The sequence below is a fragment of the Chryseobacterium sp. SN22 genome, assembly GCF_008329705.1.
In the GTDB taxonomy this organism is placed as follows: Bacteria; Bacteroidota; Bacteroidia; order Flavobacteriales; family Weeksellaceae; genus Chryseobacterium.
In genome coordinates, this window is record NZ_VTSX01000004.1 from 57,672 (window position 1) to 113,904 (window position 56,233).

At 41.3% G+C, this 56,233-nt stretch carries 60 protein-coding genes (2 of these 60 only partly in view); 17 read left to right on the forward strand and 43 right to left on the reverse strand.

Features of this window, described 5'->3' with window-relative positions; translation table 11 throughout:
- Window positions 1–1,553, reverse strand: partial view of a carboxypeptidase regulatory-like domain-containing protein gene (locus tag FY557_RS03530; protein WP_149245909.1) — the 5' portion only. Its footprint begins 1,132 nt before the window's first position; only the first 1,553 of its 2,685 coding nucleotides appear in the window; it begins with the start codon at window positions 1,551–1,553; its stop codon lies off the left edge, out of view.
- 864 nt (window positions 1,554–2,417) lie between these two features.
- Between FY557_RS03530 and FY557_RS03535 the strand changes: the two genes are divergently transcribed.
- Window positions 2,418–3,305, forward strand: coding sequence for a cupin-like domain-containing protein (locus FY557_RS03535; protein ID WP_149245910.1), 888 nt, complete (start codon window positions 2,418–2,420; stop codon window positions 3,303–3,305).
- Window positions 3,306–3,351: 46 nt separating this feature from the next.
- On the opposite strand, the gene FY557_RS03540 is transcribed toward FY557_RS03535, so the two are convergent.
- Complete coding sequence (locus FY557_RS03540; RefSeq protein WP_149245911.1) at window positions 3,352–3,630, reverse strand: hypothetical protein; 279 nt, start codon at window positions 3,628–3,630, stop codon at window positions 3,352–3,354.
- 358 nt (window positions 3,631–3,988) lie between these two features.
- On the opposite strand from FY557_RS03540, the gene FY557_RS20020 reads away from it, so the two are divergent.
- Window positions 3,989–4,153 carry a hypothetical protein gene (locus FY557_RS20020; RefSeq protein ID WP_185151640.1) on the forward strand — a complete coding sequence of 55 codons (165 nt, stop codon included), beginning with the start codon at window positions 3,989–3,991 and terminating at the stop codon, window positions 4,151–4,153.
- A 216-nt stretch (window positions 4,154–4,369) separates the two neighbouring features.
- Here FY557_RS20020 and FY557_RS03545 read toward each other — a convergent pair whose 3' ends face one another.
- Window positions 4,370–4,960 (reverse strand): Crp/Fnr family transcriptional regulator, encoded by a 591-nt coding sequence (locus FY557_RS03545; RefSeq protein ID WP_149245912.1) that lies wholly within the window; start codon window positions 4,958–4,960, stop codon window positions 4,370–4,372.
- Window positions 4,961–5,301: 341 nt separating this feature from the next.
- Here FY557_RS03545 and FY557_RS03550 point away from each other — a divergent pair, with 341 nt between their 5' ends.
- The 3 genes from FY557_RS03550 to FY557_RS03560 are packed head-to-tail and all read left to right on the forward strand — an operon-like array spanning window position 5,302 to window position 7,215.
- Entirely contained in the window at window positions 5,302–5,502 is a 201-nt protein-coding gene (locus FY557_RS03550) for a membrane lipoprotein lipid attachment site-containing protein (RefSeq protein WP_149245913.1), read from the forward strand.
- 16 nt (window positions 5,503–5,518) lie between these two features.
- Entirely contained in the window at window positions 5,519–6,346 is an 828-nt protein-coding gene (locus FY557_RS03555) for a hypothetical protein (RefSeq protein WP_149245914.1), read from the forward strand.
- Window positions 6,347–6,366: 20 nt separating this feature from the next.
- Window positions 6,367–7,215, forward strand: coding sequence for a cyanophycinase (locus tag FY557_RS03560; RefSeq protein ID WP_149245915.1), 849 nt, complete (start codon window positions 6,367–6,369; stop codon window positions 7,213–7,215).
- Window positions 7,216–7,269: 54 nt separating this feature from the next.
- Here FY557_RS03560 and FY557_RS03565 read toward each other — a convergent pair whose 3' ends face one another.
- Window positions 7,270–7,896: a ferritin-like domain-containing protein gene (locus FY557_RS03565; RefSeq protein ID WP_149245916.1), complete on the reverse strand. Its 627-nt coding sequence runs from the start codon at window positions 7,894–7,896 to the stop codon at window positions 7,270–7,272.
- A gap of 87 nt (window positions 7,897–7,983) precedes the next feature.
- A complete protein-coding gene (locus tag FY557_RS03570) occupies window positions 7,984–8,580 on the reverse strand; it encodes a Crp/Fnr family transcriptional regulator (RefSeq protein ID WP_149245917.1) in 597 nt (198 codons plus the stop codon).
- Window positions 8,581–8,808: 228 nt separating this feature from the next.
- Here FY557_RS03570 and FY557_RS03575 point away from each other — a divergent pair, with 228 nt between their 5' ends.
- Window positions 8,809–9,576 carry a succinate dehydrogenase/fumarate reductase iron-sulfur subunit gene (locus tag FY557_RS03575; protein WP_149245918.1) on the forward strand — a complete coding sequence of 256 codons (768 nt, stop codon included), beginning with the start codon at window positions 8,809–8,811 and terminating at the stop codon, window positions 9,574–9,576.
- Between the two features lie 20 nt (window positions 9,577–9,596).
- Window positions 9,597–10,601 carry an NAD-dependent epimerase/dehydratase family protein gene (locus FY557_RS03580; protein WP_149245919.1) on the forward strand — a complete coding sequence of 335 codons (1,005 nt, stop codon included), beginning with the start codon at window positions 9,597–9,599 and terminating at the stop codon, window positions 10,599–10,601.
- Window positions 10,602–10,820: 219 nt separating this feature from the next.
- Here FY557_RS03580 and FY557_RS03585 read toward each other — a convergent pair whose 3' ends face one another.
- On the reverse strand, window positions 10,821–11,555 hold the full coding sequence (locus FY557_RS03585; protein WP_185151641.1) for a KGG domain-containing protein: 735 nt from the start codon (window positions 11,553–11,555) through the stop codon (window positions 10,821–10,823).
- An 825-nt stretch (window positions 11,556–12,380) separates the two neighbouring features.
- On the reverse strand, window positions 12,381–12,983 hold the full coding sequence (locus FY557_RS03590; protein ID WP_149245921.1) for a hypothetical protein: 603 nt from the start codon (window positions 12,981–12,983) through the stop codon (window positions 12,381–12,383).
- A 196-nt stretch (window positions 12,984–13,179) separates the two neighbouring features.
- Here FY557_RS03590 and FY557_RS03595 point away from each other — a divergent pair, with 196 nt between their 5' ends.
- From FY557_RS03595 to FY557_RS03610, 4 genes are all read left to right on the forward strand, one after another.
- On the forward strand, window positions 13,180–13,572 hold the full coding sequence (locus FY557_RS03595; RefSeq protein WP_185151642.1) for a low affinity iron permease family protein: 393 nt from the start codon (window positions 13,180–13,182) through the stop codon (window positions 13,570–13,572).
- A gap of 65 nt (window positions 13,573–13,637) precedes the next feature.
- Window positions 13,638–14,165, forward strand: a complete 528-nt coding sequence (locus FY557_RS03600) for a CinA family protein (RefSeq protein WP_149245923.1) — start codon at window positions 13,638–13,640, stop codon at window positions 14,163–14,165.
- A gap of 184 nt (window positions 14,166–14,349) precedes the next feature.
- The gene (locus tag FY557_RS03605; RefSeq protein ID WP_149245924.1) at window positions 14,350–15,102 is read left to right on the forward strand and encodes an SDR family oxidoreductase; all 753 of its coding nucleotides are present in this window, start codon (window positions 14,350–14,352) and stop codon (window positions 15,100–15,102) included.
- A gap of 1 nt (window position 15,103) precedes the next feature.
- On the forward strand, window positions 15,104–16,582 hold the full coding sequence (locus FY557_RS03610; RefSeq protein WP_228451692.1) for an alpha-amylase: 1,479 nt from the start codon (window positions 15,104–15,106) through the stop codon (window positions 16,580–16,582).
- Window positions 16,583–16,628: 46 nt separating this feature from the next.
- On the opposite strand, the gene FY557_RS20025 is transcribed toward FY557_RS03610, so the two are convergent.
- The 21 genes from FY557_RS20025 to lepA all read right to left on the reverse strand — a co-directional run bounded on the left by FY557_RS20025 (window position 16,629) and on the right by lepA (window position 34,062).
- The gene (locus tag FY557_RS20025; RefSeq protein ID WP_185151643.1) at window positions 16,629–16,790 is read right to left on the reverse strand and encodes a hypothetical protein; all 162 of its coding nucleotides are present in this window, start codon (window positions 16,788–16,790) and stop codon (window positions 16,629–16,631) included.
- Window positions 16,791–16,976: 186 nt separating this feature from the next.
- Entirely contained in the window at window positions 16,977–18,701 is a 1,725-nt protein-coding gene (locus tag FY557_RS03615; protein WP_149245925.1) for a hypothetical protein, read from the reverse strand.
- 256 nt (window positions 18,702–18,957) lie between these two features.
- Window positions 18,958–19,710, reverse strand: coding sequence for a metallophosphoesterase (locus FY557_RS03620; RefSeq protein WP_149245926.1), 753 nt, complete (start codon window positions 19,708–19,710; stop codon window positions 18,958–18,960).
- Window positions 19,707–19,910, reverse strand: coding sequence for a hypothetical protein (locus FY557_RS03625; RefSeq protein WP_149245927.1), 204 nt, complete (start codon window positions 19,908–19,910; stop codon window positions 19,707–19,709). Before FY557_RS03625 ends, FY557_RS03620 begins: the two co-directional genes overlap by 4 nt.
- Window positions 19,900–20,448 carry an RNA 2'-phosphotransferase gene (locus tag FY557_RS03630; protein ID WP_149245928.1) on the reverse strand — a complete coding sequence of 183 codons (549 nt, stop codon included), beginning with the start codon at window positions 20,446–20,448 and terminating at the stop codon, window positions 19,900–19,902. The genes FY557_RS03625 and FY557_RS03630 overlap by 11 nt, the downstream gene beginning before the upstream one ends.
- A complete protein-coding gene (locus tag FY557_RS03635; RefSeq protein WP_149245929.1) occupies window positions 20,445–21,635 on the reverse strand; it encodes a hypothetical protein in 1,191 nt (396 codons plus the stop codon). Before FY557_RS03635 ends, FY557_RS03630 begins: the two co-directional genes overlap by 4 nt.
- Window positions 21,632–22,570 (reverse strand): ADP-ribosylglycohydrolase family protein, encoded by a 939-nt coding sequence (locus FY557_RS03640; protein WP_149245930.1) that lies wholly within the window; start codon window positions 22,568–22,570, stop codon window positions 21,632–21,634. Before FY557_RS03640 ends, FY557_RS03635 begins: the two co-directional genes overlap by 4 nt.
- Window positions 22,570–23,256, reverse strand: coding sequence for an SIR2 family NAD-dependent protein deacylase (locus FY557_RS03645; RefSeq protein ID WP_149245931.1), 687 nt, complete (start codon window positions 23,254–23,256; stop codon window positions 22,570–22,572). Before FY557_RS03645 ends, FY557_RS03640 begins: the two co-directional genes overlap by 1 nt.
- A 317-nt stretch (window positions 23,257–23,573) precedes the next feature.
- Window positions 23,574–24,095, reverse strand: a complete 522-nt coding sequence (locus tag FY557_RS03650; RefSeq protein ID WP_149245932.1) for an O-acetyl-ADP-ribose deacetylase — start codon at window positions 24,093–24,095, stop codon at window positions 23,574–23,576.
- Window positions 24,085–24,993, reverse strand: coding sequence for an ADP-ribosylglycohydrolase family protein (locus tag FY557_RS03655; protein WP_149245933.1), 909 nt, complete (start codon window positions 24,991–24,993; stop codon window positions 24,085–24,087). The genes FY557_RS03650 and FY557_RS03655 overlap by 11 nt, the downstream gene beginning before the upstream one ends.
- Window positions 24,993–25,628, reverse strand: coding sequence for a DUF4291 domain-containing protein (locus tag FY557_RS03660; RefSeq protein WP_149245934.1), 636 nt, complete (start codon window positions 25,626–25,628; stop codon window positions 24,993–24,995). The genes FY557_RS03655 and FY557_RS03660 overlap by 1 nt, the downstream gene beginning before the upstream one ends.
- Window positions 25,625–26,440 (reverse strand): TIGR02452 family protein, encoded by an 816-nt coding sequence (locus FY557_RS03665; RefSeq protein ID WP_149245935.1) that lies wholly within the window; start codon window positions 26,438–26,440, stop codon window positions 25,625–25,627. The genes FY557_RS03660 and FY557_RS03665 overlap by 4 nt, the downstream gene beginning before the upstream one ends.
- Entirely contained in the window at window positions 26,437–26,856 is a 420-nt protein-coding gene (locus tag FY557_RS03670; RefSeq protein ID WP_149245936.1) for an ADP-ribosylation/crystallin J1, read from the reverse strand. Before FY557_RS03670 ends, FY557_RS03665 begins: the two co-directional genes overlap by 4 nt.
- A 95-nt stretch (window positions 26,857–26,951) precedes the next feature.
- A complete protein-coding gene (locus FY557_RS03675) occupies window positions 26,952–27,422 on the reverse strand; it encodes a macro domain-containing protein (protein WP_149245937.1) in 471 nt (156 codons plus the stop codon).
- A gap of 9 nt (window positions 27,423–27,431) precedes the next feature.
- A complete protein-coding gene (locus FY557_RS03680; RefSeq protein WP_149245938.1) occupies window positions 27,432–27,836 on the reverse strand; it encodes a hypothetical protein in 405 nt (134 codons plus the stop codon).
- 12 nt (window positions 27,837–27,848) lie between these two features.
- Window positions 27,849–28,922 (reverse strand): adenylosuccinate synthetase, encoded by a 1,074-nt coding sequence (locus FY557_RS03685; protein ID WP_149245939.1) that lies wholly within the window; start codon window positions 28,920–28,922, stop codon window positions 27,849–27,851.
- Window positions 28,919–29,785, reverse strand: coding sequence for a hypothetical protein (locus FY557_RS03690; protein WP_228451693.1), 867 nt, complete (start codon window positions 29,783–29,785; stop codon window positions 28,919–28,921). Before FY557_RS03690 ends, FY557_RS03685 begins: the two co-directional genes overlap by 4 nt.
- 91 nt (window positions 29,786–29,876) lie before the next feature.
- Window positions 29,877–30,428 (reverse strand): 2OG-Fe(II) oxygenase, encoded by a 552-nt coding sequence (locus tag FY557_RS03695; protein ID WP_149245940.1) that lies wholly within the window; start codon window positions 30,426–30,428, stop codon window positions 29,877–29,879.
- A gap of 26 nt (window positions 30,429–30,454) precedes the next feature.
- Window positions 30,455–30,997: an NADAR family protein gene (locus tag FY557_RS03700; protein ID WP_149245941.1), complete on the reverse strand. Its 543-nt coding sequence runs from the start codon at window positions 30,995–30,997 to the stop codon at window positions 30,455–30,457.
- Between the two features lie 433 nt (window positions 30,998–31,430).
- Window positions 31,431–32,126, reverse strand: coding sequence for an NUDIX hydrolase (locus FY557_RS03705; protein ID WP_149245942.1), 696 nt, complete (start codon window positions 32,124–32,126; stop codon window positions 31,431–31,433).
- Window positions 32,127–32,265: 139 nt separating this feature from the next.
- Window positions 32,266–34,062: a translation elongation factor 4 gene (gene lepA / locus FY557_RS03710; protein WP_149245943.1), complete on the reverse strand. Its 1,797-nt coding sequence runs from the start codon at window positions 34,060–34,062 to the stop codon at window positions 32,266–32,268.
- 258 nt (window positions 34,063–34,320) lie between these two features.
- Here lepA and FY557_RS03715 point away from each other — a divergent pair, with 258 nt between their 5' ends.
- The gene (locus tag FY557_RS03715; RefSeq protein WP_149245944.1) at window positions 34,321–36,609 is read left to right on the forward strand and encodes a GH92 family glycosyl hydrolase; all 2,289 of its coding nucleotides are present in this window, start codon (window positions 34,321–34,323) and stop codon (window positions 36,607–36,609) included.
- Window positions 36,610–36,651: 42 nt separating this feature from the next.
- Here the strand turns inward: FY557_RS03715 and FY557_RS03720 are convergent, their stop codons facing one another.
- The 5 genes from FY557_RS03720 to FY557_RS03740 form a co-directional block, all read right to left on the reverse strand.
- Window positions 36,652–37,659 carry a hypothetical protein gene (locus FY557_RS03720; protein WP_149245945.1) on the reverse strand — a complete coding sequence of 336 codons (1,008 nt, stop codon included), beginning with the start codon at window positions 37,657–37,659 and terminating at the stop codon, window positions 36,652–36,654.
- Between the two features lie 127 nt (window positions 37,660–37,786).
- The gene (locus tag FY557_RS03725) at window positions 37,787–38,791 is read right to left on the reverse strand and encodes a hypothetical protein (protein ID WP_149245946.1); all 1,005 of its coding nucleotides are present in this window, start codon (window positions 38,789–38,791) and stop codon (window positions 37,787–37,789) included.
- A 94-nt stretch (window positions 38,792–38,885) separates the two neighbouring features.
- The gene (locus FY557_RS03730) at window positions 38,886–39,401 is read right to left on the reverse strand and encodes a hypothetical protein (RefSeq protein WP_149245947.1); all 516 of its coding nucleotides are present in this window, start codon (window positions 39,399–39,401) and stop codon (window positions 38,886–38,888) included.
- 5 nt (window positions 39,402–39,406) lie between these two features.
- Window positions 39,407–40,036 (reverse strand): hypothetical protein, encoded by a 630-nt coding sequence (locus FY557_RS03735; RefSeq protein ID WP_228451694.1) that lies wholly within the window; start codon window positions 40,034–40,036, stop codon window positions 39,407–39,409.
- Window positions 40,037–40,045: 9 nt separating this feature from the next.
- Window positions 40,046–40,603 (reverse strand): RNA polymerase sigma factor, encoded by a 558-nt coding sequence (locus FY557_RS03740; RefSeq protein WP_149245948.1) that lies wholly within the window; start codon window positions 40,601–40,603, stop codon window positions 40,046–40,048.
- Between the two features lie 220 nt (window positions 40,604–40,823).
- On the opposite strand from FY557_RS03740, the gene FY557_RS03745 reads away from it, so the two are divergent.
- The 4 genes from FY557_RS03745 (at window position 40,824) to FY557_RS03760 (ending at window position 45,343) form a co-directional block, all read left to right on the forward strand.
- Complete coding sequence (locus tag FY557_RS03745) at window positions 40,824–41,573, forward strand: Rossmann-like and DUF2520 domain-containing protein (RefSeq protein ID WP_149245949.1); 750 nt, start codon at window positions 40,824–40,826, stop codon at window positions 41,571–41,573.
- Complete coding sequence (locus tag FY557_RS03750) at window positions 41,563–42,081, forward strand: KdsC family phosphatase (protein WP_149245950.1); 519 nt, start codon at window positions 41,563–41,565, stop codon at window positions 42,079–42,081. The genes FY557_RS03745 and FY557_RS03750 overlap by 11 nt, the downstream gene beginning before the upstream one ends.
- Before the next feature lie 9 nt (window positions 42,082–42,090).
- The gene (locus FY557_RS03755; RefSeq protein ID WP_149245951.1) at window positions 42,091–42,645 is read left to right on the forward strand and encodes a Maf family protein; all 555 of its coding nucleotides are present in this window, start codon (window positions 42,091–42,093) and stop codon (window positions 42,643–42,645) included.
- 85 nt (window positions 42,646–42,730) lie between these two features.
- The gene (locus tag FY557_RS03760) at window positions 42,731–45,343 is read left to right on the forward strand and encodes a tetratricopeptide repeat protein (protein WP_149245952.1); all 2,613 of its coding nucleotides are present in this window, start codon (window positions 42,731–42,733) and stop codon (window positions 45,341–45,343) included.
- Window positions 45,344–45,358: 15 nt separating this feature from the next.
- Here the strand turns inward: FY557_RS03760 and tsaB are convergent, their stop codons facing one another.
- From tsaB to rpiB, 9 genes are all read right to left on the reverse strand, one after another.
- Window positions 45,359–46,042, reverse strand: coding sequence for a tRNA (adenosine(37)-N6)-threonylcarbamoyltransferase complex dimerization subunit type 1 TsaB (gene tsaB / locus FY557_RS03765; RefSeq protein WP_149245953.1), 684 nt, complete (start codon window positions 46,040–46,042; stop codon window positions 45,359–45,361).
- Window positions 46,043–46,125: 83 nt separating this feature from the next.
- Window positions 46,126–46,875: an SDR family NAD(P)-dependent oxidoreductase gene (locus FY557_RS03770; RefSeq protein ID WP_149245954.1), complete on the reverse strand. Its 750-nt coding sequence runs from the start codon at window positions 46,873–46,875 to the stop codon at window positions 46,126–46,128.
- Window positions 46,876–47,571 carry a hypothetical protein gene (locus FY557_RS03775; protein WP_149245955.1) on the reverse strand — a complete coding sequence of 232 codons (696 nt, stop codon included), beginning with the start codon at window positions 47,569–47,571 and terminating at the stop codon, window positions 46,876–46,878.
- A gap of 137 nt (window positions 47,572–47,708) precedes the next feature.
- The gene (locus FY557_RS03780; RefSeq protein ID WP_149245956.1) at window positions 47,709–48,080 is read right to left on the reverse strand and encodes a YraN family protein; all 372 of its coding nucleotides are present in this window, start codon (window positions 48,078–48,080) and stop codon (window positions 47,709–47,711) included.
- Window positions 48,080–48,430, reverse strand: a complete 351-nt coding sequence (locus FY557_RS03785) for a MauE/DoxX family redox-associated membrane protein (protein ID WP_149245957.1) — start codon at window positions 48,428–48,430, stop codon at window positions 48,080–48,082. The genes FY557_RS03780 and FY557_RS03785 overlap by 1 nt, the downstream gene beginning before the upstream one ends.
- Window positions 48,431–48,432: 2 nt before the next feature.
- Window positions 48,433–49,368, reverse strand: a complete 936-nt coding sequence (locus tag FY557_RS03790; RefSeq protein WP_149245958.1) for an LD-carboxypeptidase — start codon at window positions 49,366–49,368, stop codon at window positions 48,433–48,435.
- Window positions 49,365–50,051, reverse strand: a complete 687-nt coding sequence (locus tag FY557_RS03795) for a LysE family translocator (protein ID WP_149245959.1) — start codon at window positions 50,049–50,051, stop codon at window positions 49,365–49,367. The genes FY557_RS03790 and FY557_RS03795 overlap by 4 nt, the downstream gene beginning before the upstream one ends.
- 427 nt (window positions 50,052–50,478) lie before the next feature.
- Window positions 50,479–52,632 carry a ribonuclease R gene (gene rnr / locus FY557_RS03800; RefSeq protein ID WP_149245960.1) on the reverse strand — a complete coding sequence of 718 codons (2,154 nt, stop codon included), beginning with the start codon at window positions 52,630–52,632 and terminating at the stop codon, window positions 50,479–50,481.
- A 465-nt stretch (window positions 52,633–53,097) separates the two neighbouring features.
- Window positions 53,098–53,532, reverse strand: a complete 435-nt coding sequence (rpiB, locus tag FY557_RS03805) for a ribose 5-phosphate isomerase B (RefSeq protein ID WP_149245961.1) — start codon at window positions 53,530–53,532, stop codon at window positions 53,098–53,100.
- A 639-nt stretch (window positions 53,533–54,171) separates the two neighbouring features.
- Between rpiB and FY557_RS03810 the strand changes: the two genes are divergently transcribed.
- A complete protein-coding gene (locus tag FY557_RS03810; RefSeq protein WP_149245962.1) occupies window positions 54,172–55,362 on the forward strand; it encodes a phosphoglycerate kinase in 1,191 nt (396 codons plus the stop codon).
- A 519-nt stretch (window positions 55,363–55,881) separates the two neighbouring features.
- On the opposite strand, the gene FY557_RS03815 is transcribed toward FY557_RS03810, so the two are convergent.
- Window positions 55,882–56,233, reverse strand: the 3' end of a protein-coding gene (locus tag FY557_RS03815) for a class I SAM-dependent methyltransferase (protein ID WP_149245963.1). 470 nt of this gene lie beyond the right edge of the window; 352 of the gene's 822 nt are visible here — the last part of the coding sequence; its start codon lies off the right edge, out of view; it ends in the stop codon at window positions 55,882–55,884.

Consider the following 56,233-nt stretch of genomic DNA (forward strand, 5'->3'; position numbering starts at 1 on the left):
GTTGATTTAAAATTAAATCCGACTTCCGGTGTAAAAGTCCATCCTTTTGTAGAAAAACCAATATTTGCAGAATGATTCGCTTCAAAAGTTTTGAGTCTTAAATTCTGACTTACAAAATCTGCAGATGTAGGAAGAAATCCCGGAATTTCCAGGTAAGAAGCCGGTGACACCTCCAAGGACTGTCTGTCGTTCTGATAGCTGATGTATGACAAAATATTTACCATCTTTTCTTTCCACGGAACGATGGTACTCAATGAGTTCTGGAAGGATGTCGTAGGTGATTCCAACGCTTCTTCACCGTGGTTTATGGAGTTACCGTTGGCCGTTCTGTCGACAACTCCCCGGTCTGCATTCCAGTATTGGGAAAAGCTGGTCGTATTTTTAAAAAATCCTTTTTTCGCGTTCTTGGTAAAGATTAATTCTCCTTTTGCCTTGTCGGTATAAAAATTGTTTAAAATGTTTATCGTGTTAGACGTCCCGTTAAAATAGTTCTGTTCACTGTAAGACTCCCTTTCCACTGCATTATTTGTATAGTTTGCGTTGGCCTTTAGTTCCCATTCTTTTTTCTTATCGATATTGGTCAGGTAATTTGCGGATAAATAATGTACATTGTTCATCAGGTATCTTTTTACCGGAAGATTCGGGGTACTTGCATTCTCCACATTCAGCCAGTCGTTTTGGGTAGCGTTGATCCTTCTTCCTTCAAACCTGTTCCCGAATGATAAAATATTTCCTTCGTTTTCTACCTGCTCCCCAACATTATTGGCCTTGTAATTCACGACCCACTGGCTTTTCTGCCCGAAAAACATCGGGGTCAGCTTGATGTTCCACAGCAGCGGGCTGGCTCCGACGCCTACTTCTCCCCTTCCGGTCATGGTTACCGAATTTTTAAGCTTAATGTTGATGGCTGCCTGATCGGAAGGTACTTTGTCCTGAAGGATTTTTACCGGCTGGTGGTTTTCCAGGACTTCCACTTTCTGTACGGCATCTTTCGGAAGCGAGTTGTTGATGGTTCCGTAGCCGCCTTCCATTAAGTCTTTTCCGTTGACGTAAAATTTATTGATGGCATTTCCCTGGTAAAGGATGGTTCCGTCGGTATTCACTTCAATTCCCGGCATTTTCCTCAAAACGTCGGCCAGGGTCCTGTCGCTTTTGCTGTCAAAAGCTTTTAAGTCGTAAGCGATGGTGTCGCCCCTTGCGGTAACCATTTTGGTTTTAAGCTTTACTTCTTTAATTTCTGTTGCCTCCGAGTCCATTTTAAAGTTCAGGGTCTGATCGCTGTTGCTGATCTGACGGGTCACCGATTTTTGGTTGAACGCCTTCACTTTAAGATCTACATTGGATTCCGCAGAAGTAAAGGTCACTTTATATTCCCCTTTCGAATTGGTAATTCCGTAAGCAAGGATAGCATCTTTCCCCGGTTCTTCTACCGTTACGCTGGCACTGGGAATCCCAATCCCGTCTTCATCCGTGATTTTCCCCGAAACTGTTTTCTGTGCAAAAGTGATCACAGAGAAAAAAATCATCAGAAACAAAGAAATTTTCGTTTTCATAATTTATTATTTGACTAATTAGTTAATGGTTCCTGCTTTTTGTTACACCCTTATAAAGATTGTAGTAAAAGCAAAAAGTTAAAGTCCGTTTTTATCACTACAAAAATAGTGATATTTATTGTATTTATGAGGCCGAATTTTTAACTTCTTTCAAAAAATACTAAAAAATGCTCTATTTTGAGAACTACTGGATCAATTTAAGCCATCTATAAAATTTTAGGAATTCCGATTATTTATTTTTTGTTTAAATCTCTACATTTATAAAAAAGAATATCACCATGGAATAGGAATCAACCTCAAAAACTAAGAAGCAACCGAATTTATTGCACTTAGAGCAAATTTTTCCCTGGCTGCGCATCTTTGCCTAGAATAAAAACCGACCCGGATGATGTATCATGATGACTTTTAAGAAATACCTGCTGCGGCAGAAGACCGCAACAGATTTTGCGAACTTCCGATTTGTGTCATACCATAAACCTAAAAAGATATTCTGAGACCCACTGTATAAGAAATTCAGGTGTATTTATTAAGCATAATTCACAGTAAATCAGAATTATTCTCTTTAAAATTTTGCTTAAAAGATAAATGTACTTTCTTATTTACCTATTGTTTCTACCGGAATAAAAATTTTATCCGGAAAAAGATTTTTAATGATAAATTGAAGATGCTTATGGTTTAAAATTATTTACCTCCAGGCCTTTCTTAAAGTTCAGAAGATACTCTTGACAGCCTCCCTTATTTGTCTGTCTAATATTTTTATTTGGTCTGAATAGGTAAAAATAATCTGAGCGATAGATTAAAAAGACCTTAAAACTCCTGACATGTCTATTTATTTAATAATTTTGTAACATTAAATTTTAAAAAATGGGAATCAATTTAAAGCCAATTGATATTGTAGATGATATTACGCAGGAGGAGTTCATTGAAAAATACCTGAAGCCGAGAAAGCCTGTGGTGATCAAGAACATGGCAAAAAAGTGGCCCGCTTACCAGAAATGGACCATGGAATATATGAAGGAGGTAGTAGGGGATGTAGAAGTTCCGTTGTACGACAGCTCAAAAGCAGATCCTGCCGCTCCCATTAATTCTTCCGCTGCGAAAATGAAATTCGGAGATTATATCGATCTGATCCGGCGGGAACCGACGGATCTGAGGATTTTCCTTTTCGATCCTATAAAATTTGCTCCGAAGCTGCTGGAAGATTACCTTTCTCCTAAGGAACTGATGGGCGGGTTCCTGGATAAATACCCGAATATGTTTTTCGGGGGAAAAGGTTCTGTAACTTTCCTTCACTTCGATATCGATATGGCGCATATTTTTCACACCCATTTCAACGGCAGGAAGCACGTTCTCCTTTTCGATTACAAATGGAGGGAAAGGCTGTATCAGATTCCGTATGCCACTTATGCCCTGGAGGATTACAATATTGAAAATCCCGATTTCACGAAATTTCCGGCTTTGGACGGCGTGGAAGGAATCGAATGTTTCCTGGAACACGGCGATACGCTTTTTATGCCAACCGGATGGTGGCACTGGATGAAATATCTGGACGGCAGCTTTTCAATCTCGCTGAGGGCATGGGATAAATCCTGGGCGGTAAAAGCACACTCCTTATGGAATCTTACGGTTCAGCGTAAGTTCGATGATATTATGAAGAAGAATTTCAGAAAAAAATATATGGACTGGAAAGAGAAGGTAGCCGTGAAAAGAGCAGAAATTGCCCTGAAAAAAGGTTTGCCAAGAATAAAATGAAAAAAGACGTTTCCGGGAAACGTCTTTTTTCATTTTATGTAATAATTTATCTTATGATCCGCTCCATATTTGATTTGGCACAATTGAAAGCTTCCTCCGCCTCTTCATACAATATTTTTACGGACACTTCAAAACCGTTTGTCATGAAATAAGTGACATGGCCTTCGACATTAAAGCTTAGAAATGCGATATTATCAGCATTAACAACCAATGGCTGGCCCAAAACTTTTGCGCCTTCCAGCGAATTGGGCTTCTTTACATTCATAACGTAAGACGCTTTAATGTAGATTAAACCACCCAATGTTGTTTTTATGATATAAGCCATTCTGTAATTTTCTGTAAAGTTATTCAAATTAAAGCACATGAAAAAATCCCCAGTACAGACCGAGGATAATCAAAAGTATTAATATTTATAAATGATTGGTGTTTCATGAAGTAAAAAATCAAAAAATATTCCCGAATTGCTCCGGGAAATATTTCAGATCCCTTTATTATGTTTATTTTTTAATAGTTGCAGTACAGCATTCAAGTATTATGCCATGAATGGATTCTCTCTGTTTTTTGCGGAAATAAAATACCTTTTCAGCAATATATTTTATCATATACCTCATTTGCAGAATATTTATAAAAACGGTATACTTTTAGATTGGATGAAGACAACACACACACTAAAAATATTATTTATGAAAACATCTTCACAAACTGAAAACATCAATTCGCACTTCAACAGGGAAATGGAACGCCAAAAAGCTATTAAAGCACTGGAAAAGGCAAAAAGCATTAAAAGAAAGGTGGTTTTCCTTCCTCAGGGTGCTACCGGAAATCTTAATTACAGGGATACTTTTTAATCCGGATCCCCATCACCAATATAAAATAAGCTACCGTTGAGAGTAGCTTATTTTTTTATCATTATTTAATCAAAAAGGAGGTTTCTTTTAAAAGGATTATCGGCAATAAAGAAAAATGAAGCAATTACAGGCATCTAGATTCCTGCTGTTGCTTCATTTATAACCGCTGATCAGGATCTGCGGTGTCAAAACCTGTAAATACATGCATATTAAACTTTAATAATAAATTTTTCGGTTCTCTATTTTCAGCTGATGGTTGTTGTGCATCTTTTTTATCGTTCTGATAACCGTTTCTACCCGAAGGCCCGTTAAGTTTGCCAGCTGCTGCCGGGTAAGCGGTATCTGAAAAGAATATTTACCACCCGTATTCCCCTTAAGATGATCCATTACTGTTTTAATTTTAGAACAGGGATCCGGAGAAGAAATATTGAAAAGCATGATGTATTTATCATACAGCCGGTCCGCAAGCCAGCGGAACATTCCTGAACATACTTCCTGGTGCTGTTTAAGAAGATCAAGGAAATCATTTTTTGAAAGCTTCAGAATTGTACATTCTGTTTTTGCTGTGGCATTGGTAGGATAATATCTGTCATCAAATAAAAAAGATTCTCCCAGGCTTTGCCCTTCATATAAAATGTTCTGTGTAAATTCTTTTCCATCTTCATGATAATTTTTCAGTTCCACAACCCCACTCACAATCTGAAAATAAAATTTGGGCAAATTTCCTTCATGAAAAATGACCTCATGTACTTTGTAGGTCTCATAATCTGCGCCGTATGCTAACAATAAATCTTCACTAATTATCATATATTTAATTTAAATGTTAAATGAATAAATATTTTAGCTAATTATTTTTAAAAAGGCTACAAATAGTAAACCATATAAACATATAATTACAATAAAAAATACCACATTTTAGGGAATTAAAGGTAAAAATAAAAGAAATTCAGATTTCACTTATGATGAATATCATAATATCCGGGGATTATCCTTCCTATCTTTGAAACACATCCTCATTCAATTTTGCACTTATTCTCACTTACCCCCTCCTTTCGGCGAGGGGCTTTTATTTATACTGATTGTGACCCGCGTCATAAATTTTGTGGCTTTTCATCATTAAGTTTGAAGTAATCAAATCATTTTATATTATGAAAAAAATCCTATTATCAGCATTCCTGCTGTACATGCTATCGGCATGCACAAAATCAGAAACCCAGTATACGGACCAGCAAAACAAAAGGGAATCGGTAAACAATAAGGCTTCAGATACTATCCGTACCCTGAATGAAGTTTCCGACACCGCTGCTGTAAAACAGCATCCCAACAATGTAAAAACCGATAACGAATAAATTTACTGTTACATCTATGGCTCCAAAAGGCAGATTAATCATCATTGGCGGCAATAATACAGAAGCGGTTCCTGAAACGGAGCAGGAAACTCTAAAGACGCAATTTTCCGCTTGTGGAATTTTCCGCTTATTATCAGACCGGAAAAATGACCGTATCGAAATTATTGCAGCATCTCCGGATACAGTGGAAAATACAGTATCAAAATATTCGGCGGTTTTACAGCAGGAAGGATATACCAATTTCGGTTTTATCCACCTTAAGAATAGCCGGGAAGATTATCATCCCCGGATCCTGGCGTCAAAGACTGTTATCTTTGTTGATGATGACCCTGGTTTCTGTGAAACCTTAAAAAATTCATCTCTTACGAAACTGATATATAAAAAATACCTGCTCGAAGAGGAATTTACAATTGTAGGCATTAATGCGGGCGGCATGTTTATTTCCGGCATGTTCCTGAATGATAAAGAAATCCGTCCGGGGCTTGGGTTTATCAACAACTGTATTATTGATACCAACTTCAGACATGGCACCCGGTTCAGGAGCCTCGTAAAAGCTGTTGTTTCCCACCGCGAATGCCTTGGGCTCGGCCTGAATGAAGGAATGGCCCTGATTATTGAAAAAGGATACAAGGCACAATGTATCGGGAACAGCTCCATGATCGTCGTCAATGCCAAAAATGTAAGAAGGAAAAAACCCAGAAAAGGATTCTCCGTGTACGCAAAAAACCTGAAAGGCCATATCCTGACTGCCGGTTCCATGTTTAACCTGATCAGCGGTGACCTTATTACAGAAGTACCGTTCGATTATAATTTAAATTTTACCAACAGGAACACCAAACAATAATTAAATTAAAAATAGAAACTATGATACCGAAAGGACGGCTGCTGATTATCGGCGGTAAGGAAGACAAAGGGGAAGACGATTCTGAAATGGAGAAAAAGAATAATAATTTTTCTCCCAAGGAAATCCTGAAATTGCTCGCAGAATCAAAAAATGACCGCATTGAGGTTATCACTACGGCGAGCTCAGAGCCGGAAGATATGCGGGAAACTTACACGAAAGTATTTAATGAAATCGGATATACGAATTTCGATTTTCTGGATATCTGCGATAAGCAGGTGCATTCCGATTTTCATCTTAAACGGGTGGAAGCAGCGAAAACGGTATTTTTCACTGGAGGCGACCAGAACAGAATCTGCGGAAGTCTTAATCAGTCTGTTCTTACTGACCTTCTCAAAAAAAAATATCAGGAAGAAGACGGCTTTATGATTGCCGGAACCAGCGCAGGTGCCATGTGCATGCCCAAGATCGTTATTCTGGAAGCAGTGAACGGCGAGGCCATGCTGGAACATGATATCGAACTGGATACGGGACTTGGATTTATAGAAAACTGCATCGTCGATACGCATTTTATTCACCGGGCCAGATTTGGACGGCTTGCCCATGCGGTGATCCTTCACCAGGAATGCTGGGGAATCGGGTTGGGAGAAGATACGGCCCTGCTGATTGAGGAAGGCTGCAGGGCAACCTGCCGCGGATCCGGGATGGCCTGGATTATCAATGCCAGACATATTGGGCAGACCAACACCCGCACCGTAGAAAAAGGAGCACCCATTTATGCAGAAAATCTTAGGATCCATATCTTAACCGATAACTGTAAGATTGATTTTAATAACGATACATTTGAAGGTGCAGGCAACGGAAAGCAGTAACAAAAAAAGGAAACCTAAAATCAGGTTTCCTTTTATTATGATGATTGCGTTTTTCTATACCGCTTTGCTGTTAAGGTTGGTATCAGCTACTTTCGTTAGAAGCTCATCGCATTTCTTTTCTTCTTCCAAAGTATTTAAAAGGTGCTTTAAGCAATCTTCCTCTTTCAATACTTTTGCAAACGCAGCCAGCGTTCCGTAAGTAGCGATTTCATAATGTTCTACTTTCTGTGCGGCAGCAATAATTCCGGCATCTCTTACTTTTCCCGGTTCTGTTTCTTCCATAATGCTTTTGCCTTCATCCAAAAGACCCTGCATGGCATCGCATTTTTTGGCCTGAGCTTTTTTACCCAATGCCTTGAAACATTCTTCAAGCCTGTCAATCTGCTCTTCTGTTTCTGTGATATGGTTGTCGATTGCTTTTTTCAGCTTTTTGTCGGTTGCATTTTTCATCATTACAGGCAGTGCTTTTAACAGTGCCTTCTCTGCCCAATAAATATCCTTCAGGGAATCTTCAAAAAGATCTTTCAGTTCTTTTGCCGCTCCTTTTTTCGCAGGGGTCTTAGCAGCAGTTTTTGATGCTGTTTTGGAAGGCGTTTTTGCCGCTACGGTTTTAGGGGCTGCTGCCTTTTTAGCATCCGTCGTTTTTTTAGCCGCTACCTTCTTAGCTGTTTTAGTTTCCATAATATAAATATTTTAATGTCTGGTCCCTGTAAATGTGCAACTATAAGACCATTTTTATCTGAAGTGTTGAACTGTGGTATTTAAAATCTAAACATATACTTTTCTGTTGATAATCTTCAGATAATTTTCTTTTTCCAGCTGTTTAACCGCTCTTACCACCGTTTCCACCCTTAATGCAGTAATGGAAGCAATCTGCTGGCGGGTAAGCGGCACTTCATAGGAAAATTTGCTTTGGTCTTCCCTGAAGCTCTTATGATAATCAAGCATGCCTTTAATTCGGGTAACCGGCCTTAAGGAAGAGTTATTTTCCAGCATGATGTATTTGTAATACAGCCTTTCCGATAAAAATTTATTGATATCTCTGGAAATCTGGGGATTCTCGTCCAACAGTTTAATAAAGTCAATTTTCGGAAGTTTAAGGATGGTACATTCTTCAAACGTTATGGCATTTACAGGATACTTCTGATCAATGAATAAAAGAAGCTCGCACACACTCAGTCCAGCCTCAAGAATGGCCAGGATAAGCTCTTTTCCTTCATCATTGTAATGGTTCAGTTTGATTCTCCCCTTAACCACCTGATAATAATATTTGGGAGTGTCGCCTTCCCTGAAAATAATATGAGAACGCTGAAGCGTTTCCTGCTCAGCTCCGTAAGCCAGTAAAAGTTCTTCTGATATCAGCATATATAAAGGTTTTAAAGTTGTATTCAAACGGTATACGTGGGGATTTTCAAATAAAATTAAACGTAAAAAAACGGCAGTATTATGATTGAAATCATAAAGCAAATTCCTTGCCCTAACGTTCACATTTTTACGTATCGCTCATAATTAACTTTATCGTTATCTTATGAGACAACTCATAAAATCTTCACCTTTTTAAGCGTACTTTTAAATAAACCAATCACATTTGCTATGAATACAAGAAAGAATCTGAACCTGACCCTGAAAATCTGGCGGCAGAAAAACAGGAAAACCAAAGGACAGTTTGAAATATATAAAGTTTCGGATATCTCTACCGATGCTTCCTTTCTGGAAATGCTGGATATTCTTAACGAGCAGCTGATCCGGGAAGATAAGGAACCGATAGCCTTCGACCACGACTGCCGGGAAGGTATCTGCGGGATGTGTTCTTTATATATCAACGGAAGAGCGCACGGCCCGGATACGGGAATTACTACCTGCCAGCTTCACATGCGGATGTTCAGCGACGGGGAAACGATTGTGATCGAACCCTGGAGAAGCATTGCTTTTCCCGTTATCAAGGATTTAATTACCGACCGGAGCGCCTTTGACCGGATTATGGCATCCGGCGGATTTATTTCAGGAAACACTTCAGGAAACACGCTGGACGCCAACGCTATAGCAGTTCCTAAAGAAGATGCGGACAAAGCGATGGATGCTTCCTCCTGCATCAGCTGCGGAGCCTGTGTGGCCTGTTGCCCGAACGGGGCAGCCATGCTTTTTGTAGGAGCCAAAGTTTCTCATTTTGCCCTGCTTCCGCAAGGTAAAGTAGAAGCCAAAAGAAGGGTGCTGAATATGGTGCAGGCCATGGATGAAGAAGGATTCGGCAACTGTTCGGTAATCGGTGCCTGTGAAGTGGAATGCCCGAAAAAGATTTCCCTGGATAATATCTCACGGATGAACAGGGAATATATGGCCGCCTGGCTTGACACGAAATAACCTGAAATTTAATTTTTATTATGGTTCTGGTAACGGGAGCAACAGGAATTCTGGGCAGGATAATTGTTTTGGAACTTCTGAAGCAAGGGAAAATAGTTCGTGCCGCAAAAAGGAAATCCAGTAATCTGGAAGAAGTGCGGAAATCTTTTAGGTATTATACGGAAAATCCGGATGGTTTTTTCAATGCCATTGATTGGGCGGATGTTGACCTGAATAATAAAAAAAGTATTAGTACAGCACTTGAAGGCATTTCCGAAGTCTACCACTGCGCTGCCAAGGTAAGTTATGATCCGGCTGACCGGAAGAAAGCAGATGAGGTAAATATTTCAGGTACAGAGAATATGCTGGAATGCTGTAAAGATACTGCCGTGAACAAATTTCTTTACGTAAGTTCAGCCATTGTTTTTACAAAAGAGACGGAAGACGGGCTGATTCATGAAGAATCCGAACTCATCGGCTATGAGACTGCTACGGTATATGCCGCTTCCAAACGCAAAGCGGACACCGCCGTCCTCAACGCTTTTCATGAAGGGCTGAATACAGTAATCATCAATCCAGGCATGATTATCGGAAGTGGGAACTGGAAGAACAGCAGCGGGGAATTTCTCCGTACTTTCATAAATGGATTCTACACTTTTTCAGGAGGCACCGGCTGTGCCGATGTAAGAGATGTTGCGGCTATCGCTATCCGGCTGATGGATGAAAACAGGTTCGGAGAGCGTTACCTCATCAGTTCCGAAAACAAAACCTACATGGAATTATCCACTATAATTACAAAGAAACTAAATAAAACAAAGCCTTTCGTTCTTTCGAAGCCTGTTTTAGAAGCCGGCAGAATAGTGAATATTCTTACCTTCCGCTTGATCCCGGTCCTGCGTATGCTCACCCGGCCAAACATAGAATTTCTGACTTCTTTTCAGGGAATATCAAATGAAAAAATTACTTCTGAACTGCATTATGAACTTATTCCCATACACGAAAGCCTGATGTTTCATATCAACAATTACCTCAGCGAAAAAAGCTGAACCTTACTTCGACCCGGAAATTAGCTTCAACTTTAAGTAGCGTTTTTCATTCGAAATTTGATGGATCGGTTTATCAAAAATATCATTAAAAGTTTACAAATCGGTTAAAAACCATATCTGATAATCCGGATAATAACAGGCTAATTCTGAACATTCCTGAAAAGCGATTACCTCTTCTGAACACAAAAAGAAGAGGTAATCTAAAATATCAACTATGAACTATGAATTTCGAGTGTTTCCTGCTCCGGATCCCGAAGACCTGCCGCCTCCGTGAGAAGCCTGGCCCCCCATTCTGGCGATCCTTGTCCGCTCTGCCTTGCTCATGGATGCAAACCCTCTCTTTGAGGTCCCGTTACCGGAACCGGAACCGGAATTGCCACTGTTGTCTCCTGAGTTGGAACTTCTTCCTCTTCCGGAGCCGCCCGATCCTGAACCGCCGCGGGAACCTCCCTCTCCCGAACCTGAAGATCTTCCGCCTCCATGAGAAGCCTGGCCTCCCATTCTGGCGATTCTTGTCCGTTCTTCTTTACTCATGGAAGCAAAACCTCTCCTTGAAGTTCCATTACCGGAACCTGAGCCTGATCTGCTGCCGGTGCCTCCTGAATTGGAGTCTCTTCCTCTTCCGGATCTGCCTGATTCTGAGATGCCGCGGGAACGACGGCTGGAATTTCCTCCTGCAGTAAATCTTCCCTGGCTGTCTCGCTGCTGATTACTGTTGTTTCCTCCGCTTCTGCCGTCTTCATTACCATCTTCTTCATCGTCATAATCTTCATCATCATACCGGTCATCATCGTATTCTTCTTCGTAATCTGAGAAATCATCATCATAATCTTCGTCCTGTAAGGCATCCTGATACCCATGATCGTACCCTAACCGATAAATTTCATCAAAAGTTGACCTCTCATTAGATGAACCGTTCCCTGAATTTCTTCTTCCGGAGCTTCTGTTACTCATAACTAAATTTTTTAAATTAATATTTGGTGGTTGCTTACAGATGACTAACTGGTATTTCATCCGTAAAGTTTGATTTTATAAGTGATAATAATGTTATTATTTTTAAACAACCTAAAGAAGAATACGCTAATTTACTGATCTTTAAAGACCTTCCTTTATGATGCGTATCATATCAATAGAAATTTGCGGTATTTTATTCTATATATTTTTCTCCGGTTCACGGGATTCCCGTTGCTTCAGGATTCTGGAATGGATGGATAAGAATTTCAGAACTATCATAACCAGTCCGGCCACAATGACGGCCGGCGTCAGTGCCAGCGCAAGATGAATTCCGGTCCGCTTTAGAATAATGTCGATTCTGCCATGACAAAAATGAGTATGGACTAATGATTAGCTGAAAGAACTTCCTGAAAATATCAGTGCCGGTGCTTTCGTATAAGAACAGCAACCTTCTATGTTTCCATCGATGTGAAAACGTTTTTAATGGTGTAAGAAACTGTGTTGTCTGCTGTTTTTAATCCCCGGTATCAAGCGTAAACTATACTGTCTCCTGTGTTGACATCATCTGAATGGGTGGTTGAAGCTGGTTCTGCTGCTGCTTTGTACAACTTACAACAAGACTTGCTGCCAGTGCATAGTGATTTCATAATATTAAATTTGGTGATTGTATTAATCCAAAGGTATTGTTATACATCACCCTATTTTATGATTAATATCATAGCCATTCCTTATTATTATTTCTTCAACCAGATGATATTTTAATAAAAAACCCCTCAAAACTGAGGAGTTAAAGAAAAGTAAATGGGTCTGAAAAATTAATAAGTCTTAAAATGTAATCAATCCTTCGGCAAGGCTTTTCCAGTGGATTTTACTGAATCCGAACATTCCGCCTGTACCGATGAATAAATTTCTTATTTTATTTAAAAATCCGGTATTGAAATTCGGAGTTTCATTTCTGCCGTAAACGCCTACTTTTAGTGTATTGCCCTCTTTTGAAATCATAATGTTCGATGTTGCAGCAGAGCTGTAAAAATGAACAATATTTCCCTTCAGCTTATTAGGCTCTTTGCAGGGTCTGCATATCATCAGGTACGATTTAGCAGTGCCGGTATCCCGATGGGACAGATTTACGATTTCCACCCAGTCGTACCCTTTACCTTCACTGTTTCCGGGGCCGGGGATTTCTATTCTTATAAAATCTCCTTTTTTAGGCATCCGGTCTGCCGGTTTTCCCGAAGAATCGAAATGCCTGAAATCCGCCGATGCGCCTCCGGCATACGACTTCCATTGATTGATGGAAAAAAAACGCTGTTTCAGAATATCAAATTTTAAATCTGCATCTGAATCGGTACACGGTCTGGTACTTTCACTGTCATGGAATCCGCCCTTCTTCTGAATAGGAACTCCTGGAATCTGCTTCGGCTTCATAATCTCTTCGTTTTGGTGTTCTTACAAATTTAGCACCCGCTATCGGAAATTGTTATGAGCATAATCACAATAAGCCATGTAAATTCCCTATCTTGATCGTAATCATAATTTTTCCCGGTATTAATCACGAAATTCGGGTTACTGATTCACAAAACCTTCCGCCTGATATGTCATGGAAGAATGAAGCATTATGAATATGAAAAAGAATTTCTCTGACAGGTCTGCCGATTGGGCGACTTACTTTGCGGTAAATGCCCGGACTTTTACCGGCGGGATTATCCCGATCGTAAGCTGGGCTTCAATATGCCTAACATTCAGGTTTTCGGAGATAGGGCAGTCGGTCATAAATACCATCGTTATTCCCGTTACTCTCATATCGGTTTTTTTTCTTCAGAAAACACAGAATAAAGATCCAAAGGCTATTCAGATCAAATTGAACAGACTTATCGGGATACACGAGAAAACCATTCACCGGATGAAAATATCAAACGGTCCTGAAGGCGTAAATCCGTTGAATTTCATTAATAAACTGAAACATCCGCCTATATCTGTCGGAAAGGATTTTTTTGAAATATCAGATCAGCACTGACTGAATATGATCCGGAAATCGCGTATAAAGGGCATTTCCTGAATTTTTAACCAAATATATTGATTATGAACATCCAGAAAGATTTATTAGAGTGCATCGGAAACTATCTGCACGCATCCGAGGAAACCGTTGCTACCGCAGAAAGTGTTACTGCAGGGTTTTTACAGTTCTCCTTTTCACAGGTCAAGGATGCTTCAAAAATTTTTAAAGGCGGAATGACGGTTTACACGCTGGAAGAAAAAGTGAAGTTTCTGAATATCGACGAAGAGGAAGCAGAAGCCTGCAACTGTGTTTCACAGAATATTTCGGATACCATGGCCTTAAATGTTGCAAAATCATTCGGTACCGACTGGGGAATGGCCATCACCGGCTATGCTACCCCGGTTGAGGAATCGGATTTTAAACTCTTTGCTTATTTCTCATTTGCTTATAAAGGCGAGGTTGTCCTCTCCCGGAAAATGGATCTGAATTCCAGAAAAGACTCCATCAGCGCCCAGCTTTGCTACAGCGAGTTTATGCTGGAATGCCTTAAAGTGGAAATAGAAAACCAGCAGATCCGGAAGGAAGAAAAAGGAAAAGAAGAGGAATCTTAAACTAAGTCAGATTATCAGGAAGAGCGCCTGAATGCCGGAAGTTTTTTCAGCAGTATTTAAAGTACTGATTAACCATCTTCTTATTTTGGATTTTAGCTTTATTAACGCATTAAAAAATTAAATATCCAATAATTACATCAAACAAGCACTAAGAAACCATTATCAACACCACAAAATATTATCTATGGAAAACCTACAGCTAAAGGACAAAAATGTGTTCATTACGGGAGCTGCTACGGGCATAGGAAAAGCTACGGCTTTACTGTTTGCCCGGGAAGGCGCTCACATTTCCTTTATTCATTACCATGACACGGAAGATGCAGAAGCCACAAAAAATGAAATTACGGCTTTAGGCAGAAAAGCTTTGTGCTTTGACGGAGATATCAACGATACGGAATTCTGTAAAGAGGCCGTAGCAAAAACCGTTTCGGAATTCGGGGGAATCGATATTCTGATCAACAATGCCGGAACCCAGTTTCCAACGGAAAGTATTACGGATCTCGAGGAAGAAAACGTAAGAAAAACCTTTAACTCCAATATCATCGGAATGATCCTGCTGACGAAAGCCGTATTTCCCCATCTGAAACAGGGCAGTTCGATTATTAATACGACATCGGCTGTCGCTTATCTCGGACATGAGGAGCTGGTGGATTATTCGGCAACGAAAGGGGCTATTGTTTCCTTTACACGATCGCTTGCTTTACAGGCAAAATCCAAAGGGATCCGCGTAAATGCTATAGCTCCCGGGCCTGTGGCGACGCCGCTTACGGAAAGAACATTCGGGGATGAAGAGGACGATTACAGTAAACCATCCCTGGAGCGCAACGCTTCCCCGGAAGAAATTGCTTCATGTTTTTTATTTTTAGCAAGCGATGCCGCTGCGCAGATGACCGGGCAGGTACTGCATCCGAACGGAGGATCAATTGTAAACGGATAGTATGATGAACGGAGTTATGATACAATATTTCCACTGGTACCATCCCGGGGATTTATGGAATGAATTTGCTGACCGGGCAGCCCTTTTAAAGGAACTCGGCTTCACGGCCGCCTGGCTTCCCCCTGCAAACAAAGGCGACCTGGGTATAGAAGGACGCGGATATGACCTGTATGACCTGTATGATCTTGGCGAGTTTGACCAGAAAGGCGGAATTCCTACCAGATACGGCACCCGGGAAGAATATCTGAACGCCATCGAAAAGGCCCATGAAGCCGGAATTTCAGTCTATGCCGATATTGTACTCAACCATAGGATGGGAGGCGATGAGGATGAGCTTATTACCGTTCATCAGGTGGATGAAGAAGACCGTAACAAGGTGATTTCGGAGCCCATGGAAGTTTCTGCAGGTACCCGCTTCACGTTTCCGGCGAGAAACGGCAAATATTCGGATTTCATCTGGGATTACCGGTGTTTCAGCGGGATTGACATCGCACGGAAAAATGGGGAGAAAATCACCGGAATCTTTAAAATCCACAACGAATACGGTACAGAGTGGACGGATGACGTAAGCCATCAGCTGGGAAACTATGATTACTTGATGGGTGCCGATGTAGAATACCGGAATCCTCACGTCATCCAGGAAATGAAAAACTGGATCCGCTGGTATTTTGAAACTACCAAAGTTGACGGATTCCGGCTCGATGCCCTTAAGCATCTTTCCTCGGATTTTCTGAAAGAATGGATCACCTACATCAAAACAGAGGTAAATCCCGACTGCTATATCCTGGGGGAATATTGGAAGGATGATGCAGAAAAAATAGGGATCTTCTCCGACAAGATGGATGAGCTGATTTCCTGTTTTGACGCACCGTTGCATTATAATTTTTTCAAAGCGTCGGAAGAAGGCAGCGATTATGACCTCAGCCAGATTTTAACGGGAAGCCTTTTGGAAAGAAAGCCCTTATTCTCGGTTTCCTTTGTGGAAAACCACGACACCCAGCAGCTTCAGGCCCTTGAATCGACCGTAAAAGACTGGTTCAAACCGTTAGCCTATGCCATTATCCTGCTTTCGGAAGATGCTTATCCATGTGTTTTTTATCCCGATCTTTTCGGAACGGAATATACAGACACCAAAGACGGCAAAGAAATTAAGATCATCATGCCTAAAGTTGAAATTCTTCCCGCTTTACTGACAGCAAGGCATCAGTTCGCTCACGGTGAGCAGATCCGGTATTTCGATGATCCCGACTGTATTGCATGGGTTAGAAAAGGTCATAAAGAGCATTCAGGATGTATCACGATTATTTCAAACAGCGGCGAAGGAAGTAAAGAAATTGAAATGGGAAAAGCATATGCTCATGCTAAATTTACAGATTTCCTCAGCCACAGGAACGATGAGGTGACGGCGGATGAAAACGGAAAAGCGGTTTTTAAAGTTAATGCCCGCTCGGTAAGTATTTGGATAAAATCCGATACCTGATTATGGCTGAATGTTGAGAAACAGCTCTTCCATGTTCCGGGTAACTTTATTCTATAAAACCATCCGCATTACCGGCAGATAGACATTCCTGTATTTTCAGGAACAGCCAGATCACGGACTTTTCCAGGCAGTGAACATTCAGGTTCTGATTATTATATTGGGCACAGCTGTTTTCCGGTAAAACGGAACCGCTGTTCAGGATGATCATTCGTTGCCGTGACGGTAAGCAGGATGATAACCAGACCTTCTGTCTTATTAACTTCAAAGCTATGTCCCTGCTTTCCGATATAGCGGGGACATTTCTTATGGAGTATTTATATAAGTCTCCACAACTTTAGTCCTGAAGATTAAAGTTTAAACCTGATTACCAAGCAACAAGATGCAAAATCAGCCGTTATAATATTCTATACACCGGATACTGGCGGAATGTTTTTTCCTCAAAATAAGGCGAGTTCCTGTAAATCCAGTCGAGCTGGACAGTACCATCTTCCGCAAACTTCGGGTCCGACGCTTTTTTGGTTTCGAATTTCTTTTTCAAAGTTTTATCCTTTCTCAGCAGTTCTGCAGCCGTGTCCTCAAAGATATAGGCAGAATAATATTCCTTCTGGGCTAAAATCCCGTCGAAGAAATTCCAGTTGAAGAACGAATCCAGCGCTTCCGGTTCCAGGGTTTCGATAAGGTATTTTACGCCTTCCTGACCGGTCGGTACCAGATAATCTCCTGCTGAAAACAGGATATTTCTGTTTGATCTGTCAACCGTTGTTTCAAAATGCGGATAATGCCCTTCGTAAGGATTTTTTGCGGTCTTGAAATCATTGATTCTATAGGATTCTACCGCCATGCTGCTGTCTTTTCGGATCGGTGTCATTTGGATCCCGTTTCTTCTGAGCTCTTCAATCACCCGGTACTGCGCCTGCGGAACGACGTAATATTTCGGAATGGTAATAAACCCTGTAGGAATAGCCGTTGTAAACAGCTTTATATTTTTTGTAAACGGTTTGTTCCGGTCGTAATACAGCCTTGGTTTCCCGGAGATTTCGCTCGGCCTGTATTTTCCTTCATAGCCTTTAAAATCCATGGTCGTGTATTTCGTGGAATCGATTTTCCAACGGATACCGTAAGGTTTTCCGGCCTGGTACTGCTTCAGGTTTTCGGTTCTCAGCTGCTTTATTTTCTCATATTCTTTATCCAGGTTCTGCAGGTTCACCAGCATATATTGATAGGTGACATCTACTCTTTTATCATAAGGTTTCAGCATGTGGGTTTCCGGCATTGTCGACAGGGCATTGAACAATGAAGCATATCCGGTGGAATATCGTGGCGAATCTTCAAAAGCAGCAAACCCGATGTCCGGAACATCCCCGTGAATATTGACATACGGTGTGCTTTCGTAACCTATTTTCTTTAAATCTTTCAGGTTTTTAGCCTGATAGGTCGTATAAAAATAATTCCCGAGTACATTTCCCAACCGTTCCTTGAATGTTGAAATATAGGTAAAGGTGTATTGGTAATCGGCTCCGTTGCTCACGTGGTTATCAATGAAGACATCCGGCTTCAGCCACTGGTAGATTTCCTGAAAGCTCCGGGCATTTTTCGTATCGGCTTTGATGAAATCCCTGTTCAGGTCAAAATTCCGTGCATTTCCCCTGAAACCGTAAGCCTCGGGCCCATTCTGGTTCGCTCTGGAAAACGGATCTCTGTTCATCATCCCGCTGACGTTATAGGCCGAAATAGCCGCTACGATAAAGTTCTGAGGCTTCCTTATTTTCCCGGTAGCCAGATCCCGCATCAGCATCATGGTGGCATCAATTCCGTCCGGTTCGCCGGGATGGATCCCGTTGTTGACGAAGAGGACCGCTTTGTCTTTTCTGAGCCGGGCTACTTCTTTTTCCGGAAACGGGTTGTAGAGTACCACATAGATGGGTTTCCCGTTATCATCCTCTCCTTTTTGCAGGTATTGGATGGTATTGAAATTTTTCGCCAGATCCCGGTACCAGGCATTCATTTCATCATACGTTACCGTCCGGTTGCCATTGCCTTTCTCAAAAGGGGTTTTGAAATTGTTTTGAGAAAATAAGAAAGAGGAAGTTAAAAGGAATAGAAGCGCGTTCAGTTTCATTGATGGATATTTGAGGTTTCAAAAGTACTTAAAGTTTTGGGAAATAGGTTGAGCCGGAAGGGGAAACAGGATGTTTTTTAGTAACCTTGTCAAAGGTCTTACTATCAAATTAGCTGAATGACTTAGAAAGTGCTATTGACCACCCCGTCTCCGGCTTTGGCCGGAGCCACCCCTCCGGCGGAGGGGAATTGCGATTAAGCATTGATTATTGGTCGGATATACCCAAAAAATATATTTTCAAATGCTTTTTAAAGGATTATTTCACAGGTTTGATCTGATCTTTATTTCTTCCCTTTTCATCAGGATATAAAGACGGAAGCGGATCGCTCTGCCAGAATGCTTTGGTATCGATATCCATGATGGTTAAAGATCCGGTAAAGGCAGCTCCCGTGTCAAGGTTCCAGATGTTGGCTTTATTGATCGGTTCTTTGCTGCCGAGATGTAAAGTCGGCGTATGGCCGATGAAGATTTCATTGTACAGAAGCAGTCTTTTAGGATAGAGTTCGGAGTTTTTGGACAATTTTCGATCCATCGCTACGGCCGTTTCCCAAAGCGTGCGGTCCCAGCGGTAATTGCTGGAATACATTTCTTTTTCAGGGCCGTGCATGGAAGAATATCCGGCATGGATAAACAGCCGGTTTTCCGCATCAATGTGATAGTTTTTCATCCGCTGAAAAAATGCCAGATGCATTTCCATTTCATCCAAACCATAACCGGAATAGCTGTCAACTGTACTTTTTCCTCCATTGAATAACCAGACGTCTTCACTTTTCCCGAAAGAGAGCCAGTCTTCACACCAGGCATCATGGTTGCCTTTGATGAAGATGCATTCCTGTCTCCCGGAAAGTCCGATTAAAAACCGGATTACCTGGGAAGATTCGCTCCATCCGTCGACGTAATCGCCCAGGAAAATTAAGGTGTCATCGTCTGTCACCCGCGCTTTGTCCAAAACCTGTTCCAGGGCTTTAAAGCCTCCGTGGATATCGCCTATGGCTAATGTTCTTTTCATTTAAATCTTTTGTGGTAATTCGGGCAATACTCAACAATTTCCATAGCTTCTGTCAATAGGCAGTTTCTATTCTGAATAATAAAATACAGAATGTTTATTGTTCGAGCACCTTTGGCAAAAAGTTCATTGACTTTCTCTTCTAAATGATCTTTTTCAGGACAAAAGTTTTTTACTGCTTCATCGAATTCTTCAGTGGTCATTCCGTATGTATTTGGCACCCACAAAATCTGTCAGCCAGACGTTGTTTTCGGAAAGATAGAACGGGATTCCGGCTTCATGCATTTTTGCGGTTTCTACGGTTAAAATCACCGGTTTTCCATGGCGCATCCCGACTTTGGTGGCGGTATCCCGGTTCTGGCTTAAATGTACGTGCTGCCGGCTCCGTTTCTCAATCCCGTTTTCCAGGATGGAAGGAATGTTTGCTTCTGCCGTTCCGTGATAGAGGAATTCCGGCGGCTGTTGCGGCTTTAAGGCTAAATCAATGCTAATTGAATGTCCCTGATTCGCCCTGATCCTGGTTTTGTCTTCGTTGAAAATAAACCGTTTTTTATCGTTGGTTTCCACCATTTCGGTCAATTCCTCCAGCGTAAAGCTTCTTTCATGCTTTTCGCATTTTTCCATCAGCTCATCCACCGCAGCCCAGCCGTTTTCATCCAGGGTCAGATTGATCACTTCAGGTTTGTGTCTCAGAACCAGGCTCAGAAATTTGCTGATTCTTTTTTTATGTGGTTCGTTCATCGTGTATTTGTTAGTTTATCCATTATTTTTCTTACATTAAAATAATCCTGTTTTAATGTTTCGAAAGTTTTCCTTTCTTCATCATTTAGTTTTGCCAAAACGGCTTTCTGCTGATAATAATATTCATAAAAATTATCCTTGTCATGATCTGATTTACTTTCCAGATCAAGGTATTTCTCAATTTCTTCATTGCTGAAGTTGTATGAAAGCATCCTAATTTTAATATCTAAAATCCAGAAAGAATCGGCATCGGTCTCGGTCTTTAACTGCTCCCGGATTTCATGTATGCTTTTATTGTTTTCTTTTGTCGTTTTGCAATTGTTTAATTTCCTCCAAAGCGCATCATAGATAATTCCTTCTCCAAATTCTCCATGATTAAAGAGAACATGAGGCTGATATTTTTCCAGATCTTTATAAAGCTCCTGATTATTATTTCCATGAAAAAAAATGTTCCGAAGATACATTCCAAATCCAAAATGAAATCCAAAATCACCTTTTAAACTGTCAAGCCTTGCTGCATAAGAGATATCTTTTATCTGACCGATCGCTTTTGGGCTTAAATCTTCTCTTATCAAATAATCTACGGCTTCTTCAACCGTATTCAGTGTTCTCGTTTTATTCTTTATTTTCTTTAAAGAAATTTCTTCTTCTGCAAGTGTTTTTTCAATCTGTTGCCGTACTTCTTCATCGCTAAAGTCTCCGGGTTCCTGTTTCTCTTCCGCATCTTCTTTGAAAAAATCAGGCAGGATGATTTCTCTGGAATCGGTCTCAAGAAAGATTTCCATTCTGCGTTCGGAAAAATACATTTCATCCTCAATAATTGTTTTTATTTCTGAATGGTTAGTCTCCTCAATATTTTTTCCGAATACATCATCCAATTTAACTTTATCCAATAAAGAATAATTAATCCTTTCAGTCGTTACCTGTGAAAATCTCTTAGATTCAGTCAGACTTTCATCCAGGAAAGAAATTTTATAGTCATTAAAACGATCCGTATTGCATTCTGCTTTTGCCGTAATAAAAATCCTATGTGTAGCACCCTTTACTTTTTCTGCAAATTGGATTATTTCTTCCTTTTTAAAAGCAAAAGGTATTTCGTTGAAAGGCAGTTTTGTAAAGCTGTTTTCAGCAAGAAACTGCAGATCTTTTAATGTCAGCAGAATATAAAACGTAACTGTATTTCTCATTGTAGCCGATTATTTAACTTTTCACAAAGCTCTTTGATATCCTCCTTCCTCGCCAATACCTCAACCCACTCTTCAGGAATCGCTTCAAAGCCATAATAAATCCCGGCCAGTCCGCCGGTAATCGCTCCGGTAGTATCGGTATCTTCTCCCAGATTCACAGCTTTTAAAACTGCTTCGGCATAACTTTCGGAGTTCAGGAGACACCATAAGGAAGCTTCCAGGCTATGAAGGACATAGCCGCCGGAACTGATTTCATCTTCAGGATATTGCGAAATATCGCTTTTTAGAATCCGAGCAAAAAGCTGTATTTCCTTAGGGTTAAAACCCTGGCCTTCTGCAAATTCCAAAACTATTTTTTTGGTATAGGCATAAGCTTCTTCTTTATTTTTTCCTTTGATGAGTTCAACCGCAAAAACCACATAGACAAAGCAGGCAAAAACAGAGCGGAAATGCCCGTGGGTAATGGATGAAACCTCCTTCACCGTCCGGTATAAACTTTCGATGTTTTCTTCCCCTTTAAGATAAAAAGCCAATGGGAGGATTCTCATCAGAGAACCGTTTCCGTTATCTTCTTCAAAAATATTCCCTGAAAACCGCGCACTTTCCCCTTTGATGAGCCGTGCGATGGAATGCCTGGTCGTTCCACCGATATCGAAAAGCCTTCCATGTGCTGCCCAGTGTCCGTATTTTACCCATTTTACAAAGCTTTCGCCGATCTTTTCCAAATTGTAGCCTTTTGTTAAACTTTCGGCAAGACATAAGGTCAATGAGCTGTCATCACTCCAGGTTCCTTTGGGCTGGTTCCACGAACCGAATTCCTGCATATCGGTAATAGGAAAACTTTTCAGGGTTTCCCTACTCTTAAATTCCACCGGCACTCCCAATGCATCACCCACACATACTCCGAAAATTCCGGCTTTTACAGCATTTTCCATCAGGCAAGACTGATCAGTTTATCAAACAACAGCTTCATTCCCTGGGTGGCGGATTCCTTCATTACCACTGCTCGCTGTCCGTAGCCGAAGTTCGTTTCGTTGGGATTGATCACAATAAGAAGACAATCATCTTTGATATCGTGAAGCAGTCCGGCTGCCGGGTAAACCTGCAGAGAGGTTCCGATCACCAGGAAAATATCGGCTTCTTTTGCCATTTGGGTGGCTTCCTCCATCAAAGGAACAGCTTCCCCGAACCATACGATAAAAGGTCTCAGCTGGGATCCGTCTTCTGCCTTGTCGCCGATGTTGATGTCGTTTTTATGTTCATACATCAGATTCTTATTGTTGCTTGAACAGGATTTGAAGAGCTCGCCGTGGAGATGCAGGATGTTGGCGGATCCGGCTCTTTCGTGCAGGTCATCGATGTTCTGGGTGATGATCTGAACCTCGAAATATTTTTCCAGTTCCGCCAGCAGCCGGTGGGCCTCGTTCGGTTCCACTTCATGAAGCTGGCGTCGTCTCTGGTTATAAAATTCCAGGACCAGTGCCGGGTCTCGCCGCCATCCTTCCGGACTGGCCACATCGGTGATGCTATGGTTTTCCCAGAGCCCGTCCCCGTCTCTGAAGGTTTTTATTCCGCTTTCGGCGCTAATTCCGGCGCCGGTTAATATGGTTAATTTTTTCATTGGTTTTTATTATTTAAATTTAACGCAGAGTTCGCAAAGAATTTTTGTAAACTAACTGCTTAAAGGTTCGCAAAGGCGTTTCACTCAGCAAGGAACATAAAACTTAGAACCTGTTTCAATTTAACTCAGAAATTTTACGTTATAATTTTTAATCTTAATTTTCTGAACTTAAATAAATTTTGTTTATTCTTAACTTTTACTGATGTGAAACTTCTAGATCAATTTTAATAAATAAGACAGTGCTCAGCAAATTAATTTTAAGCTAAAATATCTTAATTACAGAATGGTAAAAAATCAACCCTAAATTTAACAAGCTCTTATATTTTATTATTGTTCTCCAATAATTCTTTATAAATCGCTTCATTTTCATCATCAAAACAGACGAAAATAATTTTTTCGATGGTGTCTGATCTGAAATTCTTCACGGTTTCCACGGCAATTTTTCCTGCGGCTTCTTTTGGAAAACGGTAGACTCCAGTGCTGATGTTGGGAAAAGCGATGGTTTTTAAGCCAAGGCTTTCGGCCAGCTTCAGTGAATTTTTATAACAGTTCTCCAACAGCACTGCGCATTTCTGCTCATCTCCGTTCCAGACCGGCCCGACGGTATGGATCACGTATTGCGCAGGAAGGTTCCCTGCTGTAGTTACCACCGCTTCCCCGGTACTGCATTTCCCCTGCCTGTTCCTGATTTCGATGCATTCTTCCAGGATCTGCTTTCCGCCTGCCCGGTGAATAGCCCCGTCTACCCCGCCGCCGCCCAACAATGAGGAATTGGCTGCATTCACGATAGCGTCGGCCTGTATTTTGGTGATGTCGCCTTTGATGAGTTCAATGTTCATAAAATCTGCTTTTTTTCCAGTTTTCAATTGGGGTTATCCAGTCCGGAACGGTATTCTCGTCACAGCACAGAATGCTTACGCCTCCGGCCATGGCACAGGTTGTGTCCCGGTCGCCCAATGCGGAAACGGTATTCCACAGGCATTCTTCAAGATCGTGCCTGTACCGGGAAAGCATCCAGATAACCAGCGGCACCGTATCCTGGGCTATCATCCCGGTTCCGTTGCCCAATGTTTTCACCAATAGTTCCGTACTGGGATTTCCGTCTAAATATAAGCATTTGTTCAGCTTACTTTTCAAGTCGGAATCACTTAATTCGTACTGAATGTTTCGGATAAAATTTTGCCGGTCAAACATTTCCATACCCAACTTTTCCCGGACCGCAAAGGCGGCAGCCAGGGCAATGGCTTTTGTGCCTTCCATCGCTTCCCGGTTGGCGTGAGTTACTTCACACGACCGTTCTGCATTTTCTTTAAGCCCTGTAAAATCATCATAAAAATAAGCCCCGATGACGGCAGCTCTCATAGCTCCGCCGTTTCCCATGGAACCCTGTCCTTCAAATTTGGCATAGGAAACTTCTTTCCAGCGCTCACCGCTCTTCACCTCTCTGAAATACCGGTGCATGGAAGGGCCGTACCCACGGTTGATGTCCAGATGATAGTTTTTTGTAAACTCTTCCGCTAAAAAATCCTGATCGATTTTCCCGAATTTCTCCAGCGATCTGAAGACGGCTATGGCCATGATCGTGTCATCGGTAAAATCCAGAGCAGTTCCGGGAATGATCCTTTGCTGAATATGGCTTTTCACAAAGCTTTCCTCGCCAAAAAAACATTCGCCAAAAGCATCGCCAATGGATATTCCCGTCAGTGATTTCGAAGCAAGCAAAAGTTTATTTTTCATTAGATAAGCCTTAATTTTTTATTCAGACCCTCATCATCAAACAGCAATGGTTTTTCTTCAGGCAGCATCAGCTGATCCAGATTATCGTTCAAAACAAACCGGTGCTGTTCTTTCACGAATTCCGAAATATTTTCAATTAAAATTAAATCCTCTTTAGCAAACGATCTGATCAAGTCATTCCTCAATCCGATCTGGATCGCCCTTCTTTCCTGCTTTGACCCGAAAGGATCATGATCGGGATCCCATTGCAGCCTTGCGGAGGATGCTTTTACCTCATTCTGCCATTCTTCCCTGGAGATTCCCAACCGGTCATTGTAGGAAGAATAGACGGCGTTTTCCAGGTACCTTCTGAAAGCATCCATCTTCAGGTGGATGGCCAGCACATATTCTTGTCCTTCTTTCGTTCCCCAGCCATTCCGGTACATCATCCAGAGGAAATTCGGCTTGATCCAGGTCATCCTTTCCAGGCTGAAAGGTCCTCCGAAATACTGGTTTCTGACGGCAAATTCACCGATTTCCTTCCGGTAGGACTGGTAGACGATAATTTTTTCATCATCATATTGCGCCATGAGGTGATGCCCTTCCCTTGGCCAATCCTGTAGTTGTTCTTTATATTTTTTTAATTTGAGTTTCATAATATTTCCTCGAACGGCCTGATCATTTCCTCTTTTTTCGACAGAATCGCAAAGACCACTCTTTTAAATTTGTTTTTATATTTTCCCTGAAGATGTTTTTTAAACAGTTCGGCTATTTCTTCCGGATCGTTTTTAAAAACACCGCATCCCCAGGCTCCTAAAATCAGGGTTTCATTTCCCTGGTGTAATGCCAGCGCCAGCATCTTGTCCGTTCTGACATCCATGGCTCCGAAAATTTCACCGGCTCTTTCCGGCTCCTGACGCTTGACCACGCCTGCGTTCACTGCCGGAGAGGTAATAAAATTACAAAAAACCGGCTTCGGAAGCAATTCTCCTTTGTCTTTCCGGAAAACCGGGACTTTCGGGCTGTAGATCATCATATCGGTATAAAAGCAGGATTCCATCTCCCGGTGGCTTTTATAATAATCCCATGCCTGGAGAAGACTTGCATGCAATCCTGAAGTTCTCGCCAGGCTTTCTTCCTGCGCTTCGGCTCCGTTGATGAAACCGCCGCCCGGGTTTTTAGCCGAGGCAAAATTCAGGCACATGATTTTTTCCTGGTCTTCATCTTCCGCCAAGTGTAAAATGGCTTTCAGCGAACTGCATCTCCAAACCTCAAACCGGGTCTCAAAACGCTTATCCGGAGTTTCTTTTTCCGTAAGTTCCGCAAGCGCTTCAGCTGAGAACAGAACGGTTCCTTTGGTAGAAACTTCCAGTTCGTTTTCAATGCTTATCTTTTCGTTGTTTCCGTTGATATAATATTTTTTGGCTAAGATGTCCAAGGTATCTTTTGCCATTCCTTTATTGGTCATGGTAAGTTTTTAATGTTAAATAATAAATCTTCGATGGCTGCATGCGCCGTTTCCTTAAAGTTTTTCCCCACGAAAACCTGGGTGACTTCAATTGTTCCGGTGATCGCCTGATTGAATGCTTCCAGTTCTTCTGCGGGCACCCAAAGTTCATTATGGTTTTTCGCCCCGACATTCTGGGAAGGATATTTGTTGAACACTTCCTCAAGCACTTCAAATCTGGTTACGAATCCTAAATAATTTCCTGCTTCATCGCGGGTGTTCCATTTTTCGGCAATTTCGGAAGCGTAGTCTTCATTCAGGACGGGATAGAAAATCGGCTGCCATTCCAGCCTGGTAGGAAATGCCCTGTACCCATTTTCAATGATTAAAAGCATTTCTTTTTCTCCGACCGGTCTGTATAAGGTTTGTGTTTTCATGATTATTTCATATTAGGTTTCGGCTAAAGCCATTGGATAATTTCTTTTGAAAATGGGCTAAAGCCCATTCTTATTTATAAAATTGTTACGGTTTATTACAGATCGTAAACATACACTTCTATATTGTTTTTAAGCAATGTGCTTTGAATAATCGGTTCGATTTCTTCCCATTTTCCTCCTGCGAGGCCACAGCCGATTCTTGGCATATGGATGCTTGCGTTTAAGGACAAAGCTTCAACAGCAAGTTTTTTAAGGCAGCTTTCAACCGCTTCGTATCTGATCGGGGTCACTCCTTTTGAACCGGTGACGGTTTTATGCTGACCGATCATGTTGCATACCCATACCTCTTCTTCCACCTGAATCATCTGAATTTTGCCAAGTTCAAAATGCGCTCCGCTTTTAAACCATTTTCTGTATTCTGCTTCAGGCTTTTTCCATCTTTTGGAAACAGCTAAAACAAAGCCTTTCCCCCAGCCTCCAATATCATTACAGATATGGGCGATGATTTTATTTCCTGTAGCTGACGGATCTGTAGCGTCGCCTTTTATATATCTGATCTCCTTCATTTCATAATATTATAATTTAATTCTGCCAAGACTCAGGCACTTTTCCATGTTTTTAAGCGTTCCGCTTTTCCTTATTTGATCAGAATTAAAATCAACAGCCAGAAAATGAGTACAGTTTGAAATACCAAATTCATCCCTATCGGTATCGGAAACAAATCCACCCATCGTCTTCCACTTTGCAGCCTTGTTTCTGAAGGTATTAATAAAATATCTAGGACGATCCTTCATATGAATAACGGTAACATTTTCGGTTTTATCCTTCAGATATTCCATCATCAGAGTATCAGTTCCGGTAAAATCACCAATGATAAATTCGCATTCGGAAATCGCTGTTCCTTTCAATGGTTCAATGTAAAACCGGTGAAAGTTTTCCCATGAGAGATTTCCATTTCCAAATACAAATATTTTTTTCATTACTGATTTACTTTATTCATTAATCTTTTTAAAATCCTTCGAATAAGGAGAAAAAGATCCCCAAATTTCATCAAACTTGACGTTCAGTTTTTGAGGTTCAAAAGGCTCGTCCAGTTGATCCAGGCAGGTGACCACCAGGTTTTTCCGTTGGGCAATGCCATACCCTTCATCTATCTTCAAGGCATAATCCAGCAGCTGATAATCCAGATCTCCGGTACGAAAAGCTCCCTGATAGTCATTGAACGTACAGGTTTCCTCTTCATTATTTCGTAACTGAAGTTCCCGTTCATTGCTCATCCATCCGTTTCCGTGACGTGTGCCGTAGCTCCTCGTGACGTAGAACATTTCGATATGACCGATTCCCAGTTGCCGGCATACTTCACGGGCATTTTTTGAAGTCGTATGAGCATAAGTCACATTCGGAAATACGCCGTGGTCCATATCCAGCAGGATTCCCTGGCTGCCTTCAAAGATCAGATGGTTAAAAGTTTGCAGGTAACCGTAGCCTTCGATATTCCAGTCCATTTCATCAATGGTGTGAAGGAAATCATCCAGTGCCTGCTGTATTTCTTCCCCTTCGGAAAAGCCGTAATAAAAAGCAATGCCTTTCAGCTTTTCGATCAGCATCGGTCTCGGTGCGATCAGGTCGGCTGCAAACAGCCGGTAAGGGCTTTCATTCCTTTTCATCGTAGCGCCGACTCCTTTTCCGCAGGTTCCGTGCTCCGTATTCCGGACATCTTTCCTGTTGTGAAGGACATCGAAAGGTGTCGTTACCTTAGCCAGCGGATGGATATGAAGTTGGATATTTCCGTTTTTGGATTTCAGTTCTTTCCATTCATTGTACATAAAAACAGGATGAATGGTGCAATGTTCCGTAAAATAGGACGGCAGGCCCCGCAATGCCCCGCTGCCAAAGCTGGAATGCACGTGCTTGCGATCATCGATCATGACGGTGTGCGCTGCCTGCTGCCCTCCCGAAAACCGGATGACCACTGCCGCCGGATTCCGGGCTGCCAGAAAATCGGTGGTGATGCCTTTGCCTTCATCACCGAATCCCAGTCCTATAACGATTTCTGCCGTTTTCATCTTAAAAACCTTTGAATCATTCCGCTCCATCCTTCCCGTTGTTCATGTTCTGTATGTTCTCCGGCTTTACGGGTTTTGCAGACAATTTCCTTGATCACGTACGGAACGTCCCGGTAATCGGTGATGGATACACAATTTCTTCCCAGCAGATCTTTCCATCCGCGGTCGGCCCGCATCGCCTGGTCTGAGTGAAGCACATTGATGTGGTAAACCTCATATTTCTTTCTTGCCTCAGCCAGAAGTTCCTTATGGGTAAAGGTTTGCTGACCGGTTCCCATAATCTCCCGGATGGCAGAAGCCGGAAGGGTTTTCAGGCAGGGTTCATCACCCACCGTAAACAGCAACCCTTTCTGGTTCCTCTTTTCAAAAGCATCGGTCCGGGTATGGAAAGCGGCAAAATACCAGGCTAATAGGTAGCTTTCTCCGCCGTTTCCACCGCCACCGGATTCGATGTAGGTTCTTGTAAGCCACATGTCCAGCTCTTCATCACCGGATTCAAACTGCCCGACCTGCAACGGATAATGGTCGCATTCGTGATCCCCGATTCCCATAAAGAGAAGTGCGGCATCCGGAATCCCGCCCTGGATAATTCCGCCCATCAGCTTGGGAAGCCCTTCCTGGATCAGGTTATACGGAATATGGCCCATGCTTCCGGTAACATCCAGTCCTAAAATAATCGGAAATGATTCCGGGTGTACGGATGAATCCCGGGCTTCCCTGAAGAAGACGCCGTTCGGATTCATTGATTCATGTGCTCTTCTTTCTGCGTTCTGAGTGAAAATTTCACCTGCACTTTTTGATGCATACCCCATCTTTCTTGCTCTGTCGAAACGAGCGTCCATGTCGTATCTTGTACTTCCCATAACGTAAATTTTAGTTAAAAACTGTTTTATTGTTACCCGTTGCATTCCGGAACTCATTTTTAATGCAATACGGAAATTTAATTCTATCCGTTTACCTTTCTTTTGTATACATGATGTCTGTCCTCAGCACATACTTTAATCCGTTGATCAGCGTTTTTCCTTCGTGCCTTAAGGGATGATGGAAAACCAAAGCAGAACCTTTTTTAGGAGCTACGGTAAATAATCCTTCAAATTCGGTTTCCCCGCCTTCGAAATCATCATTCAGGTAAATTAAGAAGGTGTAAAAGCTCTGTTCACTTTCATTCCTGAGATAGCTTCCGTCGCGGTGCATTTTGAACCGTTGCCCGGTCGAATATTTGTAGATCCTGAACATTTCATTAAAACCTGAAACTTTATAACTTCCATGGGTTTGAGGGAGAAATCCGACGGCTCTCTGATACAGATTTTCAGCCAGTTCATTATCAAAAACCATCAGCCGGTCGTTGTTCCTTATTCCTTTGCTCATGACCTGCCGTCCCTGCATGTTGATCTTCGCTTCTTCAAAGACCTGGTCTTTTGCCAGCTCAATATAATGGTCACATTCTTCATTCGTCAGAAAATTTTCGATCAGAAAGATCTCCGGATGCAATGTTGTCTTTTCCATAATATTAGTATTTGGTTGATGTGTTTTTACTTTCTCAGTTCGTCCCGTACTTCCATCAAAGCAAATCCCAGGAGATTTTCACCTTTCCATTCCGATGGGTTCATGGCCTTGGGATGGGTTTCCAGCATTCCGATGCCCCAGATGGTGTCATATGGACTGGCTTCTACCAAAACCCGGTCTTCCGTGGATAGTAAAAATTCTTTAAGCTGTTCATTCTGCGAAAATTTCAGCAGGTTTCCCTGTTTTACAATCTCATATTTATGCTCATCCCAAAGCTGCGGATCAAAATTCCTGACTTTTCTTCCCAGTTTTTTCACCTGATCCGGGGTCTCAGACCGGATGATCTGTTCTAAAACTTCATGATCGTTAAACAACCTTGCTTTCCCGGCCATCATATAATGTTCGGCAGTCTTGTAAGTTATCCCGTCTTCCTGGAACTCAGCAGGAAACCACTGGCTGAAACAGGCTTTAGTCACTTCCTCTTTTGCCGTATGTCCCCAGAAGAACAGAAAGTCCTGTTTTTCCTGATGCTGGAATTTTTCAATAGTATATTTTATTGTAAATTTCATGATTGCGTTATTTTTACACAAATTTAACGGAATATGGTTTTATCTGCCAAATTAATTTGTGTTAATTTTACGCTAAAATGATTAATTGGTTGATTTTCAGTACTAAAATTTACTGCTTCTAAACACAAATAACATTAATGATATTATTTAACGTAACTCGAAAGAAGAAATCAGATTGATAGGCTGAAAGAAGGAAGTTGGGTGCTGGAGGTTTGTTTTGTCAACATGGCGATCAAAAGTATGATCAAATGAAATCGTTTGTCACTTTATTAAAAGAAACTCTATTAAATCCTGACTTATAATGTTTTATTTTATTAACCGACTGAAATCAAATCGAATAAGTTATTTATTCTTTTGCGGTGTAATGTATAACAGCAAAACAAGAATTCATTATGAAAATTGATGTTAATATTTGTGCAACTAATATTACAGACTATTTTATTTCAAAATAAAATCCCTGCTCTTCCAGTTCCTTATATTTTTCCTGGTTGAAGGTAAACATTTTACCGGGTCTGCCGCTGCCTTCTTTCTTGAAGTTTTCAGTTTCATTCAGCAGGCCGTAGCTCATGATTTTTTTCCGGAAATTGCGTCGGTCGATTTCCTGTCCGACAATCGTTTTATAAAGGTTTTCTAGCTCTGAAAAGGCAAATTCCTCATTCAGAAGATTGAAGCCGATGGGCTGGTACTGGATTTTGGTTCTCAGTCTTTTCAATGCCGTATCGATAATGGTCTGATGATCGAAAGCCAGTTCCGGAAGACTGTTGATGCCGAACCATTGGGCATCGTCCGCATCGGAATCGGCAGCCAGCTCATGGTAAGACGGGTTTACCAGCCCCAGATAAGTTACGGAAACCACCCGGTTCCGTGGGTCGCGGCCTACATTGCCGAATGTATAGAGTTGTTCCAGAAAATCAGGTTTTATGCCGGCTTCTTCGCAAAGTTCACGCTTTACTGCATCATCCAGGTTTTCATCATCCAGAACCAGTCCGCCCGGAAGTGCCCATCCACCCTTGAAAGGCTCAATATTCCGCTGGATCAGGAGCACCTGAAGGTCTTTCCTGTCGAAATACCCGAAAACCACCGCATCCACCGCCACTTTGATATCCTGTAATTTCTTTGAACCTGTCATATAGTAAATTTGCGTTATGAGTACACAAAGTTACGGTTTAGTCAACATAAAAAAAATAATCTGAGTCATAAACAAAAAAATCCGCAGGTGGTGTCTGCGGATTTTCTCTTATTTTTTGCCTTTTTACCGGCTCTTTTATTTAGTCATTCAGCTTCAGTACAGCCATAAATGCCGACTGCGGTACTTCTACCCTTCCGATCTGTTTCATTTTCTTCTTTCCTTCTTTCTGCTTCTCCAAAAGCTTTCTCTTTCTGGAAATGTCTCCACCGTAACATTTTGCGGTAACGTCTTTTCTCAACGCTTTGATGGTTTCCCTGGCGATTACTTTTGTTCCCAAAGCGGCCTGAACTGCAATGTCGAACTGCTGTCTCGGGATCAGCTCACGAAGTTTTTCACACATTTTCTTACCGATGTAGTAAGCGTTGGAATCATGAATCAATGAGGACAGGGCATCTACCATATCGCCGTTGATCAGGATATCCATTTTTACCAGCTTGGAAGAACGGAATCCGATCGGATGATAATCGAAAGATGCATATCCTTTGGAAATGGATTTCAGCCTGTCATAAAAGTCGAAAACGACCTCAGCCAACGGCATATTGAATACCAGCTCTACCCTTTCCGAAGTCAGGTAACTCTGGTTAACGATTTCTCCTCTTTTTTCGATACACAGGGTCATCACAGCACCCACAAAATCGGATTTGGTAATGATGGAAGCTTTGATAAACGGCTCTTCCACCCGGTCCATGGTTGAAGGATCCATCATTTCAGACGGGTTATTGATCAGAATCGGAACTTCAGGTTCTTTTTTGGTATATCCGAAATACGATACGTTCGGTACCGTCGTAATCACGTTCATGTTGAACTCACGGTCCAGACGTTCCTGAACGATTTCCATGTGGAGCATTCCCAGGAATCCGCAGCGGAATCCGAAACCTAATGCGGCGGAGCTTTCCGGCTCGAAAACCAGGGAAGCATCATTCAGCCTTAATTTTTCAAGGGAAAATCTCAGTTCTTCAAAATCTTCGGAATCAATCGGGTAAATCCCGGCGAACACCATCGGCTTTACTTCCTCAAACCCTTCGATCGGTCCGGCCGCCGGATTGCTGAATGAAGTAATGGTATCACCTACCTTTACCTCACGGGCATCCTTGATTCCGGATACCAGATAGCCTACGTCCCCGCATTCTACCGTTTTTTTCGGTACCTGTTTCAGCTTCAGCGTTCCTACTTCATCAGCGCCGTATTCTTTTCCTGTTGCGAAAAATTTAATCTTTTCGTTTTTCGTGATGCTTCCGTTTACCACTTTGAAATAGGCTTCAATCCCTCTGAACGGATTGTATACCGAGTCAAAGATCAAAGCCTGAAGCGGTGCATCCGGATCACCTACCGGTGCCGGAATTCTTTTAACGATCTGCTCCAGAAGGTCGTGCACCCCTTCCCCTGTTTTTCCGGAAACCCGCAATACATCGTCGTAATCGCAACCGATCAGGTTCATGATTTCATCAGTTACCTCTTCAGGATTTGCCGAAGGAAGATCGATTTTATTCAGGATCGGAATAATTGTAAGGTCATTTTCCAGTGCCAGGTACAGGTTACTGATGGTCTGTGCCTGGATGCTCTGGGCGGCATCTACAATAAGAAGCGCTCCTTCGCAGGCCGCAATGGAACGGGAAACTTCGTAAGAAAAATCTACGTGTCCCGGAGTATCAATTAAGTTTAAGATATATTTTTCGCCGTCAAGCTCATAATCCATCTGGATCGCATGGGATTTAATGGTAATCCCGCGTTCTTTCTCCAGATCCATGTCATCCAGCGTCTGGGACTGTAATTCTCTTTGGGAAACCGTGTTGGTATATTCCAGAAGACGGTCTGCCAAAGTACTTTTACCATGGTCGATATGAGCGATTATGCAAAAATTTCGTATGTTTTTCATTTAAGAACTATGTAATTTGCAAAGATAATAAAATGCAGGATAATTTGCCGTTCTTAATTTTAAATCTGATTTAAACCTAAAATACAACCAATCTTTTACAGCGGACCTGATTACTTTATTTACCCAAACTATTACAAAAGATTTGTTCTGATCGTAAAGCCTGCAGTTGAAACTTATTGAATATATAGGATAAGTCCTGCCATTTTTATTCATCCTTATCATATTTGTGTTTAAATTAGCCTCACTTAATATTAATCCATGAAAAAGATTCTTTTCATCCTTTTACTTGTTCCATTTATCCAGATCCGGTCGCAGTGGATTGAAAATGCTCCGGAACATCCTGAGGATTTCGTTAATCCGTTAATCGGGTCTTTGTCGAAGCCTTCGCTTTCCAACGGGAATACCTATCCTGCGGTTGCTGTTCCCCACGGAATGAACCTTTGGACGCCACAGACCGGAAAAAACGGCAACGGCTGGCAATATACCTACGATGCCGATAAGATCCGCGGGATCAAGCAGACGCACCAGCCTTCACCCTGGATGAACGATTACGGAATGTTTTCCATTATGCCCGTAACGGGAAAAATGCGTTTCAGTGAAGATGAAAGATCCAGTTGGTTTTCCCATAAATCCGAGGTTTCAAAACCTTACTATTACAGCGTCTATCTGGCTGATCACAATGTAACGGCAGAAATTACGCCTACGGAAAGGGCAGCACAGCTAAGATTAACCTATCCCGATTCCGAAAACTCATGGATTGTTGTGGATGCATTTGATAAAGGATCCAGTATAAAAATCATTCCTTCCGAAAATAAGATCGTGGGATATTCTACAAGATATTCCCGCGGAAAAATGGTGGGTTTTAAAAATTACTTTGTAATTTATGCCGATAAGCCGTTCATCAAATACTCAGCCTGGAGGGATAAGGATTTTGTAAAAGAGGTCATGGAAGTTACAGGCGACCACTGCGGAGCCGTCATCGGTTTTGCCACTAAAAAGGGTGAAAAGGTAAACCTGAAGGTTGCTTCTTCATTCATCAGCCCGGAACAGGCAGAACTGAATTTACAGCGGGAACTGGCTCAGGATTCATTTGATGATACTTTCAGGAAAGCCAGGCAGGCCTGGAATGATAAACTGAAAAAAGTAGAAGTTTCCGGAGGAAGCGTTGATCAGATGCGGACTTTTTACTCCTGTCTTTACAGGATGCTCTGTTTCCCTCATAAAATGTATGAAATTGATAAGGCCGGACAGATAGTCCATTACAGCCCGTATTCAGGGAAAATGGAAGCCGGTTACCGTTTTGCAGGGACAGGTTTCTGGGATACCTTCAGGGCACTCTACCCTTTCCTGAACCTGGTGTATCCGGAAATTAACGTTGAGATGCAGAAAGGGCTGATCAGCGATTACAAAGAAGGCGGCTGGCTTCCCGAATGGTCGAGTCCCTCCTATTCCGATATCATGATCGGCAATAACTCCGCTTCCGTGGTGGCCGATGCTTACCTGAAAGGCTTACGCGGCTATGACATTGAAACCCTCTACCAGGCTTTGCTGCATGGAGCCAATAACGAAGGACCTCAGGCAACGGGGAGATTAGGCATTCAATATTATAAAGAACTGGGTTATGTTCCCTATGATGTAAAAATCAATGAAAATGCAGCGCGGACCCTGGAATACGCCTACGATGATTTCGCCATTGCCCAACTGGGAAAAGCTTTGGGAAAACCGGAATCCGAATGGAAAGAATATTATCGCCGATCCCAGAATTTCCAAAAAGTAATCGATCCTGAAACCAAGCTGGCGCGCGGAAGAAACCGCAACGGAAGCTTTCAGGCTCCTTTTAATCCTTTTAAATGGGGCGATGCCTTTACGGAAGGAAATTCCTGGCATTACACCTGGTCGGTATTCCAGGATATTGAAGGACTGGCCAAGCTGATGGGTGGAAGAAAAGCCTTTTCACAGAAACTGGACCAGATTTTCGAATTACCTCCTATTTTTGATGATTCGTATTACGGATCGACGATCCACGAGATCCAGGAAATGGTGAATGCCGATATGGGACAATATGCCCACGGCAACCAGCCCGCCCAGCATATTATTTACCTGTACAATTATTCCGGGGAACCCTGGAAAACACAGTATTGGGTACGGGAAACGATGAACCGTCTTTACCAACCCACTCCGGACGGCTATTGCGGTGATGAAGATAACGGGCAGACCTCAGCCTGGTATATTTTCTCAGCGCTTGGATTTTATCCCGTTACGCCGGCTACGGACCAGTATGTTCTGGGTGCTCCCCTGTTTAAGAAAGCTATCGTCCATCTGGAAAACGGAAAAACAATTGAAATTAATGCGGGGAATAATAATGACAACAACAGATTTGTTCAATCGCTGGAATTCAACGGAAAGAAATACCCTAAAAACTGGCTCAGCCATCAGGAACTGATGAAGGGTGCAAAACTGAATTTTGAAATGGTTTCCCAACCGAATAAAGGCAGGGGAACGGATGAAAAGGATTTTCCTTATTCCTATTCTAGGGATCAGAAATAAAACAGGAAAGAGAGACTCGCGAGTCTCTCTTTCCTGTTTTATTTATTTAAATCCTTCAGGTAAAATATATTGTCCTGTAAGCGGATCAAGATAGACTTCCTGTTCAGGAATTCTGTTTCTCCTGCTTTGGGCCCCTGCATCGATCGCAGCGCCAATTACTCCGCCAATCAGGCCTCCGGCCATGGCACCGATCATGACACCATTTGATGATTCAGGAAAGAGTTCTGCTTTCTTTACCTCAATAAAAAGGCCTTTATCACTTTTCAAAATTTCAGTATAGCCTACGGGAATAATTTTATAGGCCACGCCATTCTGTACAAACGCGTAGAAACGCCGGATCGCCGTTTTATCCTCACCGTTTGCCGCTTTGGTCACTATCCCTTTATTGTTGGTTTCCAAAATAAAGCCCGGCTCCGGGCGATGGTTGAAAAAACTGTGATAATCTTTATAAACCCCATCTTTCAGCTGATCTGCTTTCAGGATATCGAGTTTATCCGTAAGGACATCGTTATATTGTGGAAGCTCCTGTTCTGTAACGCCAGTCTCCCATGCTTCCCGGCCATAAGAATCTTTTAAGAAGTCGGTAAGGATCATGGTGAATTTTCTTGCCAGGTTCTGCGCAAGAAACGGATTGACCCGGGATGAAACCGTAGTTACCGTATCTTTCCTGTACAGGAAATGATAGCCGTCTGCTTTTTTTATAAAGGTACTGGCTCTGAACTGCAGCTTCCCGACCGTTGATTTTTCTTTTTGTTCATCTGAAATTTTAAGATCTTCAAGCAAAAGAACCAGATTATTTTTTCCTTTCATCTCAGTAGATTGGCCTACCCATTCTTGGAGATCTTTAACAGCTTCATGTTCAAATGCTACAGTCACTTCCTTGTTGTGATCCATGATGGTTCCGATATTTTTGTCGGAACGCTGATCAATTACGGTAAAAGTCTTAATGAAATTTTTATTGTCCTTAGGCGGTCTGGATAAATTGATCAGTTCCGTTTTCTGGGCAGATAAAAACGTGGATAAAAGCAGAAATACTACTATTTTCTTCATTGGGTAATTTTATGATGGATAATTTTCAAACTTACATAACTTTAAGGAATCAGGAAAGCGGAAACAAAGGTATTTCAGAAATAATGCTGTCAGAATTTAATTAAATATGTTATTATAATACCGAAGATTAAAAACTGTATTCCCCAGTAAGCGGATCGATATAGACATTGGAGAGTTCCATATTCGGATTTCTTCTGCCTGAACCGGATGAATCGATTGCAGCACCGATCAGGGCTCCCAGCATCCCGCCGGTCATGGCACCGATCATCATGGCATTGTTATTTTGCGGCGGAAAGAGTTCCTGTCTTGAAGAAACGACATAATATCCTTTGTCATCTTTAGGCATTGCAAGAAATCCTACCGGTGTCAGCCGGTACGCTTTGCCATCTTCCACATATCCGAATATTTCTTCTGATGAAATCAGGAGGTCTTCCCGGTTCTTGATTCCCGTTACTTTTCCTTTCTTATTTTTGTCTACATAATACCCTTCTTTGGGCGTCTGCAGGTAAAATGACCGGAAATCAGTATAGACGCCGGGAGTAAGTTCCGGAACATTCAGGTATTTGATGTTCTTCCCCACGATGGCTTCGTAATTATTCAGATCAGTCTCTGCAATCGGAGTGCTGAAAGCAATATGTGAATAAGAATCATTGATCAGAGTAGATAAAATGGTAGATAATGCAATCGAAATGGTCCTGGGCACATTCGGTGTTAATTTTGGATTAAAAGCCAAGGTATTGTTATAGCGGTTGATAAAATAATACCTTCCGTTCCGGTTAATAAAGCTGCTGATTTTTACTTTCGCTTTTGCCAGCTGGGTTTCTTTAAATTCACTGACTTTAATTTCTTCAAACAGCAAAACAATATCGTTACTTCCCCTGGCTTTATTATCTTCTGTAAACCATTTTTCAATATCGCTTTTTAAATCGTTGCCGGGAAATTTCAGGCCCACTGTTTCACCTTTATAAGTTACGGTTCCGATATTCTTATCTGACCTGTTATCGATTACAGTAAGGGATTTTGTACGGGAAGATTTGTCTTTAATATTCTGGTTCAGCTTAATCTGTTCCGTTTTCTGAGCTGAAACCCATATTGAGAATGAAAGAAATAAAAATACAATAAACCTTTTCATAGTTAAAAATTTCAGCAAAACTAAACATTCATTTTTAATTAAACGACCCTCACAATAAATTGCAAGGGTCGTCCAACATTAAAAAAATAAACTATTATGGGTTTTGCCTCTGTCTCGGAGCTAAATTATTCGTGTTTCCCCGGGGTTTTCTTTCATTCATTTTATCCCGCATCATCCCCTCGGATTGAAACAGCTTCAAGACCTTCTGGCAAGGAATGATCTGCTGCATCTTATCAGCATACTTCTTTCTGTTATCTAGCAGCCTCTGCCCTACTTCAAAGCTTTGCTGCAATTTTGCTTTGGCTTCTTCATCCGACAATGTTTCAGGATTGAAATCGGAATTGAACTGGCTCTTGATCTCCTTCTGGCTTTCCAGATATTCGTTGTAAATATCCGTAAATTCCTCCTTATCGCTGGGATCAATATCCAGATTCTCCATGACCATATTGTTCCTGAATTGGGTAAGAAGCTTTTTTCTTTCTGTCGGTGAAAGATTGTTTATTACTTCCTTTCTTTGCTTAGGGTCCATCTTCTTCCAGTCATAATCCGTCTGTTGGGCATTTATGCAAAAACCATAAATCATAAAAAGGGTAAACAATATCTTTTTCATTTCTCTTAATTATATAAATCCAGATAAACATCCTGTGTCGAATTGCTTGCCAATTCCGAAATTTCAGAATTTGAAAAGGAATCCAGATATTCATTCATCTGATTTTCATCCTGTTTTGAAACGGTTTTTCCGGTGTTGGCAGCCGCTTCCCGATCTGTTTTTGCCTGAGGCTTATTCTGCGCTACAGATTTATTTTTTTGGTTTTCATTCTTTTGATGATCATTTTCAACAGAAGTTAAATCCGATTTCAAAGTTTCATAGGCCCTCTGGGTTTCCGTTTCAGGCTTCTGGCTTTTCGCCGTATAAGCTATGGCAGGACTAGCCTCATCCGGGCTGCCGCCACTGTTGAGAACAAAAGTCGCTCCAAAAATCAAAGCCAGTGAAGCCGCCGCTGCATAAGCCCAGTTCATTTTAAAAACCGGTGCTTCCTTACGTGGGAATACCTCATTGATCACATGGTGCTGAATATTTTCAAATACATTTTCAGAAACTGTATAAATATTCTTACGTTCCAGCTTGTCAAGGTCAAAATCATTTACTCCGCTTAATACTCTGGCCTGGAGATTTTCAAATAAATCATCCGGTGCCTCGTAAATATTTTTGCGTTCTAATTTTTCTATATCGAACTCTTTCATTTCAGTTTCTCAAAAATTATCTTCGTAATTTTCCTTTATATAATCTTCTATCTTTTGTTTGGCATAATGATAATTGGTTTTCAGCGTACCTACGGACATATCCACGATCTTGGATATTTCTTCATAAGGCAGATCATCATAATACCGCATCATAAATACCAGTTTCTGCTTTTCGGGCAGGCTTTGTATGGCTTTCTGAAGCAGGATCTGTATTTCTTCGGCATCCCCTCCGGCATTATCGGCCACCAGGTTCTGCATATGGTATTCGGGATCTTCATCGGTCTTCTGCATCCTTTTAAGCTTATTCACCTGCTGCAGCGCTTCATTGGTTGCAATTCTGTATAACCAGGTGTAGAGCTGGCTATCGTTTTTAAACTGGTGAAAATTCTGATAAGCTTTAATAAATGTCTCCTGCAAAGTGTCCTGAGCAAGATCTCCGTCCACAATAATTCTTCTTATGTGCCAATACAATCTGCTTTGATAAGCATCCATCAAAGCACGCACTCCTTTTTCCTGAGTACGTGGATTTTGCATCAACGAAATAATTTCCGCGTCTTTAATCTTCATAAGATGCTTTCATTGTTTGGATTATAAAAATAGCTGAAAGTTAAACTACTTATTCAATTTTTAGTCCAATATAGTAATTATTTGCAACAACAACGGTGTGGAATTTCAATAAATAGTACCACCATGATACCTGTTTTTCCTTATATAATCAATGTTATGTTAAATTCAACAGTTTTTACAACAGCTTATTTCCGCAGGAATAAAATATTATCTTTGTTGGATGCAAACTGTAATTATAGGATCCGGAAATGTTGCCTATCATCTGGCGAAAGCATTGGTGGAGATTAATTGTCCGCCGGTTCAGATTTTCGGCAGGAATGAAACAGAACTTCAGTCGATATCCGAAAAACTAAAAATACCTTATTCAACTAAAAATTTAGTCTATTCAGATATTTATTTGATCTGCGTCAGTGATAATGCTGTAGAAAATGTATCGCGGCTTATTGATAAAAAAGACTGCCTGGTGGCTCATACTTCCGGGTCGCTGCCAAAAGATGTCCTAAAAGGCAATTACAGAAAAGCAAGCTTTTATCCTCTGCAGACTTTTTCCAAATCAAAAGAACTGGACTATTCAAAAATTCCTTTTTTCATCGAGGCAGAGAATGAAGAAGATCAAGAGATTTTATCCCGACTTGCTTCAAAAATTTCGGAAAACGTTATGGAAAGCACTTACGAGAAAAGAAAATATATTCATCTGACGGCTGTTTTTGCTTGTAATTTTGTGAACCATCTTTTTTCCAGGGCAAAGGAGATTTCCGATTTCCAGGAAATCCCGTTTGATTATTTCCTGCCGCTAATTGACGAAACGGTTCAGAAAATTCATGAAATCGAACCCAAAACGGCACAGACAGGTCCGGCCGTACGGAATGACCGGAGAATCCTTGAACTTCATGAGCAATTATTAAAAGATGAAAGCCTGGAAATTTACAGAACTATGAACCATTCAATCCAGAAAATGTATGAGTTATAAAGAAAAATTAAAAGATATTAAAGCATTCGTATTCGATGTAGACGGTGTATTTACGGACGGCAGCGTCTATCTGATGCCCGGCGGGAATATGAGCAGGGTGATGAATGTGCTGGATGGCTATGCGGTGGTGAAAGCATTAAAAAACAATTACCTGATCGGAGTCATTACCGGCGGTAACGATGAAATGGTAAAGCACCGGATCAATTATCTGGGCATTGAAGATTATTATCCGAAATCCCATGACAAGATGGGCGATTTTGAAGATTTTAAATTAAAATACAATCTTACCAACGAAGAGATTTTAACGATGGGGGACGATATTCCCGATCTTCATATGATGCGTGCTTCAGCCGTTGCAGCCTGTCCCGAAAATGCAGTCCCTGAAATCAAGGCGGTTTCCGATTATATTTCTCCCGTTAAAGGCGGAAGCGGTGCCGTGCGCGATGTGATCGAGCAGGTGATGAAAGTACAGGGAAAATGGCATGATGACAATACACAATCCATTTAATATCTTAAAATGAAATTATTATTAGCCTCGCAATCGCCAAGACGAAAGGAATTATTAGCCAGTCTGGGTTTTGAATTTGGAGTGGTCAAGATCGATTGCGAAGAAATTGTTCCGGAACATATCAAAGTAGGAGAGTCGGCCGCTTACCTGTCCGAACTGAAAGCATCGGCATTCCGGGAGCTGGAAAAAGGGGAGGTGCTGCTTACCGCGGATACCGTTGTAGCCATTGACAACCAATTCCTTGGCAAACCTAAAGATGCGGAAGAAGCAAAACAGATGCTGAAGATGCTTTCTGGAAGAACCCATCAGGTGTATACGGGGATTACCATTAAGACTTCCGAAAAAATAATCACGGAAACGGATGTTGCCGAAGTTGAATTCGGTGAGATCACAGATGATGAAACAGACTTTTATATTCAGAATTACAGGCCTTTTGACAAAGCAGGAAGCTATGGGATCCAGGAATGGCTTGGTATGGCAAAGATCAAAAGGATGAACGGAAGCTTTTATACGATTATGGGGCTTCCTACCCATTTGGTTTACAAAATTTTGAAAGAAATATAACGGGTTTCCCCATAAAATTTTGTTATTTTTACAAAATCATCAAACTGCCGATAATAAAAAGCAGATTAGAGAGTTATATTGAATAATGAAAAAGAATATTTTCTTCCTTTTGATATTGTGTATCGTTGTTTCCTGTGGCACCAAGGTGAAAAAACCGGAACAGCGGTCTAAGTTCATGAAAGGGTTTACCACATATTACAATACGTTGTTTAATGCAAAAGATGCTTTAAATACGGAGTTTGAAACACGGGACAAAGGCCATAAAGACAATTTTTATGCGCCTTACATTCCTATTCTTACCTATGAAGACCAACCATTGGGAAGCGACCTGGGGCAGTCGACCGCCTTTGCAGAGAACTCTATGAAGATGGGCGAGCTGAACCGTCCCGACCAGAACAACAGCCAAAGAGGCGGGATGCCGGGAATGCCACCCGGAATGCCCGGAAACGCCATGTCAGGAGGATCGGGAATGCCACAGGCAGATCCTGGCCAGCCCGATCAGAAAGGCGCCACCACTCTGGAAATTGCCGAAGCAAAAGCACTGAAAGCCATCAACAAATATTCGGTAATCAAAAACGGAGAGGAAAAGAATAAGCAGATTTTTGAGGCCTATATGATTCTTGCACAGGCCAGGATCTACCGGGGAAAATCGCTGGAAGCCCTGGACGCTTTGAACTATGTATTCACCCACATGAAGGATGATAAAAGGCTGCCTCTGGCAAGAATCTACCAAGGCTTGGCGTATGACCAGATCAAAAACTACCATAAAGCGCATGAGACTTTTGCCAAATTAAAAGGCGAAAAGATCTCAAACCAATATGAAAAATTACTGAGCATCTATTATTCTGAATCTTTGCTGGATGCAGGGAAAAAAGAGGAAGCGGTACGGGAGCTCGATAATGCTTTCGAACTGAACAGTAACAGGAAGCTGAAAAGCAGAATCGCTTACCTGAGAGGGCAGGTGCTGGAAAGCCTTAACCAAAACGAAAAGGCGCGGGAAAGCTTTATGGCAGCGTATAAATATGCCAACGATTTTGAATTTGAGGTGAAATCCCAGATCGAAATCGCCAAAACATTTAACGGCAACGGAGACTACAGCGGTGCGCGGAAATATCTGGAAGACATCAGTAAAAAAGGGACTTACGGCTCCAGAAAGAATGAATTTTATTATGCCCTTGGATTAATGGCGAACAAAGCCGGAAAGAAAGATGAAGCCCAGGAATATTTCAGAAAGTCCCTTAGGGAAAAAGTTTCTGACGGCCAGGTACGTGGTCTTACGTACTATGAGATAGGAAAGGGCTATCTTGATAAAAACGATTATATCGGAGCCGGGGCTTATTATGATTCTGCTCTGGCGGTAATGACTTATGAGCCTTCAAAAGTGCTTCTGGCAGACCAGTCGATCTACATCAAAAAGATTTCTAAAAATTATTATCTGATCAAGAAGAACGACAGTATCCTGAGCCTGGCGAAGATGACACCGGAACAGAAAACCGACTTTTTCTCAAAGTATATTGCTAAAATCAAGGCCAAGGAAGACAAAGAGGAACAGGAAAGAAGACGCGCCGAGAGAAGCAAAGGATTTGATACGGGAGATTACAGTTCGACTTCCTTATTTGCCAACAGTTCCAATTCTTTCGAAGATTTCGGGGTTGCCACCAAAGGATTTTATTTCAGCAATACCGGTACGGTTTCCAAAGGAGCCCAGACCTTTAAGCAGACCTGGGGAGACCGGGCGCTGATCGACAACTGGCGTTTTTCCAAAAAGATGACCACGCTGGATGATATGAAAAACGATGCTCTTGGAACAACAGCGGCACCTAACCCGAGACGTTTCGAGCCTGCATTTTATATTGAACAGATCCCTACGGATATGGCCAAGCTGGAGCAGCTGAAAAAAGACCGCGATACTGCATCTCTGGGTCTTGGGGTGATGTATCAGAATTATTTTACCAATACCCCCTTGGCAACAAAAACCCTCTATAACCTGGTGGATGTAAAGCCTGAAGAAAAAGTAATGCTGCAGGCGTTGTATGAGATTTTTGCTATGAATTATGAAAAGAACCCACAGGCAGCGGAAAGAGCTAAACAAATCTTACTGAAAGATTATCCGTATACTTCGTATGCCGAGTTTGCAAGAAATCCGAAAAGCAGTTCTTTCGTTAAATCTTCCGGCGATGTGGAAAGCCAGTACAAACAGGCCTTTGCATTATATGAATCTGAAAAGTTCGGAGAAAGCAGGGATATCATCGATAAAACCATCCAGCAGTATCCAAAAGATGCCCTGGTACCCAAACTGTATTTATTAAATGCCTTTAATACAGGAAAGACAAGCGGGAAGGAGGTTATGATCCTACAGTTGGAGCAGATCGCTTTAAATTACGGCAAGACCCCGGAAGGAGAAAAGGCCAGGGAAATGCTGAATTACCTGAAGAGCGAACTGACCTTCCAGGCAACGGATAATAAAGGAAATGTGATGCCTCAAAATACCAATAATACGGTTAACGGCAATGTTTCCGACCAACAGTTGCAGTTTAATGCCAGAGGATCGAACAGAATCCCGCCGCAGCCGATGCAGAATCAGCCGGCCAACAGCTCAATGCCGATGCAGCCGGTGAACGGAAATAATAACAGAAGGAAATCAAACAACAATCAGCAAATACAGCCTTCAAGTCAGGCGCCTGCAAGATCACAATAAAAATAAAAGCGAAGATTATTCTTCGCTTTTATTTTTTTTCTTTACCCCGTGGAAATCTTTGAGATAAAAAGGTTCGAAGTAGGCAACATCCTCGAAATTTTTTTGCGCGATTTTTTCAAGGGTTTTTTTCACCAGGTATCTGGCGGAAGGGTAGACCTCATCATTAAAACCGGCATCCGGCAGCTGTAACAGGTCTTTTGCCTTGGTTGCCCCATCTCCTATAAAGAGTATTTTTTTGTCTCTATATTCTTCAAAAGAAGTTTCATCTAAAATTTTGGCTTCCGTTTCAGCGATCTGTTCCCCGTTTTTACCGTCATATACCGCCGTATAAACCTCCATTCTCCTTGCATCGATCAAGGGGATCACATAATCGTAATTTTGGCCTAAAAAGGGCACAATCATGCTTTCCATAGAATTTACCGCGATTAATGGGATTTTAAGTCCGTAACAGAAACCTTTGGCTGACGAAGCACCGATGCGTAGCCCCGTATACGAACCGGGACCTTTACCGAGCGATACCGCTTCGATATCTTTCATTGTAAGACCGGCCCCTTCCAAAGCCCATTCTACGAAAACATGAAGGCTCTCGGACTGTTTGTAGTTTTCAGAAATCTCTTCTGTGACACACAGCATTTTATCATCATCCGAAATGGCTACCGAGCAGTTTTTCGAAGAAGTTTCAAGATATAAGATTTTCATTGTTTACAGGTAATGATTTAATAGTTCAGCAATAGATTTATAAATTGCTTTACTCCTGCAAAGGTAAAGCATTATTTTGAAAATTATTTTCTGTAGATCGTTCTCGGTTCTGCCTGTGCGGTAGGGTAAATCGTCATATCCGAGATGCATACGTGCTTCGGTGCATTGATGCAATAAGCAATGGAATCTGCAATATCTTCGGCTTTTAAAGGTTCATATCCCGCATAGACGGTGGCTGCCCTTTCGCTGTCTCCTTTAAACCTTACCACGGAGAAATCGGTTTCCACTGCTCCGGGTTGGATGTTTGTTATTTTAATCCCGAATTCGGTAAGTTCGATTCTCATTCCTTCTGAAATGACATCGACGGCTTTTTTGGTAGCACAGTAAACTACACCATTTGCATAGGTCTGCCTTGCAGCCACTGAACTAATATTTACGATATGACCTGAATTTCTTTCTTTCATTCCGGGAATGATCATTTTTGAGACATACAGCAGGCCTTTTACATTTCCGTCGATCATCGAATCCCAATCGTCTGTTTTTCCGGCTGCAAGAGGATCAAGGCCGTGTGCATTCCCTGCGTTGTTGATCAGCACATCAATGTTCTCCCAGTTTTCCGGAAGAGAACCGATGGCAGTTTCCACTTCTTCAAGATTTCTGATATCAAACTTTAAACTAAATACTTCGGTTAATTTAGACAATTCCGATTGTAGCGATTCCAGAACTTCAGATCTTCTTCCGCAGAGGATAATCCGGTTTCCCTGTCTTGCCAGGAGCTCAGCAGTTGATTTTCCAATTCCGGAAGTGGCTCCGGTGATTAATATTGTTTTCATTTATTTTATTTGATTGTTTCTGTTTGTTGTTCTTTGCATCATATATGTATAAATCCAGAATTCGAGCCATGGAATGATCATCAGGATAACCCAAACCATGAGCAGGCTTCCGGCCATGGTTTTAAATTGTGATTTTACAACCATCAGCAGAAGATTCTGTATCTTTTCAATAATGGATATTTCAATATCGTCCGGATTAAGGACCAACAATTGTTTTGTTATTTTATCAAATTCCCGGTAGGAGAGATCTCCGGTAACCTCAACATTCGGTATGGAATTCAGGATGCCATATATAACCATGGCATTGATCCGGTCACCATATCGGTTCATGATCCAGGAAGCCATTCTGTTTTTTGGCTGATTAATCATTCCATATTTTGTATCGTAGGCTCTTACCAGATCCGTTATCTTTATTTTTGCGTCTTCATTATTCCGGTTTATTTCCGAAACGACGGCCTTTACCCCTCCGATAAATTCGGCTTTTGCATTCTGATCTTTAAAAACAGGGCCGAAACCTGAAGAAAAAATCTGTGAAGCAATGGAAAAACTGTCTTTTTTCAAAGCTTCATAAGAACCCCATAACAGGCCCAGCTGTAACGAAACGAAGCCATTGATGATAAAAATGGCCGGGATATACAGCTTTACCAGCCGGTTGTAATATTTAGGTTTTCTGGAAAATGCCTTGTACTTTCTCATAACCAATATCAATATCAGACTAATAATCAGGCTTCCAATGAGACAACCCGTACCGTATAAAAGAATGGTAAGCGGATAATTTTTGATGATATACAAGACTGCGGAGTAAATGCCGTCCCAATCCAAATTCTGCATAATCAATTGGCATCAAATGCTTCAAAAGCATCGGTTATATGTTCGATAGTGAAATTCTTTTTATTGTTGGCAAGGACGGAAATGATATCAAAGCGTACTTCCTGGTCTTTGTTAAACGCTTCCATAAAATGATTAGCTGCGGAAACCAACAGCTTTATTTTGGTCTTGGTCACCGCTTCATGGGGGAGCATGAATACATCCGTGGAACGGGCTTTTACTTCAACGATGACAATTAAATTCTCTTTTTCGGCAATGATATCAATTTCCGCTTTCTGAAACCGGAAATTCCGCACCAGGATGATATAGCCATATTTCTGTAAATGGGTAACCGCCAGGTCTTCTGCGGTTTTGCCTAAATCGTTGTGATCTGCCATTATTTTCTGAATTGATAAGCCCACCAGATCAAGACCACCTGTAAAGGAAGCCTTGCTACCGTAAGCCAGAAATATTTGTGATGAACTTCATAAAACTTTCTCGCCATTTCAATATTAGCCGGAAACACTGCAATAAAGAGAAGAATGCTTAAATAGGCACCTATCTTTTGAGTCTCGGGAAAAATAAGAAGAGTGCCACAGAGGATTTCCGCAATACCGCTTAGATAAACCATTTGTAAATGAAAAGGAATATAGGAAGGCATAATCTTAATGAAAATATAAGGCTTTACAAAGTGTAAAATCCCTGCAGTAATCAATAAAAAAGAAAGTATATATTTTGAATATGCCATTTTTATTTTCTGTAACTGACCGATACTGTTTTATCTGCTTTTAAACTTATCTTTCCTCCTATTATCAATGGTCTGTTGTCCTTAATATGCCCATTCGGAAAACCAAAAACCACCGGAAATTCGTATTTTGAAATCCGGTCTGAAATCAATTGATAAGCAAATTTATCAAAGCTTTCTTCATATTGCTTATTTTCTTTTTCATCGCCCATATTGGTCATTCCGCCGATAATCAGACCTGAAATTTTATTAAAAACACCCGCCAGTTCAAGACTCATAATCATCCGGTCAAGGGCATAGAAGTTTTCACCGGTATCCTCGATAAAAAGAATTTTGTTTTTAAAATCAAAAGAATATTTGGTGCCCAGCAGCGCGTAAATAAGGGCTAGATTTCCACCGACCAGTTCTCCCTTGATGGAGCCCGGTCTGTTTTTCTCATGCGGCTTTATGCTGTATTCCGGCAGGCTGCCGTCTAAAATATCAAAAATAAGGTCATAACTTTCTTCTGTTACACCAAAACTCGAAGTTTTTATGGTCTGTCCGTGGACGGATGTAAAGCCCTTATTCAATAGGTAGCTCTGGATAACGGTGTTATCGGAATACCCGATGTACCATTTCGGTTTTTTGGTAAAACCTTTAAGATCCAAACCATGGATCAGATGCTGGCATCCATATCCTCCTCTGGAAGCCCAGACAGCGGAAATTTCAGGATCATTTAAGGCCCGGTTCATATCTTTCAATCTTTCCTCTTCGGTCCCGGCATAACTGTAGCCATTGGAAAACTTCGTATACAGGTGTTCGCCTAAAACAGGTTCGTATCCTCTTTTCCGTATCATTTCAATCCCTTTTTCCAAATGTGCCGGTTCTACGGAGCCTGCCGGGGAAATGACGGCTATTTTATCGCCTTTTTTGAGGGCTTTAGGAAAGATTATATCTGTCATTTGCTTTTTTGGTATTTAACTTCGGTTTTCTCAGCTTCTTCCAGACGTTTATCGAACTGATTGAATTTTTTGAAACTCTGTAAAAAGATAAAAAAACTGAATACAATAAGAATTCCACCGACAATCCTTCTGATTTTATTGGCTAAACTCTGCGTTAATTTATCATGAAACTGCTTGGCCAGGAATATTTTAACCAGATCGATAAAGAGGTAAGTGCCGATAACGATCCCGATATATAAAATAAAATTGCCGGTATCCGGATACTGATTCCTTACGGAAATCACCGTTACCAGCCAGAAAAGAATGACACCGACGTTCAGGAGATTAAAGAAAAAACCATTTATAAAGGTTTTGAAATAATTCTGGTTCATGAATTTTTCCTCACCCGGAATATGCATTTTGGTCTTTGTAACCATCATCACAATTCCGTAAACGAGAATCAGGATGGCGGTGATCCGGTAGAACCCGGGATGCTTATCAATGAGCGTTACAATGTCCGCACTTGCATAATAGGCTGCCAAAATGCAGAGCAGGTCTGCAGAAATTACGCCCAGATCCAATGCCAATGCATGTTTCGGACCTCTGGAAAAGCTGGTTTCTATCAGAAGGAAAAAGATAGGTCCTATAAAAACAAGACTCAGCATGAATCCTAATACGATGGCAGACAATATAAGTTCAAACATTCAGTGGTGTTTTTCAATGAATAAAAATTCATGTATTTATACAAATTTAAACTTTATGTTTTAAAAAGCAAACAGGAAAATGAATTTGGTTCGCCGGAAATGAAACTGCGAAAAGCTTACCAAACAGATTAATAATGCTAAACTTATTTTGGTAATGGAATAATGTAAACCCAAAGTAGAACTCAGATTAGCAGGCTGGAAGAAGGAAGCTGGATGCCGGAGGTTCCTTAGGTAAACATCATTATCCAAGGTATGGATTTATGAAATGAAATCGTTTGTCAACCTACTAAAATTCTGACTGATCAACCTGATTTTTATTTTTATAATTAACTGACTGGAAATAAATTAAATATGACAGGATTCGCATAAGAGAGAAAGAATAAAAAAACCGCAATAGCTTGCGGTTTTCGTCTTTTATCTGATGGATTTAGTCTACAATCTTAAAGTCCAGCTGTTTGGCAATCAGGTTGGCTTTCACCACCTTGATCTGGACATTGTCTCCCAGCTGATATCTTTTCCCGTGTCTGGATCCGTATACGGCATGGGTTTTTGCATCGTAGGTATAGGAATCATCCATTAAATCCCTCAATTTGATCAGGCCTTCGGCACCGTTCTCCGGAATTTCTACCCAGAATCCAAATTCTGCAACACCGGAAATCACCCCATTGAAGGTTTCTCCCAGGTGTTTTTCCATGAATTTCACCTGCATGTATTTGATGGAATCCCTTTCCGCATCGGCGGCCAGCCTTTCCATGGAACTGCAATGCTTCGCTTTATCTTCAAACTCCGCTCTGTTCGGGGATTTTCCTCCGTCGAGGTAATGCTGAAGCAGACGGTGGGCAATCAGATCGGGATAACGCCGGATCGGGGAAGTAAAGTGGCTGTAATAATCGAATCCGAGACCATAATGGCCGATCGGCTCCGTAGAATATACTGCCTTGCTCATACTTCTCATGGCCAGCGTTTCGATCATGTTCTCTTCACCTTTGCCTTTTACGTCATGCAACAATTTATTTAAAGATTCTGCAACCTTTTTGGTATTGGCAAGATCCATTTTATAGCCGAAGGTGGAAACAAAATCCCTCAGCGATTCCAGCTTGGCCGGATCAGGATCATCGTGAATCCTGTAGATGAATGTATTCTGGGTAATTTCGCCTCTTTTGTTCAATGAAACGAATTCAGATACTTTCTTATTAGCCAGCAACATGAATTCTTCGATTAGGTGATTGGAATCTTTGCTGATCTTGAAATAAACACCGATCGGCTCGTTGTTCTCATCCAGGTTGAAACGTACCTCACTCCGGTCGAAAGTAATGGCTCCGTCTTTTATCCTTTTCTGACGCAGGATTTTTGCCAGCCCGTCAAGAACAAGGATTTCTTCTTTGAAATCGCCATCTTTTCCTTCAATTCTCTCCTGGGCTTCCTCGTAGGTAAACCTCCTGTCGGAATGGATCACCGTTCTTCCGAACCATTGCTTCCTGATTTCTGCTTTCTCATTCAGTTCAAAAACCGCAGAGAAGGTGAACTTATCTTCGTGCGGACGAAGCGAGCATACGTCGTTACTCAGTACTTCCGGCAGCATCGGCACCACACGGTCTACCAGATACACCGAAGTTGCTCTTTGGTAAGCTTCATCATCCAGCATGGTTCCCGGAACCACATAATGGGAAACGTCCGCAATGTGTACACCCACTTCCCAGTTTCCGTTTTCCAGCTTTCTGACAGACAGGGCATCATCAAAATCCTTGGCATCTTTCGGATCGATGGTAAAAGTGGTAATGCCCCGCATATCCCAGCGTTTGGCTACTTCGTCGTCGTTGATACTCCTATCGATCTTATCAGCATCCCTTTCCACTTCTTCAGGGAATTCGTAAGGCAAACCATATTCCGCAAGAATCGAGTGGATCTCCGTTTCATGTTCTCCGGGAGCTCCCAAAACCTGTACGATTTCACCTTCAGGGTTTTTATCGCCCGGCCTCCATTCGGTCATCTTCACAATCACTTTATCACCGTCCTGGGCACCTCCGAACTTTCCTTTCGGGATGAAAATATCGGTATTGATGGTCTTTTTATCACAAACCACAAATCCGAAATCCTTATGGGGAACCATCTGTAAGGTTCCCACGAATTCCGTTCTCGTTCTTTCCAGAACCTCCAGTACGGAACCCTCCATTTTCTTTCCTTTGTAGGTATAGGTCACAATTAAAACCTTATCGCCCTGCAAGGCATCCTTTACATTTTTAGAATGGATAAAGATATCACTATCTACTCCTTGTACAGTTACATACGCATTTCCGGATTGGTTGAAATCGATAGTTCCCGTTAATGTTCCTTGAATATCAAGGTTAATGATATATTTTCCCTTGTCACTCTCCTTGATTCTTCCGTCGGCCTGCAGCTTGTGCAGGGATTGGATTACCAGTTCGCGCTGTCTCGGGTTTTTATGGTCTATTCCGTCTGCAATTTGCTTGTAATTGTAGACTTTGGTAGAATTTCCATTCATAAATCTCAGGATCAGCTTGCCGATCTCTCTTAATTTATGGTCGTTTTTCTGACTTATATATTTCTTCTTTTTTGCCATTTTAATTTATTTAATTAATCTTTTCACATTCCAGATTTGATTTTTTATCAATTAATGTAATCTGCTGTTTCAGCTCTCTTATCTGAATGTGATTTATTATTCTATCTCTATATTTCCTGAAAGATCTATCAATCCCGGATTCCTTCTGTTATGAGATTTTGTCTTATTCTGCACAGAGAAATAGTTTCAAACAAAATCCTAGGTGCCGGCTTTGTTTTAACTGTATCTACCGATATAGAATGACGACATCAATTTTCCTTCCAAATTTACTATAACGGAAGTTTTAGGTTTGTATAAATGTAACACAAATATGGAGAAGAATGGATAAAACCTTGAAGGAAATGTAATTTTACCATTTTATCAGGTCTAATTGGAAATAACAGGTGGTAAACCTGCCGGACACTGCAAATATACAAAATTAAAAATTAAATAAGGCTTGCAATATGATTTACAAGCCTTTATCTGTTAGCAGAATGCAATTTTATCAACCCGGTTCTGGTGTCTTCCGCCTTCAAAATCCGTGGAAAGGAATTTATCGGCAATTTCCATCGCCAGCTCCTTTGATATGAACCGGGCAGGAATGGAAATCATGTTCGCATCGTTATGCTGTCTCGCCAGCGATGCAATCTCCGGCATCCAGCACAGGGCGCAACGGATCTTCTGATGTTTGTTAGCCGTGATCTGCACCCCGTTTCCGCTGCCACAGAATAAAATACCCAGTTCGTTTTCACCCTTCTCCACAGAGGTTGCAGCAGGATGAACAAAGTCCGGATAATCCACACTGTCTGTGGAAAACGTGCCAAAATCCTGAATATCAAACCTTTCTGAAAGATAGTTCTTCACAATCTCTTTATATTCATAGCCTGCGTGATCTGCAGCGATTGCTATTTTCCTTTTCATAATTTTTGTATTAAGCCTTTTTTTAGATTTATTCACACAAATTTAAGTATAATGTGGATAAGTCTTTAATTTTTGGGAATTAATTGTGAAATGGCTTGTGAGTAAATGTTGAAAAAAGAGGGAAAGTAAATCTTTCGTAACATTGAAAAATTTTGTAATGAAGATTAGCATCAGAAAATCCAAGATATTTTTTCACAAAGTTTTCTGGAGAAACTCCCATGGTTTTCCATACTTATTTTATTCATATTCCATTTTGGGGAAAATTATTCACAATTATGGATAACTATTATAATACACTTATTTACAGCACTTTAAAATGTAGATAAAATGTGAGTTACGCTCTTATTCAATATCAAAAAGTATTAGGGCAGAATTTATCCCCGAAACTCACAACACTCAACAACAGTACCCATTTATTTTTTTTAAGAGAAAAGAAAATATGTTGATTGATGAATGTTGAGGCTGCGGGAAACTTTTTGAAAACTTTTCAAAGGCTGCCCCGTCCTGAAAATTTTAAAATCTTACATTTGTGAAACGAAAATCGAAAAAGAGCATGAAACCGAACCGGCCGGAAATTTTTAACGAAAACCTATTCCCAAAGCCGGTTCTGCTTGCCCCGAAAAAATATAAAATGTACATATGAAAACAATCAATGATTTTAATTTCAATGAAAAGAAAGCTCTGGTAAGAGTGGATTTCAATGTCCCGCAGGACGACCAGCTCAAAGTAACCGATAACACGAGAATTACGGCTGTAAAACCTACTGTAGATAAGATCCTGAATGACGGCGGTTCCGTGATTCTTATGGCCCACCTGGGAAGACCGAAAGGAGAGGCGAAGGATGAATTTTCCCTTAAGCATATCGTTGATGAAGTTTCCAGTGTATTGGGAAAGGAGGTTAAGTTTGTGGAAGAATGTGTAGGGGAGAAAGCTGAAAAAGCAGCTGCTGACCTTCAACCGGGTGAAATCCTTCTGTTGGAAAACCTACGTTTCCACAATGAAGAGGAGAAGGGAGATGAAGCATTTGCCGAAAAGCTTTCCCAGCTGGCGGATGCCTATGTGAACGACGCTTTCGGTACCGCACACAGGGCACACGCTTCTACTGCTGTTATTGCTAAATTCTTTCCTTCAACTAAATTCTTCGGTTTATTGATGGCTGATGAACTTAAGGCAATTGATAAAGTATTGAAAAGCGGCGAGAAGCCGGTTACGGCCATATTGGGAGGTTCAAAGGTTTCAACTAAAATTACCATTATAGAAAATATACTTCCGGCAGTTGATAATCTGATTATCGGAGGGGGAATGGCCTTTACTTTCATTAAAGCATTGGGTGGAAAAATCGGAACTTCGCTGGTTGAAGAAGATAAACTTCCATTAGCGCTTGAGATCCTGGGAAAAGCTAAGGAACATAAGGTAAAAGTATATCTTCCTTCCGATACGGTCATCGCTGAAAGTTTCAGCAACGATGCGGAAAGAAAAGAATCCGACATTTATGATATTCCGGAAGGATGGATGGGATTGGATGCCGGTCCGAAATCAAGAGACCAGTTCAATGATGTCTTGCTGAATTCCCGAACAATTCTTTGGAACGGACCGATCGGTGTTTTTGAAATGTCAAACTTTGCGGCGGGAACGGTTGCTTTGGGAGACAGCATTGCTGAGGCAACAAAACTCGGAGCTTTCTCATTAGTAGGTGGAGGAGACAGTGTGGCTTTCGTGAAACAGTTCGGTTACGCCGATAAGGTAAGTTATGTTTCTACCGGTGGAGGAGCAATGCTGGAAAGTCTGGAAGGTTTGGAACTTCCGGGAGTTGCTGCGATCAACAAGTAAGAAATTTGATTTTTATAAAAAAGTCCGTTGAAATTTCTCAGCGGACTTTTTTTTGAGCTGGATTTATTGAAGTCTCATCTTGTAGCTGAAAATATTTTTTGAAGTTAAATTTTAAATCTTGTAGAAATATTTAGAAAAACTGATTTTATCCGATCCTTACCGGATGTAATTTATTTTGAATCTGTCCTAATCACTTTAATAATTCTATTTAGGTTTTATTCATAATGACAGAACTTCTAAACTTTATATGATGGGGTTGTCTCATGAAAATTAGCAGGGAATGGTGACTGCTTTAATTTTTACTTCTTTTTTTTGAGTTACTAACCTGTTACTAACAATGTTGATATAAAAGGAGTGAAATGTTAAACGCCTCGGATTTTTTATAAAAATTTTCTGATCGGTAAAGAGAGTAGGGGAGGGGTTAAAACGAAAAAGTCCGGATGTAGTTCCGGACGTTTTAAATTTTTTAGCTCAAATTGATCAAAATTGGCCTTCAGAAATGGCCTAAAAATCGATTTTCTAATTTTTTTCGATAATGTATATCAAACTCGAAAATTCATTGGAAAAAACAGCTTTTGCGTTAGAAATCGTTCCGTAGACCACTGCTTTTAGCCAGAATAGAGATGATTTTTTGTATTTTTCGCTCAGCATGGAGATGTAATAGGAATCGAGAACCAGCGGTTTAATTTTTCTCAGTTTCCAGTTGGGCTTTTTAGAAATCAGGTTTTCCATGCCGTTTTTAGAAAAGTGATAGATGTGTCTCGGGACGTCATAAGCCGCCCAGTATTCTTTATAATGTTTAGCATCATAAGAGGTGGGGTTGGGAACCGCAATAATCAGCAAGCCTTTTTCTTTTAATTTCCTGTTAAAG

What these genes read in the sequence shown, in the direction of transcription:
- FY557_RS03535 (WP_149245910.1), top strand. Translation starts at nt 2,418, where the DNA reads ATGGGAATCAATTTAAAGCCAATTGATATTGTAGATGATATTACGCAG.
- FY557_RS03540 (WP_149245911.1), bottom strand. Translation starts at nt 3,630, where the DNA reads ATGGCTTATATCATAAAAACAACATTGGGTGGTTTAATCTACATTAAA.
- FY557_RS20020 (WP_185151640.1), top strand. Translation starts at nt 3,989, where the DNA reads ATGAAAACATCTTCACAAACTGAAAACATCAATTCGCACTTCAACAGG.
- FY557_RS03545 (WP_149245912.1), bottom strand. Translation starts at nt 4,960, where the DNA reads ATGATAATTAGTGAAGATTTATTGTTAGCATACGGCGCAGATTATGAG.
- FY557_RS03550 (WP_149245913.1), top strand. Translation starts at nt 5,302, where the DNA reads ATGAAAAAAATCCTATTATCAGCATTCCTGCTGTACATGCTATCGGCA.
- FY557_RS03555 (WP_149245914.1), top strand. Translation starts at nt 5,519, where the DNA reads ATGGCTCCAAAAGGCAGATTAATCATCATTGGCGGCAATAATACAGAA.
- FY557_RS03560 (WP_149245915.1), top strand. Translation starts at nt 6,367, where the DNA reads ATGATACCGAAAGGACGGCTGCTGATTATCGGCGGTAAGGAAGACAAA.
- FY557_RS03565 (WP_149245916.1), bottom strand. Translation starts at nt 7,896, where the DNA reads ATGGAAACTAAAACAGCTAAGAAGGTAGCGGCTAAAAAAACGACGGAT.
- FY557_RS03570 (WP_149245917.1), bottom strand. Translation starts at nt 8,580, where the DNA reads ATGCTGATATCAGAAGAACTTTTACTGGCTTACGGAGCTGAGCAGGAA.
- FY557_RS03575 (WP_149245918.1), top strand. Translation starts at nt 8,809, where the DNA reads ATGAATACAAGAAAGAATCTGAACCTGACCCTGAAAATCTGGCGGCAG.
- FY557_RS03580 (WP_149245919.1), top strand. Translation starts at nt 9,597, where the DNA reads ATGGTTCTGGTAACGGGAGCAACAGGAATTCTGGGCAGGATAATTGTT.
- FY557_RS03585 (WP_185151641.1), bottom strand. Translation starts at nt 11,555, where the DNA reads ATGAGTAACAGAAGCTCCGGAAGAAGAAATTCAGGGAACGGTTCATCT.
- FY557_RS03590 (WP_149245921.1), bottom strand. Translation starts at nt 12,983, where the DNA reads ATGAAGCCGAAGCAGATTCCAGGAGTTCCTATTCAGAAGAAGGGCGGA.
- FY557_RS03595 (WP_185151642.1), top strand. Translation starts at nt 13,180, where the DNA reads ATGAAAAAGAATTTCTCTGACAGGTCTGCCGATTGGGCGACTTACTTT.
- FY557_RS03600 (WP_149245923.1), top strand. Translation starts at nt 13,638, where the DNA reads ATGAACATCCAGAAAGATTTATTAGAGTGCATCGGAAACTATCTGCAC.
- FY557_RS03605 (WP_149245924.1), top strand. Translation starts at nt 14,350, where the DNA reads ATGGAAAACCTACAGCTAAAGGACAAAAATGTGTTCATTACGGGAGCT.
- FY557_RS03610 (WP_228451692.1), top strand. Translation starts at nt 15,104, where the DNA reads ATGATGAACGGAGTTATGATACAATATTTCCACTGGTACCATCCCGGG.
- FY557_RS20025 (WP_185151643.1), bottom strand. Translation starts at nt 16,790, where the DNA reads ATGATCATCCTGAACAGCGGTTCCGTTTTACCGGAAAACAGCTGTGCC.
- FY557_RS03615 (WP_149245925.1), bottom strand. Translation starts at nt 18,701, where the DNA reads ATGAAACTGAACGCGCTTCTATTCCTTTTAACTTCCTCTTTCTTATTT.
- FY557_RS03620 (WP_149245926.1), bottom strand. Translation starts at nt 19,710, where the DNA reads ATGAAAAGAACATTAGCCATAGGCGATATCCACGGAGGCTTTAAAGCC.
- FY557_RS03625 (WP_149245927.1), bottom strand. Translation starts at nt 19,910, where the DNA reads ATGACCACTGAAGAATTCGATGAAGCAGTAAAAAACTTTTGTCCTGAA.
- FY557_RS03630 (WP_149245928.1), bottom strand. Translation starts at nt 20,448, where the DNA reads ATGAACGAACCACATAAAAAAAGAATCAGCAAATTTCTGAGCCTGGTT.
- FY557_RS03635 (WP_149245929.1), bottom strand. Translation starts at nt 21,635, where the DNA reads ATGAGAAATACAGTTACGTTTTATATTCTGCTGACATTAAAAGATCTG.
- FY557_RS03640 (WP_149245930.1), bottom strand. Translation starts at nt 22,570, where the DNA reads ATGGAAAATGCTGTAAAAGCCGGAATTTTCGGAGTATGTGTGGGTGAT.
- FY557_RS03645 (WP_149245931.1), bottom strand. Translation starts at nt 23,256, where the DNA reads ATGAAAAAATTAACCATATTAACCGGCGCCGGAATTAGCGCCGAAAGC.
- FY557_RS03650 (WP_149245932.1), bottom strand. Translation starts at nt 24,095, where the DNA reads ATGAACATTGAACTCATCAAAGGCGACATCACCAAAATACAGGCCGAC.
- FY557_RS03655 (WP_149245933.1), bottom strand. Translation starts at nt 24,993, where the DNA reads ATGAAAAATAAACTTTTGCTTGCTTCGAAATCACTGACGGGAATATCC.
- FY557_RS03660 (WP_149245934.1), bottom strand. Translation starts at nt 25,628, where the DNA reads ATGAAACTCAAATTAAAAAAATATAAAGAACAACTACAGGATTGGCCA.
- FY557_RS03665 (WP_149245935.1), bottom strand. Translation starts at nt 26,440, where the DNA reads ATGACCAATAAAGGAATGGCAAAAGATACCTTGGACATCTTAGCCAAA.
- FY557_RS03670 (WP_149245936.1), bottom strand. Translation starts at nt 26,856, where the DNA reads ATGAAAACACAAACCTTATACAGACCGGTCGGAGAAAAAGAAATGCTT.
- FY557_RS03675 (WP_149245937.1), bottom strand. Translation starts at nt 27,422, where the DNA reads ATGAAGGAGATCAGATATATAAAAGGCGACGCTACAGATCCGTCAGCT.
- FY557_RS03680 (WP_149245938.1), bottom strand. Translation starts at nt 27,836, where the DNA reads ATGAAAAAAATATTTGTATTTGGAAATGGAAATCTCTCATGGGAAAAC.
- FY557_RS03685 (WP_149245939.1), bottom strand. Translation starts at nt 28,922, where the DNA reads ATGAAAACGGCAGAAATCGTTATAGGACTGGGATTCGGTGATGAAGGC.
- FY557_RS03690 (WP_228451693.1), bottom strand. Translation starts at nt 29,785, where the DNA reads ATGGGAAGTACAAGATACGACATGGACGCTCGTTTCGACAGAGCAAGA.
- FY557_RS03695 (WP_149245940.1), bottom strand. Translation starts at nt 30,428, where the DNA reads ATGGAAAAGACAACATTGCATCCGGAGATCTTTCTGATCGAAAATTTT.
- FY557_RS03700 (WP_149245941.1), bottom strand. Translation starts at nt 30,997, where the DNA reads ATGAAATTTACAATAAAATATACTATTGAAAAATTCCAGCATCAGGAA.
- FY557_RS03705 (WP_149245942.1), bottom strand. Translation starts at nt 32,126, where the DNA reads ATGACAGGTTCAAAGAAATTACAGGATATCAAAGTGGCGGTGGATGCG.
- lepA (WP_149245943.1), bottom strand. Translation starts at nt 34,062, where the DNA reads ATGAAAAACATACGAAATTTTTGCATAATCGCTCATATCGACCATGGT.
- FY557_RS03715 (WP_149245944.1), top strand. Translation starts at nt 34,321, where the DNA reads ATGAAAAAGATTCTTTTCATCCTTTTACTTGTTCCATTTATCCAGATC.
- FY557_RS03720 (WP_149245945.1), bottom strand. Translation starts at nt 37,659, where the DNA reads ATGAAGAAAATAGTAGTATTTCTGCTTTTATCCACGTTTTTATCTGCC.
- FY557_RS03725 (WP_149245946.1), bottom strand. Translation starts at nt 38,791, where the DNA reads ATGAAAAGGTTTATTGTATTTTTATTTCTTTCATTCTCAATATGGGTT.
- FY557_RS03730 (WP_149245947.1), bottom strand. Translation starts at nt 39,401, where the DNA reads ATGAAAAAGATATTGTTTACCCTTTTTATGATTTATGGTTTTTGCATA.
- FY557_RS03735 (WP_228451694.1), bottom strand. Translation starts at nt 40,036, where the DNA reads ATGAAAGAGTTCGATATAGAAAAATTAGAACGCAAAAATATTTACGAG.
- FY557_RS03740 (WP_149245948.1), bottom strand. Translation starts at nt 40,603, where the DNA reads ATGAAGATTAAAGACGCGGAAATTATTTCGTTGATGCAAAATCCACGT.
- FY557_RS03745 (WP_149245949.1), top strand. Translation starts at nt 40,824, where the DNA reads ATGCAAACTGTAATTATAGGATCCGGAAATGTTGCCTATCATCTGGCG.
- FY557_RS03750 (WP_149245950.1), top strand. Translation starts at nt 41,563, where the DNA reads ATGAGTTATAAAGAAAAATTAAAAGATATTAAAGCATTCGTATTCGAT.
- FY557_RS03755 (WP_149245951.1), top strand. Translation starts at nt 42,091, where the DNA reads ATGAAATTATTATTAGCCTCGCAATCGCCAAGACGAAAGGAATTATTA.
- FY557_RS03760 (WP_149245952.1), top strand. Translation starts at nt 42,731, where the DNA reads ATGAAAAAGAATATTTTCTTCCTTTTGATATTGTGTATCGTTGTTTCC.
- tsaB (WP_149245953.1), bottom strand. Translation starts at nt 46,042, where the DNA reads ATGAAAATCTTATATCTTGAAACTTCTTCGAAAAACTGCTCGGTAGCC.
- FY557_RS03770 (WP_149245954.1), bottom strand. Translation starts at nt 46,875, where the DNA reads ATGAAAACAATATTAATCACCGGAGCCACTTCCGGAATTGGAAAATCA.
- FY557_RS03775 (WP_149245955.1), bottom strand. Translation starts at nt 47,571, where the DNA reads ATGAGAAAGTACAAGGCATTTTCCAGAAAACCTAAATATTACAACCGG.
- FY557_RS03780 (WP_149245956.1), bottom strand. Translation starts at nt 48,080, where the DNA reads ATGGCAGATCACAACGATTTAGGCAAAACCGCAGAAGACCTGGCGGTT.
- FY557_RS03785 (WP_149245957.1), bottom strand. Translation starts at nt 48,430, where the DNA reads ATGGCATATTCAAAATATATACTTTCTTTTTTATTGATTACTGCAGGG.
- FY557_RS03790 (WP_149245958.1), bottom strand. Translation starts at nt 49,368, where the DNA reads ATGACAGATATAATCTTTCCTAAAGCCCTCAAAAAAGGCGATAAAATA.
- FY557_RS03795 (WP_149245959.1), bottom strand. Translation starts at nt 50,051, where the DNA reads ATGTTTGAACTTATATTGTCTGCCATCGTATTAGGATTCATGCTGAGT.
- rnr (WP_149245960.1), bottom strand. Translation starts at nt 52,632, where the DNA reads ATGGCAAAAAAGAAGAAATATATAAGTCAGAAAAACGACCATAAATTA.
- rpiB (WP_149245961.1), bottom strand. Translation starts at nt 53,532, where the DNA reads ATGAAAAGGAAAATAGCAATCGCTGCAGATCACGCAGGCTATGAATAT.
- FY557_RS03810 (WP_149245962.1), top strand. Translation starts at nt 54,172, where the DNA reads ATGAAAACAATCAATGATTTTAATTTCAATGAAAAGAAAGCTCTGGTA.